Source organism: Streptomyces sp. NPDC042102, assembly GCF_055582305.1.
The window spans coordinates 1-54,616 of record NZ_JBVJDL010000002.1 but is presented as its reverse complement, the minus strand read 5'-3'; the positions used below and the strand labels follow the sequence as shown (position 1 = coordinate 54,616).

The following is a 54,616-nucleotide window of genomic DNA, read 5'->3' as shown; positions in this document are numbered from 1 at the left end:
CCTTCTGGATCATTCGGCTCACCGGTGATCCATCATCTGAGTGAGACGGTCTCGTACCCCCGCTCGCTCTGCGTCGGCCCCGGTCGCACCCTCCGTGGTGATGCGGCCGGGGCGGATTTATTCCCACCGCCGCCCCTGACCTGGACGTTCCCCGTGACGGTTGCGGAGCGTGATCGAAGCCTTGCTGCGGAAGAGAAGATTCCGTTCTGCTCGGGCGTCCACGGGCCGGGAAATGGCGTCGTACCGACCTTGCTGAATGGGTGGCCAGGAAGCCCGGGAGGGGTGATCATGAGAAGTCCAGAGCGCACTTCCCATGAGGAGGCACGGGTGGCCGAGACTCTGAAGAAGGGCAGCCGGGTGACCGGCGCCGCGCGCGACAAGCTCGCGGCAGACCTGAAGAAGAAGTACGACTCCGGTGCGAGTATCCGGGCGCTGGCCGAGGAGACCGGCCGGTCCTACGGGTTCGTCCACCGGATGCTCAGCGAGTCCGGAGTCATTCTGCGCGGTCGCGGCGGCGCGACCCGCGGCAAGAAGGCGGCCTCGGTCTGACCGGCGCCGCCGCCTGATCCACCGAAACCGGTTCCTTCGGTGACCCCCGGTCGGCCATCCGGCCCGCCGGGTGGTTACTGTGCAGTCACTTATCGCCGACGGCCGATCCCTACGGCCCGACTGCACCGGAGGCACCCTGATGGCTCTGCTCGACAAGGACGGCGTACGGCTCACCGTCGACGACACGATCGCCACGGTGACGCTGACCAATCCGGCCAAGCGAAACGCCCAGTCCCCCGCGCTCTGGCGGGCGTTGGCGGAGGCCGGGCGGTCGCTGCCGGGCACCGTCCGGGTCGTGGTGCTGCGCGGTGAGGGCAAGTCCTTCTCCGCCGGCCTGGACCGGCAGGCCTTCACGCCCGAGGGGTTCGAGGGCGAGCCCTCCTTCCTCGACCTGGCGCGCGGCTCCGACCAGCTGCTCGACGACACCATCGCCGAGTACCAGGAGGCGTTCACCTGGTGGAGGCGCAACGACATCATCACGATCGCGGCGGTGCAGGGGCATGCGATCGGCGCGGGCTTCCAGCTCGCGCTCGCCTGTGACCTGCGCGTGGTCGCCGACGACGTGCAGTTCGCCATGCGCGAGACCAGCCTCGGACTGGTGCCGGACCTCGGTGGTACCCAGCCGCTGACCTCCCTCGTGGGCTACGCCCGCGCCCTGGAGATCTGCGCCACCGGCCGCTTCGTCCACGCCGAGGAGGCCGAGCGCACCGGCCTGGCCAACCTGGTCGTGCCCGTCGGCGAGCTCGACGCCGCCGTGGCGGACCTGACCGCCGCCCTGACCGCGCCGCCGCGCGACGCGGTCGTGGAGACCAAGGCGCTGCTGCGCGGCGCGGTCACCCGTCCGTACGAAGACCAGCGCGTCGCCGAGCGCGCCGCCCAGGCCCGCCGGCTGCGCGACCTCGCCGGTCTCTCGGACTGACGGCCGCGCCCACCGGCCGGGCATGAGCGGGCGGCGCGGGGGCAGGGCGCTTACGGTGGTCGGGAGTCCGCACGCGCGAAGGGACAGGATGATGAGCGAATCCACATCCGCAGGCCCCCCTCGGGAACCGGCCGACCGGGGCCGCACGTCGATCGCCGACGGAGTGGTCGAGAAGATCGCCGGCATGGCCGCCCGCGAGGTCGTCGGCGTCCACGCCATGGGCAGTGGCCTCTCCCGTACCTTCGGCGCGGTCCGCGACCGGGTGCCCGGCGGGGCCAAGGCCTCCGTGACACGCGGGGTGAAGGCCGAGGTCGGTGAGGTCCAGACGGCGATCGACCTGGAGATCGTCGTGGACTACGGCGTGGCGATCCGGGACGTCGCCCGCGCGGTCCGGGAGAACGTCGTCGCGGCGGTGGAACGGATGACGGGCCTGGAGGTCGTCGAGGTGAACATCGCCGTCATCGACGTCAAACTCCCCGACGAGGAAGACGAGGAGCAGGAGCCCGGCACCACCCGGATCCAGTAGCCGCCGGATCCCGCAGCCGCCGGATCCCGCAGACGGCGGTATCCGCCGAGAGGAGCCCGCATGAGTATGGCGGTCGCCGGCCTGCTGGCCGGCATGGCCCTGGGATTCGCCGGGTACTTCGGCGGATTCGGAGCGTTCCTGCTGGTGGCCGCCCTGGGCGCCGTCGGCTTCATCGCCGGCCGGTTCCTCGACGGGGACCTGGAACCCGGCGACTTCTTCCGCCCGCGCGGCGACCGGCGCCGGTGACCCCCCGATGACCACACCACGGGCCACCGCGCCCTCCCGCGCCACCCGGGTGCCGCCGGCCGAGCGCGGGGCCACACAGATCGCCGACCGGGTCGTCGCCAAGATCGCGGCCAGGGCGGCCCGCGAGGCGCTGGGCGGCCCGCCGCCCGGCGGTACGGCGCCGCACGCGACCGTCACCGTGCACCATGACATCGCCCGCGTCCGGATCAGCCTCGAACTCGGCTACCCCGGCGACCTCGCCGCCCAGTGCGCCGAAGTCCGCCGCCACGTCACCGAGCGCGTCGAGAGCTGCGCCGCCATGACCGTGCCGGAGGTGGACATCGACATCGAGCACCTGCACGCCGCGCACACCGGGCCCGGCAACCGGCGGAGCCGGCTGCGATGAGCGCGGCCCCCACCGAGGCCGCCGTCCCCGGGAGCCCGGCACCCGCCGGCCGCGCGCGCCGGTTCCGCTCCACCCGCCGGATCCCGGCCGCGCTCACCGCGCTCGCCGTCCTCGGGGCCGCGGGCCTCTTCCTCTACGACCTGGTCGCCGTACGGACCGAGCGCCCCGGCATGCGCTGGCGCCGCGAACTCGCCCGCCAGCTCGACCGGCACACCCTCGCCGAGGCCGCCGTCGTCACCGGCGCCGGGCTCCTGGCCCTGGTGGGCCTGGTGCTGCTGGTGCTCGCCTGCACCCCGGGCCTGCGCGGGGTGCTGCCGATGCGGGCACCGGCCGCCGGGATGCGCGCCGGACTCGGCCGCAAGGGCGCCGCCCTGCTGCTGCGCGACCGGGCCATGGAGGTCTCCGGCGTGCAGTCCGTCCGGGTCGCGGTGCGCCGCCGCCGCGTCACGGTGCGGGCCGCCTCGCACTTCCGCGAACTGGACGACGTACGGGCGGACCTGGACGCGGTGCTCCGCGTGGGCCGCGAGGAACTGGGCCTGGCCCGTGAGCTGCCGCTGCGCGTGCGGGTCGTGCGGCGCGCCGCCGGGAAGGGGTGAGGGGACATGCTCCGCCGGGTCAACCGGATCGTCCTCGGCCTGATCGGCACCTCGCTGCTGGCGGCCGGGGCCGTCGTGCTGATCGGCACCTGGCCGTTCGCGGGCCGGCACGAGCCGCTGCTCAGCGAGGCCCGCCGACGCGGTTTCCACGCCGAGGGATGGCGGTGGTGGGTGCTGCTCGCCGCCCTCGCCCTCTGTGTCGTCCTGGCGCTGTGGTGGCTGCTGTCCCAGCTGCGCCGCCCACGCCTGCGCGCCGTCCTGGTGGACACCGGCGACGGGGCGTACGCGACGCTGCGCGGCCGGGCCCTGGAGGAGGCGGTGGCGGCGGAGTGCGGAGCGCTGGGCGGTGTCGCGGCCTGCCGCGTCCGGCTCCAGGGCCGCCGCGGCGCGCCCGTCCTGCGCATCGCCCTCAGCCTGGAGCCGTACGCCGTGCCCGCCGACGTGGCGGCTGCGCTCGCGGGGCCCGTCCTGGAGCGGGCCCGCGCCTCCGCGGGCCTGCCGGACCTGTCCGCCGAGGCGCGGCTGACCATCACCGGGCACCGGGCACGGCGGGTGCTGTAGCACCCCGGACGCGGGTACCCCGGGACGAGGACCTCGGGACAAAGGCCCCGGGGCGAGGGCACCCGTATGCGAGGTGGTCAGAAGCCGTGCCGGGCGCCGCCGTCCACCGGCACCATGATCCCGGTCAGGTACGACGCGGCGGGCGAGAGCAGGAACGCCGCCGTGCGGCCGAACTCCTCCGGCGTGCCGTAGCGCCGGAGCGGGATCCGGGACTCGTGGCCCGCCCGGGCCGCCGCCGGGTCGCCGGAGAGGGCGTCCAGCTCGCGCACCCGGTCGGTGTCGATCCGGGCCGGCAGCAGCCCGACCACCCGGATGCCGCGCGGGCCCAGTTCGTCGGAGAGCGACTTCGCGAAGCCCGCCAGCCCCGGGCGCAGCCCGTTGGAGATGGTCAGCCCCGGGATCGGCTCGTGGACCGAGCCCGACAGGACGAAGCCGATGACCCCGCCCTCGCCGAGTTCGGCGGCCGCGGCGCGGGCCATCCGTACGGCGCCCAGGAAGACGGACTCGAAGGCCGCCTGCCACTGCGCGTCGGTGTTGTCCGCCGCGGAGCCGGGGGCCGGACCGCCGACGCTGACGAGGACGCCGTCGAAGCGGCCGAAGCGCTCGCGGGCGGTCTCGACGAGCCGGCGGGCGGCGTCGGGGTCGGCGTTGTCGGCGGCGACGCCGACCGCGTTCGGGCCGAGCGCGGCGGCCGCCTCCCGCGCGCGCCGCTCGTCCCGTCCGCTCAGGACGACCTTCGCGCCGTCGGCGGTCAGTTCGCGGGCGGTCGCCAGGCCCAGGCCACGGGTGGCGCCGGTGACGACGTAGACACGGTCCTTCAGTCCAAGATCCATGCCCGACACGCTACGCCGTCGCGGCCGTGGCCTCCTCGGCGGGCGGGCTGCCGACGGCGGCCGCCTGTTCGCGGTCGCGCCGCTCGCGCCGGACGAGGACCACCCAGCCCACCGGGACCCCGGCCGCGAACAGCCACCACTGCACGGCGTACGCCATGTGCGCGCCGATGGAGTCGTGGTCGGGCGCGCCGACCGGGTCGGGGCTGCGGTCGGCCGGGACCGGCGCGGTCAGCTCCAGGTAGCCGCCGAGCACCGGCCTGCCCAGCGCCTGCGCCTGCTGCCCGCTGTTGATCAGCATCACCTGGCGGTCCGGCAGGCCCTTGCGGTCCTTGATGCCGCTGCCGCCGCTGGTCTCGTCGGCCTTGAGCCGGCCGGTGACGGTCACCTCGCCCGCGGGCGGCGCGGGCACCGGGGGGTAGGCGCGCGGGTCGCCGCCGCCCGGCACCCAGCCGCGGTTGACCAGGACCACCCGGCCGTCGGTGAGGACCAGCGGGGTCAGCACGTGGAAGCCGACCTTGTCGTCCGCGTTGGTCCGCATCCGCACCACGACCTCGTGCGCGCTGTCGTACGTACCGGTGGCCGTGACCGCGCGCCAGTAGTCGGAGCGCGGGACCGTGTGGCCGGGGGAGGTGAGGTCGGTCACCGGCACCGGCTGCGCCGACAGGGCGGCCGCGATCAGCTCGTTGGACGCCACCCGGCGCTCGTGGCGGTGGAACTGCCAGAACCCCAGCTTGATCATCACGGGGATGAGGACGAGGACGACGAGGGTGAGGCACACCCACTGCCGGGTCAGCACAAAGCGGTACACGCCATCGACGGTACCCCGCGCGCGAGCGGCCCCGGCGGCCGGGTGGCCGGCCGGGGCCGGGGGGAACGGGGGGAGGGGCGACGGGCGACGGTGGGGGAGGGAGATCAGACGCGGTCGACGATGCCCACCTTCCCCTCCGAGCGGGCGCAGTGGGCTCCGCAGAACCACTGCCCCTCGACCTCGACACCCTGCCCGATGATCTGGACCCGGCAGTGCTCACAGATGGGCGCCATGCGGTGAATGGCGCAGGAGAAGCAGTCGAAGACGTGCACCGCGCCCTGCGCGTGCACCTCGAAGGACATGCCGTAGTCGTTTCCGCAGACCTCGCAACGAGCCATGCGCCGCATGCTCCGGAGCGCGCCCGCGCGGAGCAAGATCCAGCGGGGTGAGTCGTCCGTGCCGCACCCGCCCGGCGCAACGGCGGCCGGGTGCGCCGGGGATGCCGGGCCCCGCGGCCGGCCCGGGCGTCAGTCCCCGGCCGGGGCCACGTCGCGCAGCAACTGGGTGAAGGCCGCCTCGTCGACGACCGGAGTGCCGTACGCCTTGGCCTTGACCGTCTTGGACGTGGCCGAATCCGGATCGTTGGTCACCAGCAGCGAGGTGAGCCGCGACACACTCGTGGCGATGTGCAGGCCCGCCTCGACGGCGCGGTCCTCCAGCAGCTCGCGCTCCACGGAGGTGTCACCCGAGAAGGCGACCCGCATGCCCTGCCGCAGGCCCTTGCCGTCCTCGAAGCGCCCCGGGTTCGGGTACGGGCACGCCGGGCGCTTGCGCGCGGGGCGCCAGCTGACGGAGCGGTAGGACGCCTGGTGGCCCACGCGCGGGGTGGCGGGGGAGTCCGACCACTCCGTCAGCGGCCGGCACTCCAGCAGCGGCAGGCGTACGCCGTCCCGCGCCGCGGCGTGCAGCGAGGGCCGGAAGGCCTCGGCCAGCACCCGCGCGTCGTCGAGCGCGTGGTGGGCGCGCTGCTGGACCACGCCGAAGTGCGCGGCCAGCGACTCCAGCTTGTGGTTGGGCAGCGGCAGGTTCAGCTCCTTCGACAGGGCGATGGTGCACAGCCGCTGACGGACCGGCGCCGCGCCCTCGGCCCGCGCGTACTCGCGGGCGATCATCTGCCAGTCGAACATGGCGTTGTGCGCGACCAGCACACGGCCCGCGAGCCGCCCGGCGAACTCCTCGGCGATGTCCTCGAACAGCGGGGCGTCCGCGAGCATGTCGCTGGTGAGCCCGTGGATCCACACCGGCCCCGGATCGCGCTGCGGGTTGACCAGCGTGTACCAGTGGTCCTCGACCTCGCCCCGCGCGTCGAGCCGGTAGACGGCGGCCGACACGATCCGGTCGTCGCGCGCGAGCCCGGTGGTCTCCACGTCGACGACCGCGTACCCCTGGGGGTACGCGGTCGGCCAGGTCGTCTCTGCGGTCGTGCGGTCGTCGAGCATGGTCACAGAGGATACGGGCCCCGACTGACAGCCGTGGCCGGAAGGCCGGACATACGCGGCTTTCAGCCGAGTTCCGCGAGCAGGTCGCCGGCCTCGGCCCGGACGAAGGAATCCGGTACCTCCCCGTCGCCCTCGAAGAGCCGGTACGCCGTCCCGGACGCCCCCTCGGGAGCCGGTCCGGCGTGCACCCGGGCGAGGAACACCCGCTTCCCGGCGGCCTCCTGGAGGGCCGCCGCCTCCGGGTCCGGGCACGCCAGGCGCTCCTCGGGGACGTCGAGCCGGGCGATCCGCGCGGCGAACGCGACGGCCTCCTCGGCGGCCCCGCGCCGGTAGCGCAGCAGCTCCCCGTCGCGCACGACAGCCACCTCGCGGCAGCGGGCCGCGGCCCGCCACACCGTCAGGTCCCACAGGGTCACCCGGGTCCCCGACCCGAAGTGGTCCCACAGGTCGCGGGCGACGGAGGCGAGCCGCTCGTCGTGCGAGCCGACGCTCTGGAAGCCGTCGGCCGGCGGCAGGTGGACGTCCGTCCAGCGGGCCCGGCGCGCGGCCAGGTCCACCACCATCGGCAGGCTCACCAGCGACGCGCCCGCCAGGTCGAAGCGCTGGCGGACCGTGCGCGGGTCGTACTCCGCGTCCCGGGGAGCGCCGGCGGGCAGGGCCATGAAGCCGGCGAAGGCGTCGGGCAGCTCGTCGAAGGGCACGTTGTTGTAGCTGAAGACCACCGGCACCGCGTACACGTCACCGCGCCGGGCGAGGGCCTCCAGGTCCAGGTCGACGTATTCGGTGGCACCGGCCGGCGCCGGGGCCGAGGTGAGGTCGCCGGAGTGGACGGCCTCGCCGTGGTCGCCGTGGCGCAGCGAGGTGTAGTCGCACAGGCCCGTGACGTTCCAGCCGGCGTCGAGGAACGCCACCGACAGGTCCAGGTCGGTGCGCTGGTCCGCCGGTTCCGTCCAGTGCAGGAACAGCCGTACCACCTGGCCCGCGGGCAGGGTCAGCGTGCTGCCGCGCGGCACGGCCACCAGGGCGCGCGCCGTGGAGCGCGCGCCGAAGGGCACCGTGAGGTCCGCGAGTCCGGCGTCCAGCACCGCCCGCTCGTACGCCCGCCCCCGCTCGCCCGGCTCCGCGCCGGCGGCCTCGAAGCGGCGTACCACCTCGGCCTCCAGCAGCGCCGTGACCGCCGCCACGAGCGCGGCGGGCAGCGGCGCCCGCTCCTCCGGGGCGACCTGGGCCCGGGCGACCCGGCCGGCCGGGAAGAACACCCGGCGGGTCGCGGTGCGGTCCTCGGCGCGCGGGCGCAGCGCGCCCAGCGCCGACAGCAGCGGGCCGGGACCGGCCCCGGGCAGCGCGTGCCGCAGCGCCCGCTCCAGCTCGGGGACGAGTGCCTCGCCGGTGTGCAGCCGCAGCAGGTGGTCCAGGCGCCGGACGAGTTCGCCCGGCCGCTGCCCGGCCAGCTCCGCCGCCCGGCCCGCGTCGCCCTCGGCGAGCGCCTGCTCCAGGCGGCCCGCCCAGGTGGCCGGGCGGATCCGGTCGCCCTCGACGCGGACCGCGTCGGGGTGCATCGAGGCGTGGTCCAGCAGCCAGGCGCCGAACGCGGTCACCGGCGAGGGCGTGCTCCCGCGCAGCACGGCGAACGCCAGCGCCGCCCGCGGGAAGCGGATGTGGTGCTCGAAGGGGTGCAGGACCTCCCCGGCCCGCTTCCAGGCACGCGGGTGCCGCAGCAGGTCCTCCACGAGGTAGGGGGCCGGCAACGCGTCGAGGGCGCCCAGCAGTTCGCGGCGCAGCGGCCGGGGCAGGCCGGCGAACCGGGGCAGCGTGTCCAGCCCGGGGTCCCCGCCCGCGTACACGGCCAGCAGCCGCAGCACGTCGGTCGCGGTCGTCAGCCGGGCGGCGAGCAGGAGCCGTACGGCGTCGCGCGTGCGCGCGTCGCGCAGCAGCGAGCCGAGCACCAGCGCCTTGGTCTCGCGCACCGGGATGTCCACGGGCAGCCAGTCCAGGTCCGCGGGCGCCCAGGGCAGCAGCGTGGCGAGGTCGTCGAGGTCCTGCGGGGCGGGCGGGGTACGCCGGGCCAGCAGACCGGCGAGCACCGCGCCCGCGTCCGCCGCGCGGTCCGTGCCCAGGCGCAGCAGCCGCAGCGGTCCCGTGGGGGCCTTGCGGGTCCGGCCGGAGGCCGCGGTGGCGCGGGAGGCCTGGCGCAGGAAGGGGTCGGCGGGGTCGATCCGGCGGTGGCACAGGGGGCAGCCGGCGTAGTCGGAGCCGTCCCAGCACAGCCGGCAGACCAGGTGCGCGCAGGGCGCGACGGGGAAGACGGTGCGCTGCTCCCCGCACAGCACGCACGGCTGCTCGGGGGCCTGGAGCAGGTGGGCGAAGACCCGGTCGACGTACAGCCGGTCGGTGTCGCGCGGCGTGCTGAACGGGAAGCGGCGCAGCAGGGGGACGTGGACGCGGTCGGCGCCCAGGAGCGCCCCGGTCAGCGCCGCCAGCCGGTCGCGGGCCGGGGCCAGCCGGTCGGCGGGCAGGGCGGCCAGCGCGGCGTACAGGTCGGGCGAGAGGGTCCAGCCGCGCTGGAGGAGGTCGCTCTCCAGACGGCGCAGCGCGGGGCCGGCCGGCTTCGTGGCCGGGGTGGCCGGGGTGTCCCGGTCCACGTGGACGGCGCCCAGGCGGCGCAGCAGGACGGCGTCCAGGGCGGCGAAGGGCTCGTCGGCCCCGTGGGTCTGGGTGGATGCGACGGACTCGGTGCCTTCGACGGCGCTCACGTGGTGGATTCCCCTCCGGGTACGGAAAACGGGGGCGGAGAGTGGGCGCGCGAGTTTTCACCTGAAGAAAGTAGAGAAGGATGCACGCCGGGGAGCCGCCCCCGTCACCCCGATCCCACCACACGCGGTCCGCCCGGCCAAACCGTTATCGGGCGGCCGGCGCCGTCATCCGGGGGCCGGGCCGTCGAGCAGGGCGGCCACCAGGGCCCGTACGGACAGCAGGAACAGCCGCTCCGGGTCGGCCGGCCGGGCCAGCGCCCGGGACAGCGCCGGGTCCCCGGGAGCGGCGGCCGGGTCCCACAGCTCGCCCTCGCCGGGGGACTGCACGGGGGAGCGCTCGCGGTTGCGCTCGACCAGGACGAAGCCGACCACCTGGAACTGCACCGCCCGTACGGCGTCCGCGGCGCGCGTCCCGCGCAGGCCCGCCGCGTGCACCTCGTGGACGAGCGCCTGCTGGGCGGGCAGGAACATCCGCTCGGTCAGTCCGCGTTCGTGGACCATCGCGATCAGGTGCGGGCGCTCGCGCAGCTCCCGGCGCAGGATCCGGGCGACGGAGACGATCCGCTGGGCGGGGGTGCGGCCGGTCGGGCGCAGGTCGCCCATGTCCCGCACGGTGCGCTCCACGAGCGCGTCGAGCAGCGACTCGCGGTTGCCGACGTGCCAGTAGATGGAGGTCACCGCGGTGCCCAGCTCGGCGGCGAGCCCCCGCATGGTCAGTGCCGCCGGGCCGTGCCGCTTGACCAGGAGCGCGGCTGCCCCCAGCACCTCCTCGCGGGTCAGCGCTCTTCTGCCCATGACCCGGCCCCTCCATCTGTCGATCCGTCAGTTCTGGTGCGTGCAGCCCTCTTTACCCTTCATCGGCACCGGTGTAACTGTGTTACAGAAGCCGGCAGCCCCGTCGACGAAGGGTGGTCCACCCATGGCACGCGTACGGTACGGCGCACGGACGGAGGCCGAGATCTCGGCCTCGCGCGAGAAGAGCTCCCAGCTCCCCGACATCTGGTCAACCGGCGTGGTGGCGCTGTGGGAGAGCGATCCCGACGTGGTCGCTGCGGTCCTGCCGCCGCCGCTGAAGCCCGCCGAACGTCCGCTCGTGCGGGCCAACATCAGCAAGGTCGACCTGCCCGGCTACCCGCTCGGCGCCGGCTCCGTGGCGGTCGCGGCCCGGCACGGCGGGGTCGAGGGCTGGTACCCGCTGGTCATGCCGATGACCCACGAGCGCGCCCTGACCGGCGGCCGCGAGGTCTTCGGCGAGCCGAAGAAGCTGGGCGAGGTCACCGTCGAACGGGACGGCCTCGTCGTACGGGCCGCGCTCGCCCGGCACGGCATCGCCTTCGTCGAGGTGCGCGGCGCGGTCGACCGCGCGCTGCCCCTGCCCGAGCCCACCCGCAAGACGGACTTCTACTTCAAGTTCCTGCCCGCCGTGGACGGCAACGGTTTCGACGCCGACCCGGTGCTGGTGCACTGCACCCGCAACGAGAAGGTCCGCAAGCTGGAGAACATCACCGGTGACGTGGTCCTGCGGGAGTCCATGTTCGATCCCGTGGCCGACCTCCCGGTCCGCCGGATCGTCGAGATCACCATCGGCGAGAAGACCACCGACCAGCAGGGCCGGATCGCCGAACGGGTCAGCGCCCAGGCCCTGCTGCCCTACATCCACCAGCGCTACGACGACCCGATGCAGATCCTCGACGGGCCGCCCGCGGGGAGCGTGTGACATGCGGCTCGAACCCGGCCAGACCGCCGTCGTCACCGGCGCCGCGAGCGGTATCGGCCTCGCCATGGCCCGCCGCTTCGCGGCCGAGGGCCTCAAGGTCGTCCTCGCCGACGTCGAGGAGAAGGCCCTCGAGCGGGCCGCCGACGAGCTCACCGCCGACGGCGCCGAGGTCCTCGCCCGCCCCGTCGACGTCGGCGACCGCGACGCGGTCCTCGCCCTCGCCGACGCCGCGTACGAGGCCTTCGGCGCGGTCCACGTCCTGTGCAACAACGCCGGGGTCGGCTCCGGCGCCGAGGGCCGGATGTGGGAGCACGAGCCCAACGACTGGAAGTGGGCCTTCTCCGTCAACGTCTGGGGCGTCTTCCACGGCATCCAGGCCTTCGTCCCCCGCATGATCGCCGGCGGCGCCCCCGGCCACGTCGTCAACACCTCCTCCGGCGACGGCGGTATCGCCCCACTGCCCACCGCCTCCGTGTACGCGGTCACCAAGGCGGCCGTGGTCACCATGACCGAGTCGCTCTACGCCCACCTGAGGGCCGAGGGCGCGGCCATCGGCGCCAGCGTCCTCTTCCCCGGCCCGCACATGCTGCGCACCGGCCTGTGGGAGTCACACCGCAACCGCCCCGAGCGGTTCGCCAAGGAGCGCCCGCGCCGGACCCCGTACCGCAGCCTCGACCAGTACGAGTCCGCGATGAGGCAGGCCGGCCACGAGGTGGACTTCACCCCGGTCGAGGAGGTCGCCGACCACGTCGTGGCCGGCATCCGCGCCGACCGCTTCTGGATGCTCCCGGCGAGCGAGCACAGCGACCGCCAGATCCGCGCCCGCTCGCAGTCCATGCTCGACCGCGCCAACCCCGCCTACCTGGAAAGCTTCATCCTCGACTGAGGGGACCGACGTGCCCGACGAGACGTACGAAGACCCGTACCTGATCATCTCCTCCGACTGCCACGCGGGCCTGCCCACCGAGCGGTACCGCCCCTACCTGGACGCGCGCTTCCACCCCCGGTTCGACGAGTTCCTGGGCCAGCGCGACGCCCGCCGCGAGGAGGCCACCCGGCTGGGCGTCCGCAACGAGGCCTTCGCCGAGAAGTGGTTCCATGACCACGAGGAGGGCCTCCGGGGCGGCTGGGACGTGGCCCAGCGCCTGAAGGAACTCGACGGCGACGGCGTGGCCGCCGAGGTCGTCTTCCCCGACGCGGACGCCGTCGACAGCCAGACCGCGGCCCCCTTCGGCGTGGGCCTGGGCCTCTCCGGCGACCAGGACCCCGAGCTCGGCATGGCCGGCGCGCAGGCGCACAACCGCTGGCTGGCGGAGTTCGTCTCCGAGAACCCCGAACGCCACTGCGGCGTGGCCCTGCTGCCCATCACGGGCGAGCCGGACAAGGTCGTCGCCGAGATCCACCGGGCCAAGGAGTCGGGCCTGGGCGCGCTGATGATCCCCTCGATGTGGGTGGACCGGGCGCCGTACCACGACCGCCGCTACGACCCGGTCTGGGCGGCGGCCGCCGAGACGGCCATGCCGGTCGTCACCCACTCCGGGGCCGCGCCCCGCCACGAGTACGGCGACCACCTCGGCATCTACGTCTCCGAGGTCACCTGGTGGCCGGCCCGGCCCCTGTGGTTCCTGCTCTGGTCCGGTGTCTTCGAGCGCCATCCGGGCCTGAGGTTCGGGGTCGCCGAGTCCGGCTGCTGGTGGCTGCCCAACCAGCTCTGGTTCATGGACCGCCTCTACCTCGGCGCCCACGGCGGCAAGAAGCTCTCCCCGTTCGCGGAGCTGAAACGCCCCCCGAGCGAGTACCTGGACCGCCAGGTGTTCGTCTGCGCGACCAACACCAAACGGCGCGAGCTCGCCCAGCGCTACGAGATCGGCGTCGACAACATCCTGTGGGGCTCGGACTTCCCCCACCCCGAGGGCACCTGGCCCAACACGCGGAGCTGGCTGCGCAACACCTTCCACGACATCCCGGTCGGCGAGACCCGCCGCATGCTGGGCCTGGCGGCGGCGGACGTCTTCGGCTTCGACACGCAGAAGCTGGCCCCGCTCGCCCGCCGGATCGGCCCCACCCCGGCGGAGCTGGGCCAGAGCGCGGACCAGGCGGCGGTGGAGGCCTCCTGGGCGCGCTCGCGCGAGGTGGGCCGGCACTGGCTGACCGAGCACGACTTCCCCGTGCTGGGGGCCGGCCGATGACCGACCGCTACACGGTGATCTCGGCGGACTGCCACGCGGGCGCCGACCTGCTCGACTACAAGCCGTACCTGGAGAAGAAGCACCACGACGACTTCGACGCGTGGGCGGCCACCTACGTCAACCCGTACGAGGACCTGCTCGCCGACACCGCCGACCGCAACTGGAACTCCGCCCGCCGGCTGGCGGAACTGGAGGCCGACGGCATCGTCGCCGAGGTGGTCTTCCCCAACACCATCCCGCCGTTCTTCCCCAAGGCCTCGCTGATGGCCCAGCCGCCGGAGCGGGCGGAGTACGAACAGCGGTGGGCGGGCCTGCAGGCCCACAACCGCTGGCTCGCCGACTTCTGCGCGGACGCGCCGGGACGGCGGGCGGGCGTCGTCCAGATCCTCCTCAACGACGTGGACGCGGCCGTCGCCGAGGTCCGCCGCACCCGCGAGGCGGGCCTGACGGGCGGCGTCCTGCTGCCCGGCGTCCCGCCCGGCTCGCCCGTACCGGAGCTGTACTCCACGGCGTACGACCCGCTGTGGGCGGTGTGCGCCGAACTCGGCGTCCCCGTCAACCACCACGGGGGCTCGGCGTCGCCGCCGCTGGGTGACGAACCGGCGGCCCGCGCCGTGTTCATGGTGGAGACCACCTGGTTCTCGCACCGCGCCCTGTGGCACCTGATCTTCGGCGGCGCGTTCCGGCGCCATCCGGACCTGAGACTGGTCCTGACCGAGCAGGGCTCGGGCTGGATCCCGGGCGTGCTGGAGATGCTGGACTACTACCACGGCCGGCTGGTGTCCGCCGCGACGAAGGCGGCCACGGCGGAGTCCAAGTTCGGCGCAGGCCTGGCGGAGGCCATGGGACGGGGCCCGAGCGAGGTCTGGCGGGACAACTGCTTCGTGGGCGCGAGCTTCATGCGCCCCCACGAGGTCCCGCTGCGGGACCGGATCGGCCTCGACAAGATCATGTGGGGCAGCGACTACCCCCACGACGAGGGCACCACTCCCTTCTCCCGCGAAGGCCTGCGCATCGCGTACGCGGGCCTGCCGCGCGAGGAGGTCGCGGCGATGGTCGGCGGCAACGCGGCCCGCGTGTACGGCTTCGACCTGGCCCACCTGGACGCGCTGGCCGCCGTCCACGGCCCGACGGTGACGGAGATCGCGGCCCCGTTGACCACGGTCCCGGACGGCGCCACCAGCCCGGCCTTCGCCACGGGGGGCTCGGTCCGGGTCTGGTGACGGGGGTTCCCGCCGGGGCGGCCGGGCTCAGTGGACCCTGAGCCGCTCCGGCGGGAACCCTTCCGTACCGCTTACGTCGGTGCCGCTGTAGAGATGGACCGTGAGGTCCGCGAGCCCGGCCAGGGGTGCCAGGTCCACCGTGCCGCAGGCGCTGAGGGAAAGGGTCTTCAGCCCGGTCGCCTCTCGCAGGACCCCGAGCCCGCCGGTGAACCGGCAATCGGCGAAGTAGAGGCTGTCCAGCCGGGGGAACCGCAGCACGTCCTCGAGGTCGTAGGCGTCGTCGTGGAGGAGCTGGAGCGAGGTGAGGTCCGGTGGCCGGGCCATCGAACGCAGCTCCTGCGCCTGCCGGCTCCCCGCGATGCCCAGGAACGACAGGTCGGGCCAGCGCTCCAGGCCGTCCAAGGACATGTCCTCGGTCCCTTCGTGGAGCCACGCACTGGTGAGCTGGTACCGCCCCGGGAGCTCGCCCACCGACCGGTGGCCACCCGTGGTGGCCAGGCCGAGCGACTCGAGCCCCGGCAGTCGCTCCAGGACGCCCAGACCGACTTGGTGGCTACCGAAGGTGAACAGGTACCTCAGGGGTACCTCCGCGAGGGGACCCAGGTCCGTCAGCGCCGTGCACCTGGTCAGGCTGACGTGCTCCAGCTCCCGGCACCTGGCCACGGGCCCGATGTCGAACAACTCGGGCGAGTCGAGTACGTACAGCGCTTCCATGCCGCGGTGGGCGGCGACCTCGGGCGGCACCCGCCGGACGTCGTCCAGCCGCAGGCGCTTGAACTGCGGGAGCGCCGCCAGGCAGTCCAGCTGGTGCTGGGTCCGCAGGGTCAGCACCCCGTTGCCCAGCGAGGCGCCGTCGAGCACGGCCTCGGCGTACTCGTCGGCCTTGAACCTGCCCCAGGCGTCGTCCAGTTCCGTGATGACCTTGGGGCGTACCTCCTCGCGGAACCGGCGGATCACCGCCAGCGCCTGGTCGCCGCCCACCAGGGCCGCCGTGCGGACGGTCGCCGCCGTCTCCGCCTCGCCCAGGCCGTCGGCCGACGCCGGCAGCAGGTCCAGGACCACCCCGCCGGCCTTGGCCAGCTCCTCCGCCTGCTCCGGCGTCCGCGGCGGCAGCAGGTCCGCCGTCCGGGCCTGGACGTCCGCGCGGACCGCCGGGTCCAGTTCCGGGGCGTGTTCCAGGCTGGCCGCCGCCAGCAGGACCAGCCGGTTGCGGATCCCCTTGGCCCGGTCGGCCCGTCGCAGCAGGCCGCGCAGGAGCCGGGTCCGTTCGTCCGGGCGGGCGTGGCCCACCGCCATGCGGACCACGTCGTCCCACGTGTCGTCGTGCGCGTTGCGCACCAGCACGCCGAAGTCCCGCGACTCCACCGCCGCCTTGGCCCCCAGATAGTCCTGGAAGGTCCGGTGGACGAAGTCCACCGTGCCCGGCACCGGTTCGCGCAGCAGCCCGCTGCGGATCAGCAGGTGGGCGAAGACCTGCTCCGCGTCCCCCTGCTCCCGCACCTGCGGCATCGCGGCCAGCCATTCCCCGATCATCTCGACGGCCTCGTCCCGGTCCGCCTGCACCTGCCCATTGCGGATCAGCCAGTACGCGAACCGCTGGAGCAGCAGGATCTGCTCGTCCCGGGTGAGCCGGACCCCCTCCACCCCGTGGATCTCCCGCTCGGTGTCCCGCCGCACCAGCAGCATGTCCAGCGCCGCGTCGTACAGCTCCTTGCGCGCCCGCGGCAGCTGCATCCGGCGGTCCCGGTTCAGCGCGCACAGCAGGGCGCACATCAGCGGGTTGGTGGCCAGCCGGCCCAGGTCCCGGCGGGCCGAGACGGCCTCCAGCAGCGAGGCCTCGTACGCGGCCAGGTCCTCCCCGTCGGTTCCGGACGGGCAGTCCTCCGCGCGCGCCGCCCGGTGCCAGTGGGCGAGGAAGCTCCGCACGTCCTCGCGTTCCATCGGCAGCAGGGCGTGCGGGGTGAACCGCTGGCCCGCCAGCCAGTCCTCCGGCACCGCCGAGGGCCGGGTGGTCACGACGTACCGGGCCAACGGGAACGCGGAGACCAGCGAGCGCAGCCAGGTCTCGGTGCGGGCGCGCAGCCGCTGCGGGACCTCGTCGACGCCGTCCACCAGGACCAGGGCGCGGCCGCTCAGCATGAGGTTCTCCACCCAACCGGGCGGGGCCGCCAGCGGCACGCCCGCCGCTCTGAGGAAATCCTCCGGCAGCGGCAGGCTCTCCGCCGTGGTGAAGGCGCGCAGGCGCAGCACGAACGGTACGTACGTGCCCCACGGCCCGCCCGCCCGGCGGGCCGCGTCGACGGCGAGCCACTGGAGCAGGGTGCTCTTGCCCGAGCCGGCCGGCCCGCGCAGCAGCACCCGGTCCGCCGCCGCCAGGGCCTGCTCGGCCTTGACGGTGATCCGGTGCGGCCCCGCCTCGCCCGGCAGCGGGTGCTGCTCGCCGCTCACGGCGAGGCCGATGTACGCGAGGTCCAGCGCCCATTCCTCCCGCCGCCGGCCGGTGGTCAGGCCGAACAGCTGGAGCCGGCCGTGGGTCCTGGCGATGTACCGCGCGTACCGCTCCTCGAAGGCCCATGCCGTCCCGTCCGCGCGGTCGGCGTGCTCGGCCAGCCGGTCCATGGACCGCCGCAGCTCCCCGGTCCTGCGGACCAGTTCCACCTGGGCGCGGGCCCCGAAGCCGGGCAGCGTCGTCAGGTACTCCACGGCGTGCAGGCAGGTCAGCCGGATCAGCTCCCGGCACACCGGCTCGGCGGCCGCGCTCAGGCCCGCGCCGGTCGGTACGGGCAGCCGGGCCGCCAGCGCCGCCGGGTCGAGGTCGGCGGCCAGGAGGGCGTCGGCGTCCACCGGCCCCAGCGCGGCGAAGGCGTCGGCGGCGGCGTCGAGGGCCGCCAGCCGTTCGTGCTCCGGCAGCCCGGCGGCGGCCCCGCCCAGCCGGTCCGCCAGTCCCTCGGCCAGGCGGCGCAGCTCGGCCTCGCCCAGTCCGGCCGGCCGCTGCCAGCGGGGGGCCGGACGTACCGGCCGCTCCGTCAGGCCCGCGCCGGGCACCTGCCCGAGCCGCGCCGTGACCAGCCGTCCCACCATCGCGGTGGCCGTCCGTAAGACGGCCGTCTCGATACCCGCCATTCCCCCCGCCCCTCCCCGGATGTCCTGGTTCGGACCCTAGTCGGCGAACCGTCGGTAACACCGATGCATACCGATCGGTAACAGCCTCTGGCGGCACCCCGGATCCCGCCCTATGGTGCGGGCATGCCGAACCTGCCCGACGTCGTGCTGTGGTCCGTACCCGCCTTCGTGCTGCTCACGATCCTGGAGGCGGTGAGCTACCGGATCCATCCGGACGAGGACGCCGCCGGGTACGCCGCCAAGGACACGGCCACCAGCCTCACCATGGGCCTCGGCAGCCTGGTCCTCGACTTCTTCTCGAAGATGCCCTTCGTCGCGCTGTACACGGTGGTGTACGAACTGACCCCGCTGCGGGTGCCGTTCCTGTGGTGGACCCTCGCGCTCATGCTGCTCGCGCAGGACTTCTGCTACTACTGGCAGCACCGCAGCCACCACGTCGTGCGCATCCTGTGGGCCTCGCACGTGGTGCACCACAGCAGCCGCAGGTTCAACCTCTCCACCGCCCTGCGCCAGACCTGGACCGGCGCCACCTCCTGGCCCTTCTACCTGCCGATGATCGCGCTCGGCGTGCACCCGGCGGCCCTGGCCTTCTGCTACTCGGTGAACCTGCTCTACCAGTTCTGGATCCACACCGAGCGGATCGGCAAGCTGCCCCGGCCGGTCGAGTACGTCTTCAACACCCCCTCGCACCACCGCGTCCACCACGCCTCCCAGGGCGGCTACCTGGACCGCAACTTCGGCGGGATGCTGATCGTCTGGGACCGGCTGTTCGGCACGTTCACGGTGGAGACGCAGCGCCCGGTCTTCGGTCTGACCAAGAACATCACCACGTACAACCCGCTGCGCGTGGCCACCCACGAGTACGCCGCCATCGCCCGCGACGTACGGGCCGCCACGAGCTGGCGCGAGCGAGCGGGCCGGATCTTCGGTGGGCCGGGCTGGCAACCGGCCCCCGCCACCGCGGTCAGGACCCCCGCCCCCGCCACCGCCCCCTCGACCCCCACGGAGTCCCCCGCATGAGCGCCCGCACCGCCCCCACGCCCGATCCGGCGGCCGCCGCCGCCCGGCTGCGCGCGCCTTCCTGGGCCGTCCCCGCGGCCGCCGGGCGCCGTGCCGCCGCCGGCCGGGTGCTGCTGGCCGCCTTCGGTGTGGCCGCCGCCGTCGACCTGGTCTCCCTGCTCGCCGGCTGGCACCCCGGGCACCTCGTCGCCAAGCCGCTCCTGATGCCCCTGCTCGTCGGGTACGTCCTGACGCGGCGCGCCCCGCGGCTGCTGGTCGCCGCCCTGCTCTTCGGCTGGGGCGGCGACGTGGCCCTGCTCTTCGACGCCGAGGCCGCCTTCCTCGTCGGCATGGGCTCCTTCGCCCTCGGCCACGTCTGCTATCTCGTCCTCTTCGGCCGCCGCCCGGCCGACCCGCGGCTGGCCGCCGGGTACGCCGTCGCCCTCCTCGGCACGATCGCCCTGCTCTGGGGCGACCTCCCCGCCGATCTGCGCGTCCCCGTCGCCGGCTACAGCCTGCTGCTCACCGCCATGGCGTTGCGCTCCAGCGGCCTGGGCCGCGCCGCGGGGGCCGGCGGCGCGCTGTTCCTGCTCTCCGACACCCTGATCGCCACCGGCGTCGCCGAGTGGCCCCAGCTGCCCCGGCCCGACTTCTGGATCATGCTCACCTATCTGGCCGCCCAGTACCTGCTGGCCCGCGGCGCCCTCGCGCGGGGGCAGGCGTACGGTAGGGAGGTTCCGCCCGCCTGACGTCCCGCCCGCCCGACCCCGAAGGACCCGCACCATGCGCGCCACCGTCATCCACGCCCCGCACGACATCCGCGTGGAGGAGGTGCCGGACGCCGCGGTCAAGGAGCCCACCGACGCGGTCGTGCGCGTGCTGCGCGCCTGCATCTGCGGCAGCGACCTGTGGGCCTACCGCGGCGAGGCCCAGCGGCAGCCGGGCCAGCGCATCGGCCACGAGTTCCTCGGCGTCGTCGAGGAGGCCGGCTCCGCCGTCTCCGGCTTCCGGGCCGGCGACCTGGTCGTCGCCCCCTTCATGTGGTCCGACGGCACCTGCGACCACTGCGCCGAGGGCCTGCACACCTCCTGCCCGAACGGCGGCTTCTGGGGCTCGGTCGGCTTCGACGGCGGTCAGGGCGAGGCCGTCCGCGTCCCGCAGGCCGACGGCACCCTGGTGAAGCTGCCCGCCGACGCCGTCTCCGACGACCACCTGCTGACCGGGCTCCTCGCGCTCTCCGACGTCATGGGCACGGGCCACCACGCCGCCCTCGGCGCGGGCGTGCGCCCCGGGTCCACCGTCGCCGTGGTCGGCGACGGCGCGGTCGGGCTGTGCGGCGTCCTGGCCGCCAGGCGGCTGGGCGCCGAGCGGATCATCGCCCTGGGGCGCCACACCGCCCGTACCGACATCGCCAAGCTCTTCGGCGCCACCGACGTGGTCGCCGAGCGCGGCGAGGCCGCCGAGGCCGCCGTACGCGAGCTGACCCGCGGTCAGGGCGCCCACGCCGTCATCGAGGCCGTCGGCACCGAGCAGTCCATGCGCACCGCCGTGAACATCACCCGCGACGGCGGGGCCATCGGCTACGTCGGCGTCCCGCACGGCAGCGGCACCGGTCTCGACCTCGGGGTGATGTTCGACCGCAACATCACCCTGCGCGGTGGCGTGGCACCGGTGCGCGCGTACATCCCGGAGCTGCTGGCGGACGTCCTGGACGGCACGATCGACCCGGCGCCCGTCTTCGACCGCACGGTGGGCCTGGACGACGTACCGGCCGGCTACCGCGCCATGGACGACCGCAGCGCCCTCAAGGTGCTCATCACCCCCTGAGGGCGTCTGCCGCCGGGAGGCCGTCAGCTCACCACGTGACGGCCTTCAGCGCGTTCACCACGCCCGCCCCGTAGTAGCCGGTGCGGCCCAGCGCCCCGGTCTCGCAGGTCGTCGCCGGTATCGGCTTGCCGGTGGCCGGGTCCAGGATGTGCTCCGGGCAGCCCGGGTTGTCGGCCTGGACCTTGAGCAGCAGCTGGATCTGCGCCGGCGAGGCCCACGGGTGCCGGCTCTTGATCAGCGCGGCCACCCCCGCCACGTGCGGGGCGGCCATCGAGGTGCCCTGCTTGTAGCCGTACCGGCCGCCCGGCAGCGTGGACAGCACCCGGCCGTTGGCGTCCGGCGTGGCCGCCTTCTGCCACTTGTCGCCGCCGGGACCGGCGACGTCGACCACGCCCAGGCCGTAGCTGGAGTAGTACGAGCGGAAGCCCTCGGGGCCGACCGCCGACACCGAGACCACGCCCGGCAGCTGCGTCGGCAGGTCCAGGCAGACGCTCGGGTCGATGGTCCGCGGCACCGGAGTGGTGTCGTTCGGGCTGGTGTCGTCGACGATCGCGTCGGAGGCCAGGTCCCAGTTCTCGTTGCCCGCCGAGGCGACGTTCAGGGTGCCCCTGCGCTCGGCGTACCGGGTCGCCCGGCCGATGGCCTCCACCAGGGCCTTCTGGTCGTCGTCCGTGGTGCAGTTGAAGTACCAGGGGTCGACGTAGTAGCTGTTGTTGGTGATCTCGATCCCCTTCTCCGCGGCGAACATGAAGCCGCAGACCACCGACTCGGTGTAGAAGAGGCCGCTGCCGGGGTCGCTCACCTTGATGGCCGCCACCTTCACGCCCGGCGCGACCCCGCTGATCCCGGCGCCGTCGCGGGCCGCCGCGACCGTGCCCGCCACATGGGTGCCGTGGTCGCTGCCGTCCGGGTACGGCCGCCAGGCGCCCTCGGTGGTGTCGGCCACCCCGCCCACGCAGTTGGCGGACTGCCCCGGGGAGAAGTTCGCCGCCAGATCGGGGTGGGTGTCGTCCACACCCGTGTCGATGACACCCACCGTGACGTCCGGGCTGCCATCGTTGATCTTGTGAGCCTGATCGGCCTTGATCGCCCGGAGGTCCCACTGGCTGGGCTCCAGCGGCTCCTGGCCCGGCGCGGCGGCCGCCGCGGTCCGGGCGGCCTCCGCCGCGCCCAGCACCTCGGTGGTGCCCTCCTGGGTGGTCTGCACGGCCTTCAGCGGAGCCGTACGGGTGGCGCCCACCGAGGAGACCCCGCGCTGCGCCCGCACCTCCTTGGCGAAGGCCGGGTTCCCGGAGTGCGCGACGACGACCCCGATCTGCTCATAGGCCGTCACCACCCGGCCGCCGGCCCGCTCGATCGCCCTGCGCGCCTGCTTGACCGCGCCCTTGCCCTCACCGGTCAGATTGACCACGTACGAGAGCTCCGGTCCGGAGGCGGGGGCGGTCGCGCCCGGCGCGGTGGCCGCCGTCGCGTCCTGCGGCGCGGCCGAGGCCGAGACCGCCGGCAGCAGGGCGAGCGAGGCCGTGAGCGCCAGGCCGACCGGTACGGCGAGCGCGCGCCCGCGCCGACCGGACCGACGCGATCCCGGATGAGTCATGGGGTCTCCACATCCTCGTGAGGAAGCCGTCCCGCCGCGGGTCACGGCTGGCGGGTTCATGACACGTGAAGCTAGCGCCGGTGTTCCCGTCCGCGCCATCAGTTCGAGAAATCAGGCCCGAAAGATCCAGCGGGTGTTGAACCGTCCCGACGCGCGGTACGTGCCGTTGACAAGGGGGCATCAGCACCACCGTCCCCCACCGGAGGTCTTCATGTCCGTCGTCCCCACCGCATCCGCGCCACAAGGAGAGCCCCCCGTGACCACCGAAGCAGCGCCGCCCTCCGGCGGCGCGGACACGCACCCGGCGAGTCCCACGGCAGCAGAGTTCGCAGCCGTCCAGGAGAGCGCGGAGTTCGGCGAACTGCGCAGGTCCTACCGTTCCTTCGCGTTCCCCCTCACCGTGGCCTTCATCGCCTGGTACCTGCTCTACGTGCTGCTGTCCAACTACGCGACCGGCTTCATGGGGACCAAGATCTTCGGCAACATCAACGTCGCCCTCGTCCTCGGCCTCGGTCAGTTCGCCACCACCTTCGCCATCGCCTGGTGGTACTCCAAGCACGCCGCCGAGAAGCTCGACCCCAAGGCCGAGGCCATCAAGTCCCGCATGGAGGCCGGAGCATGAGCGCCCCCCTGGCCGCGACCCTCGCCGTCGGCGCCTCCGAGCACCGCCCGCTGATCATCACCCTCTTCGGGCTGTTCGTCGTCGCCACCCTGGCCATCACCGTGTGGGCCGGCCGCCAGACCAAGGGCGCCGCCGACTTCTACGCCGGCGGCCGCCAGTTCACCGGTTTCCAGAACGGCCTGGCCATCTCCGGCGACTACATGTCCGCCGCGTCCTTCCTCGGCATCGCCGGCGCCATCGCCCTCTTCGGCTACGACGGCTTCCTCTACTCCATCGGCTTCCTCGTCGCCTGGCTGGTCGCCCTGCTGCTCGTCGCCGAGCCGCTGCGCAACTCCGGCCGCTACACCATGGGCGACGTCCTGGCGTACCGGATGCGCCAGCGGCCCGTACGGACCGCCGCCGGCACCTCCACCATCGTGGTGTCGATCTTCTACCTGCTCGCCCAGATGGCCGGCGCCGGCGTGCTCGTCTCCCTGCTGCTCGGCATCACCAGCGACGGCGGCAAGCTCGCCATCGTCGGCCTGGTCGGCGTACTGATGATCCTCTACGTCACCATCGGCGGCATGAAGGGCACCACCTGGGTCCAGATGGTCAAGGCCGTCCTGCTCATCGCGGGCGCCCTGCTGCTGACCTTCCTGGTGCTGTGGAAGTTCAACTTCAACATCTCCGACCTGCTCGGCAAGGCCGCCGAGAAGAACAGCAACGAGGTCCTCAAGCTGCCGCCGGGCACCCCCGAGTTCCTCGAGCCCGGCCGCAAGTACGGCGCCACCGAGACCTCGAAGCTCGACTTCATCTCCCTCGGCCTCGCGCTCGTCCTCGGCACCGCCGGCCTGCCGCACATCCTGATCCGCTTCTACACCGTCCCCACCGCCAAGGCCGCCCGTAAGTCCGTGAACTGGGCCATCGGCATCATCGGCGCCTTCTACCTGATGACCATCGCCCTCGGCTTCGGCGCCGCAGCCCTGCTGAACCGGGCCGACATCATCGCCTCCAACCCGGCCGGCAACACCGCGGCCCCGCTGCTCGCCCAGGCCCTCGGCGGCGGCGCCGACTCCACCGGCGGGGCGATCCTGCTCGCCGTGATCTCGGCCGTCGCCTTCGCCACCATCCTCGCGGTGGTCGCCGGCCTCACCCTGGCCTCCTCCTCGTCCTTCGCCCACGACATCTACGTCAACGTGATCCGCAAGGGCAGGGCCACCGAGCAGGAGGAGGTACGCGCCGCCCGCTGGTCCACCGTCGTCATCGGCGCCGTCGCCATCGTCCTGGGCGCCCTCGCCCGCGACATGAACGTGGCCGGCCTGGTGGCCCTCGCCTTCGCGGTCGCGGCCTCCGCCAACCTGCCGACCATCCTCTACAGCCTCTTCTGGAAGCGCTTCACCACCCAGGGCGCGCTGTGGTCCATCTACGGCGGCCTGGTCTCCTCCGTGGTCCTGGTGCTCTTCTCGCCCGTGGTCTCCGGCAACCCCAAGACCTCGATGTTCAAGGGCGTCGACTTCCACTGGTTCCCGCTGGAGAACCCCGGCCTCATCTCCATCCCGCTGGGCTTCCTGCTCGGCTGGCTGGGAACGGTCCTCTCCAAGGAGACCCCCGACCGCGAGAAGTACGCGGAGCTGGAGGTGCGCTCCCTCACCGGAACCGGCGCCCACTGAGGCACAGCGTCGATCATCCGAACACGGACCGTGGCCGCGTCGTACGTCCCTACGACGCGGCCGCGTCACGTCTCGTTCATTCCTGCTCATCAAAGCGACACATGCGTCGCGTAGGCTCGAATCAAGCGCATCACTTGCGTGAACCTCATCGGAACCGGACCAGGGGAGGGGGGCCACTGTGCTCATCGACACCTACGGCCGCGTGGCCACTGACCTGCGGGTCTCGCTCACCGACCGGTGCAACCTTCGGTGCACGTACTGCATGCCCGAAGAGGGCCTGCAGTGGCTGGCGAAGCCCGACCTGCTCACCGACGACGAGATCGTCCGGCTGATCCGGATCGCCGTCACCAGCCTCGGCGTCACCGAGGTCCGCTTCACCGGCGGCGAGCCGCTGCTGCGCCCCGGTCTGGTCGGGATCGTCGAGCAGTGCGCCGCCCTGGATCCGCGCCCCCAGATGTCGCTGACCACCAACGGCATCGGCCTCAAGCGCACGGCGCGCGCCCTGAAGGCCGCCGGCCTGGACCGCGTCAACGTCTCGCTGGACACCCTGCGGCCCGAGGTCTTCAAGACCCTCACCCGCCGCGACCGCCACAAGGACGTCGTCGAGGGCATGGCCGCGGCCCAGGAAGCCGGCCTCACCCCGGTGAAGGTCAACGCCGTCCTGATGCCCGGACTCAACGACGACGAGGCCCCCGACCTGCTGGCCTGGGCCGTCGACCACGGCTACGAGATGCGCTTCATCGAGCAGATGCCGCTCGACGCCCAGCACGGCTGGAAGCGCGACGGGATGATAACCGCCGGTGACATCCTGGAATCGCTGCGCACCCGCTTCGAGCTGACCCCCGAGGGCGAGGAGCGCCGCGGCGCCGCCCCCGCCGAGCGCTGGCTCGTGGACGGCGGCCCGGCCACCGTGGGCGTCATCGCCTCGGTCACCCGCCCGTTCTGCCGCGCCTGCGACCGCACCCGGCTCACCGCCGACGGCCAGGTCCGTACGTGCCTGTTCGCGACCGAGGAGTCCGACCTGCGGTCCGCCCTGCGCTCCGGCGCCCCGGACGAGGAGATCGCCCGGCTCTGGAAGGTCGCCATGTGGGGCAAGAAGGCCGGCTCCGGCCTGGACGACCCCTCGTTCCTCCAGCCCGACCGCCCGATGTCAGCGATCGGCGGCTGACCACTCCTCCAGGGTCACCACGTCCTTCAGGAAACCGCGCACGCCCAGGAACTGCGACAGGTGCTCGCGGTGCGCCTCGCACGCCAGCCACGTCTTGCGCCGTTCCGGCGTGTGCAGCTTCGGGTTGTTCCAGGCCAGCACCCATACGGCCGCCTCGCGGCAGCCCTTGGCGGAGCAGATGGGGGAGTCGGCGGCCCCGGCGGGGTCCTGATCGGCGAAGAGGTTCACGCCCCCACCCTAAGAGACCCGGACGGAGAAATGACGACGCCGAGCAGCCACGGGGGGAGCTGCCCGGCGTCGGTCCGTCGCTCCGACGGGGGATGCGGAGCGCGTAGGCAGTATGTCACGCAGGACCGGGTACGGTGCACTGGAACTTCATGATTGATCTGAGGTTTTCTTGAGGTTCCCCGTCTCCAGCGCCGGACGCGCAGGTGGGGCGACGAAGTTCGAGGGCAGGGAAGGCGTCGATTCGCGCCCGGCGTTGGCGATGACGACCGCGATGTACGGCAGCAGCGCGCCGGCCACGAGCGTCACGATCGCCACGTGCCGCTCGACGTTCCACAGCACGACGGTCGCGATGACCGACAGCGTCCTGATCGTCATCGAGATGACGTAACGGCGCTGCCGCCCCCGGACGTCTTCCTCGAGCCCCATCCGGGCCCCGGTGATCCGGAAGACCTCGGCCTTGTTCCGCTTCTTCGCCTTCACCCTTCCACGGTACGCGCCACTCCCCGCGCTGCCCACGAGGGGGTACGCCCCGGACGGAGCCGCCCGACATGCGCGGCGGGCCGGACGGGCCGAGACTGGCCCCACATGCGCACCGCGCGTCACGAGGAGGCGAGATGAGCTGGTTGTGGGCGATCATCGTGGGTTTCGTGCTGGGGCTCATAGCCCGGGCCGTCCTGCCGGGCAAGCAGCACCAGCCGCTCTGGCTGACCACGCTGTTCGGCATCGCGGGCGCCGTCCTCGGCAACGCCGTCGCCGTCTGGTTCGGTGTCGGCGAGACGGCGGGCATCGACTGGACGCGGCACCTGCTGCAACTCGCCGGAGCCATCCTCGTCGTCGCCCTGGGCGAGATGGTCTACACATCGCTGCGCGGCCGGCGCACCGCGTAACCCGGCGCGCGGGCGACCCGCGGGCCGTGCACGTACCCGGCGGTGCGGCAGCACAGGGCGGAGGGGCCGGACGGACAGTGTCGTCCGTACCGGCCCCTCCGCCGTGTGCTGTTCCCGCCGGGTGCCGCGGGGGTCGGTCAGGCGCCGGTGACCTCGACCGCGGCCAGGCTCTTCTTGCCGCGGCGCAGCACCAGCCAGCGCCCGTGCAGCAGGTCCTCCCGGGCCGGGACCGCGTCCTCGGCGGTGATCTTGACGTTGTTCACGTACGCGCCGCCCTCCTTCACCGTCCGGCGGCCGGCCGACTTGCTGGCGACCAGACCGGTCTCGGCCATCAGGTCCACGACCTGCCCGAGCTCGGCGACCTCGGCGTGCGGCAGCTCGGACAGCGCCGCGGCCAGCGTGGCCTCGTCCAGGTCCGCGAGCTCGCCCTGGCCGAACAGCGCCTTGGACGCGGCGATCACGGCGGCGCACTGGTCGGCGCCGTGCACCAGCGCCGTCAGCTCCTCCGCGAGCGCCCGCTGCGCGGCCCGCGCCTGCGGCCGCTCGGCGGTCTGCGCCTCCAGCTCCTCCAGCTCCGCGATGGACCGGAAGGACAGGATCCGCATGTAGGTGGAGATGTCCCGGTCGTCCACGTTCAGCCAGAACTGGTAGAACGCGTACGGCGTGGTCATCTCCGGGTCGAGCCACACGGCCCCGCCCTCGGTCTTGCCGAACTTGGTGCCGTCGGCCTTGACCATCAGAGGCGTCGCCAGCGCGTGCACCTCGGCCTGCGGCTCCAGGCGGTGGATCAGGTCCAGGCCGGCCGTCAGGTTGCCCCACTGGTCCGACCCGCCCTGCTGGAGGGTGCAGCCGTGGCGGCGGTACAGCTCCAGGAAGTCCATGCCCTGCAGCAGCTGGTAGCTGAACTCGGTGTAGCTGATGCCCTGGTCGGACTCCAGCCGCTTGGCGACCGAGTCCTTCGTCAGCATCTTGTTGACGCGGAAGTGCTTGCCGATGTCCCGCAGGAACTCGATGGCGGACATGCTCGCCGTCCAGTCCAGGTTGTTCACCAGGACCGCCGCGTTCTCGCCCTCGAAGGACAGGAACGGCTCGATCTGCGCACGCAGCCGGCCGACCCACTCCGCGATGACGGCCGGGTCGTTCAGGGTGCGTTCCGCGGTCGGCCGCGGGTCACCGATCTGACCGGTGGCCCCGCCGACCAGCGCCAGCGGCCGGTTCCCGGCCAGCTGGAGCCGGCGCATGGTGAGCACCTGCACCAGGTGACCCACGTGCAGCGAGGCCGCCGTCGGGTCGTAGCCGCAATAGAACGTGACCGGACCGTCCGCGAACGCCTTGCGCAGCGCTTCTTCGTCGGTGGACTGGGCGAACAGCCCGCGCCACTTCAGTTCGTCGACGATGTCCGTCACGGTTCTCTCGACTCCTTCGCAGGGATGGGTACGGCGTTCAGTCTAGGGGCGGGGCGGGTGTCCCCGCCCCGCCGGCCTCACACGCCCTTGCTGACCGAGCTCATGTTGAAGTCGGGGATCCGCAACGCCGGCATCGCGGCCCGGGTGAACCAGTCGCCCCACTCGCGCGGCAGCGTCTTCTCGGTCCGCCCGGCCTCCGTCGCCCGCGACAGCAGGTCCACCGGCGACTCGTTGAAGCGGAAGTTGTTGACCTCCCCGACGACCTGCCCGTCCTCCACCAGGTAGACGCCGTCCCGGGTCAGGCCCGTCAGCAGCAGCGTGGCCGGGTCGACCTCGCGGATGTACCACAGGCAGGTCAGCAGCAGCCCGCGCTCGGTCGCCGCCACCATCTCCTCCAGGGACGCGTCCCCGCCCCCGTCCAGGATCAGGTTCCCGAAGCCCGGCGCCGACGGCAGCCCCGTCAGGGCCGCGCTGTGCCGCGTGGTCGTCAGGTGCGCCAGCTCGCCGCCGCGCACCCACTCCACCGGCGGCACCGGCAGACCGTTGTCGAAGACGGACGCGTCGTCGCCCGAGCTGTGCGCGATCACGAACGGCGCCGACTCCAGCCCCGGCTCCGCCGGGTCGCTGCGCAGCGTCAGCGGCAGGGTGGAGAGCTTCTCGCCCAGCCGGGTGCCACCACCGGGCCGGGAGAACACCGTGCGGCCCTCCACCGCGTCCCGGGCCGCCGCCGACCACATCTGGTAGATCAGCAGGTCCGCCACCGCCGTCGGCGGCAGCAGCGTCTCGTACCGGCCGGCCGGCAGCTCGATCTTCCGCTCGGCCCAGCCCAGCCGCACGGCGAGCTCGCCGTCCAGCGCCAGCGGGTCGACGTCCTTGAAGTCCCGGGTGGCCCGGCCCGCCCAGGCCGACCTCTGGCGGTCGGGCGACTTGGCGTTGAGCTCCAGGGTGCCGTTCGGCTGGTCGTGGCGCAGCCGCAGCCCGGCCGAGGTGCCGACGTACGTGGTGACCAGCTCGTGGTGGGCGAAGCCGTACAGCTCCCGGCCGCCCGCCCGGGCCCGCGCGAAGGCCTCGCCGAGCGCCGGGGCGAAGTCGGCGAACACCGCCGAGGAGGTCTCGCCCGGTCCGTCGGCGAAGTCCGGCGACGACGGCGTACCGGTGACCAGTGGCTGGGCGTCCTCGGCGGGGCCCGCGGTGCGCGCGGCCGCCTCGGCGGCCCGCACCAGCGGCTCCAGGTCCGCGGCGGTCACGGCGGAGCGCGAGACGACCCCCGAGGCCGTGCCCTCCTTGCCGTCCACCGTCGCGATCACCGTGAGGGTACGGCCGCGGGTCACGCCGTTCGTGGTCAGCGCGTTGCCCGCCCAGCGCAGGTTGGCGCTCGACTCCTCGTCGGCGATCACCACGCAGCCGTCGGCCGTGGACAGTTCCAGCGCCCGCTCGACGATCTCGTGGGGCTTGGTGCGTCCGTTCGAAAGCGTGCTCATCGGCCGGCCTCCTGCGTGGTGTTCAGGATGTTCACGTCGCGGAACAGTGCGGACGGGCAGCCGTGCGAGACCGCCGCCACCTGGCCCGGCTGGGCCTTGCCGCAGTTGAAGGCGCCGCCCAGGACGTACGTCTGGGGGCCGCCGACCTTCTCCATCGACCCCCAGAAGTCGGTGGTCGTGGCCTGGTACGCGACGTCGCGCAGCTGACCGGCCAGCCGCCCGTTCTCGATCCGGAAGAAGCGCTGCCCGGTGAACTGGAAGTTGTAGCGCTGCATGTCGATCGACCACGACCGGTCGCCGACCACGTAGATGCCGCGCTCCACCCCGCCGATCAGGTCCTCGGTGGAGAGCCCGCCCGGATCCGGCTGGAGCGAGACATTCGCCATCCGCTGCACCGGCACGTGCCCGGGGGAGTCGGCGAAGGCGCAGCCGTTGGAGCGGCCCAGCCCCGTCAGCCGCGCGATCCGCCGGTCCAGCTGGTAGCCGACCAGGGTGCCGTCCTTGACCAGGTCCCAGGACTGCGCCTGGACGCCCTCGTCGTCGTAGCCGATGGTGGCCAGGCCGTGCTCGGCCGTGCGGTCACCGGTCACGTTCATGATCGGGGAGCCGTACGTCAGCTTGCCCAGCTGGTCGAAGGTGGCGAACGAGGTGCCCGCGTACGCCGCCTCGTAGCCCAGCGCCCGGTCCAGCTCGGTGGCGTGCCCGATGGACTCGTGGATGGTCAGCCACAGGTTGGAGGGGTCGACCACCAGGTCGTAGCGCCCGGCCTCGACGCTCGGCGCCCGCATCTTCTCCGCCAGCAGCGTGGGGATCTGCTCCAGCTCGCCGTCCCAGTCCCAGCCGGTGCCCGTCAGGTACTCCCAGCCCCGGCCGGCCGGCGGCGCGATGGTGCGCATCGAGTCGAACTCGCCGGTCTTGGCGTCCACGGCCACCGCGGTCAGCTGCGGGTGGATCCGCACGCGCTGCTGGGTGGTCACGGTCCCGGCGGTGTCGGCGTAGAACTTGTTCTCGTGCACGGCGAGCAGCGAGGCGTCGACGTGCGCCACGCCCTCGGCCCGCAGCAGCCGGTTGCTGAAGTCGGCCAGCAGCGCCGCCTTCTCCTCGTCCGGGACCGAGAACGGGTCCACGTCGTACGCGGAGACCCACGTCTTGTCCGCGTGCACCGGCTCGTCGGCGAGTTCCACCCTCTCGTCCGAACCGGCCGCCTTGATCACCTTCGCGGACAGCTGCGCCATCGCGACGGCCTGCGAGGCCACCTTGGCGGCGCCGTCCATCGTCAGGTCCACACCCGAGGCGAAGCCCCAGCTGCCCCCGTGCACCACCCGGACCGCGTACCCGAGGTCGGTGGTGTCGGACCCGCCGGAGGGCTTGGCGTCCCGCAGCCGCCAGGAGGCGTTGCGGATCCGCTCCAGCCGGAAGTCGGCGTGGTCGGCGCCCAGCGCGCGCGCCCGCGCGAGCGCCGCGTCGGCGAGCGCCCGCAGGGGCAGGTCGGTGAAGGACGAATCAATTCCGTGGACCACGGGTGGCCTCACTCTCCTCGTGCCGGGTGACTTCCACGTGCTTCGGTACTTCGGTGCTCCGGAGTTGTGGTGCCTGGTGCTCCGGGGCTCCGGTGCTCCGTTCGCACCGGGAAGTCAATCACGCTGGGCGACGGACCTGCGACGGAAATTGCGGTGCGTCCGCCGCGCCGCGGAGGGAGCCGCGGAGGGCGCCGCGGACCGCCCGGTTCTGTAGGGAACCCACAGAGCCCGTCGCGCGGCCCTGTCGGGGACCGATTCCCCGGATGACGGGTGCGCCCGATAGGTTTTTGCTATTCAGACCGCTAGTGAAAGGGTGATCTGTTGAGCCGCTCGGTTCTCGTCACCGGAGGAAACCGGGGCATCGGCCTCGCCATCGCCCGCGCCTTCGCCGAGGGCGGCGACAAGGTCGCGATCACGTATCGCTCGGGTGAGCCGCCGGAGGCCCTCACCGAGCTGGGTGTGCTGGCGGTCCGCTGCGACATCACCGACTCGGAGCAGGTCGAGCAGGCGTACAAGGAGATCGAGGACAAGCACGGCGCGGTCGAGGTGCTGGTGGCGAACGCCGGCATCACCAAGGACCAGCTGCTGATGCGCATGTCCGAGGAGGACTTCACCTCCGTCCTCGACACCAACCTCACGGGCACCTTCCGCGTCGTCAAGCGTGCCAACCGCGGCATGCTCCGCGCCAAGAAGGGCCGCGTCGTCCTCATCTCCTCGGTCGTCGGGCTGCTGGGCTCGGCCGGCCAGGCCAACTACGCCGCCTCCAAGGCCGGCCTCGTCGGCTTCGCCCGCTCCCTCGCCCGTGAGCTGGGCTCCCGCAACATCACCTTCAACGTGGTGGCCCCCGGCTTCGTGGACACCGACATGACGAAGGTGCTCACCGACGAGCAGCGCGCCGGCATCGTCTCGCAGGTCCCCCTCGGCCGCTACGCGCAGCCCGAGGAGATCGCCGCCGCCGTGAGCTTCCTGGCGTCCGACGACGCCGCGTACATCACTGGAGCCGTCATTCCCGTTGACGGCGGATTGGGCATGGGTCACTGATCACATGAGCGGAATTCTCGACGGCAAGCGCATCCTCATCACGGGTGTGCTGATGGAGTCCTCCATCGCCTTCCACACCGCCAGGCTGGCCCAGGAGCAGGGCGCCGAGGTCATCCTCACCGCGTGGCCGCGCCCGTCGCTGACCGAGCGCATCGCGAAGAAGCTGCCGAAGCCGGTCAAGGTGATCGAGCTCGACGTCACCAACGACGAGCACCTGGCCCGCCTGGAGGGCCTCGTCCGCGACGAGCTCGGCGGCCTCGACGGCGTCGTCCACTCGATCGGCTTCGCGCCGCAGGACGCCCTCGGCGGCAACTTCCTGAACACCCCGTTCGAGTCGGTCGCCACCGCCATGCACGTCTCGGCGTTCTCGCTGAAGTCGCTGACCATGGCCTGCAAGCCGCTCTTCCCGGCGGAGGGTGCGGCCGTCGTCGGCCTCACCTTCGACGCGCAGTTCGCCTGGCCGCAGTACGACTGGATGGGCCCGGCCAAGGCCGCCCTGGAGGCCACCAGCCGCTACCTCGCCCGCGACCTGGGCAAGGAGAACATCCGCTGCAACCTGGTCTCGGCCGGTCCGATCGGCTCCATGGCCGCGAAGTCCATCCCGGGATTCGGCGAGCTGGCCGAGGTCTGGAACTCCCGCTCCATGCTGGAGTGGGACATGAGCGACCCGGAGCCGACCGGCAAGGGCGTCGTGGCCCTGCTGTCGGACTGGTTCCCGAAGACCACCGGCGAGATCGTCCACGTGGACGGCGGCCTGCACGCGATGGGCGCCTGAGCATCTGGCGAACGTACGCCCGTGCGCACGCGCGTACGGCTGAAGGCCGCGCCCCCCTTCCGGGGGGCGCGGCCTTCCGCGTTGCGTGGCCCGACCGGATCGTTCCGAGTCGAGAATGCGGGCATATACCGTCAAACTGACCGGGTCGGGATCTTCCCGGCGTGCTGCGGGGAGGAGGTACGGGAGTGCGCGCGAGGCGGAGCCGGGCGGTATCGCTGCTGGTCACCTCGGTCGTCCTGACCGGCCTTCTGATCCCGGGTGCGGTCGCGCAGCCCCCGGACGCCGGCCCGGCGGACGCCGTGGACGCCGGTGACATCGCCGCGGAGCCCCCCGCCCAGCCCGCCCGGCCGCCCGCCCGGGACCTGTTCGGCGCGGACTGCGACCTGGAGATCACGGGCTCGTACGTCGCCGCGTACTGCCACAATCGCTACGCCGAGACCGACCTGGTCCGCCTGCACGTCGAGTGCGACCGCTGGTGGGACGTGGACGGCGACGGCGCGCCGGCGGCGGTCGGCCCGGCCGGCCGCGTCGAGCTGGCCGGCCGCTGCTGGAAGGAGGTCCGCTCCGCCTGGGTCAGCCACGAGCGCCCCTGAGCCCGGGCGCGCCCGGTGCCGGGCGCCGCGTTCGGGGCGCCGGGTCAGCGCTCGCCGAGGCAGGCGAAGGGGTAGCCGCCGGCTTCCGAGGCCGCCGTGGCGCCGTCCCCGCGGCGGATCGCCTCGATCAGCCGGGCGTGGTCCAGGTGCGTCCCGGGGGTGAGCTCGGTGCCCACGTCCGTGCGCAGCCAGTCCCGCACCAGGTCGCCGAGGTCGGCGTACAGCTCGATCAGGACCTCGTTGTGCGAGGCGGTCACCACCGCCATGTGCAGGGCCATGTCGGCGGCCACGAAGCGCTCGGCGTCCCCCGAGGCCCAGGCCTCCTCGCGGCGCGCGAGCAGCGCGTCCAGCTGGAGCAGGTCCTTGTCCGTGCGCCGCTCCGCCGCCAGCCGTGCCGCCGACGACTCCAGCGTCGAGCGCAGCTCCGCGATGTGCCGCGGATCGGCGCCCGCGAAGCGCCGGTGCATCACCCCGGCCAGCTCGCTGGTGGCCAGGACGTACGTGCCCGAGCCCTGCCGGATGTCCAGCAGTCCGTTGTGCGCCAGGGCCCGCACCGCCTCGCGCACGGTGTTGCGGGCCACGCCCAGCAGCTCCACCAGTTCCGGCTCGGTGGGGATGCGCGAGCCCACCGGCCACTCGCCGGAGGTGATCTGGTTGCGGAGCTGGGCGATCACCTGGTCGACCAGTGCGGAGCGCCGGGGGGACGTCAGCGGCATGGGGCCTTCTTCGTTCCGGGGTGGACAACGCTGCGGGAAGCGTACCGGGGTGGACAACCAATCATCCCATGATTCTATGATGGCGCCATGCCCGACGAAGACATCCAGACCATGAAGCGGCCCGCCGTCACCCGTCCGGACCGGCGCGGTCCCGTCTCCGGGACCACCGCCGGGTCCGGTGCCGCCGCGGCCCCGGACCCCCGGTGGCTCGGTCCCGTGCTCATCGTCGGCATCGTGCTCGCCGCCCTGAACCTGCGGCCCGCCATCACCAGCCTCGGTGCCCTCTTCGAGGAGGTCCGCACCGGCCTCGGCATGAGCGGCACCGTCGCCGGACTGATCACCTCCGTCCCCGCCCTGTGCTTCGCGGTCTTCGGCATCACCGCGCCCCGGCTCTCCCGCCGCTTCGGCCCGGCCGCCGTCGTCTGCGCCGGCATGGCCGCCGTCGCCGCCGGCCTGCTGATCCGGCCCTTCACGCACGGCGCGGCCGGCTTCCTCGCCGCCAGCGCCCTCTCGCTCGCCGGTATCGCGCTCACCAACGTGCTGCTGCCGGTGATCGTCAAGCGCTGGTTCCCCGCCAAGGTCGGCACCATGACCGGCCTGTACTCCATGGCCCTGGCCGCCGGCACCTCGCTGGCCGCCGCCGCGACCGTGCCGATGACCGAGGGCCTGCTGGGCGGCGGCTGGCGGGCCGGGCTGCTGGTGTGGGCCGTGCTCGCGCTGGCCGCCGTACTGCCCTGGCTGCCCATCGCCCTGCGGGCCCGCCGGGACGCGCGCAGCGCAGCGCCCGCGGCCGCCGCGGACCCGGGCATCCGGATCGTCCGCAGCCGCACCGCCTGGGCCCTGGCCTGCTACTTCGGCCTCCAGGCCACCGGCGCCTACATCACCATGGGCTGGCTCCCGCAGATCTTCCGCGACGCCGGGGTCTCCGCCGGCACCGCCGGCGTGCTGCTCGCCGTCACCATGGTGATGGGCGTCCCGCTCGCCTTCGTCATCCCCGGGGTCGCCGGGCGCCTGCGCAACCAGGGCGTCATCGCCGTCGTCCTCGGCCTCTTCGGCCTCGCCGGTTACGCCGGCCTCTATTTCGCCCCGGCCGCCGGCGCCTGGGCCTGGGCCCTGCTGCTCGGCGTCTCCAACTGCGCCTTCCCGCTCGTCATCACGATGATCGGACTGCGCGCCAAGTCCCCGGCGGGCGTCGTCAAGCTCTCCGCGTTCGCCCAGAGCACCGGCTACCTCATCTCCATCCCCGGACCCCTGGTCATCGGCACCCTCTACCAGCACAGCGGCGGCTGGGACCTGCCGCTGGCGCTGATGGCCTGCCTGCTCGTGCCGCAGATCGCGCTGGGCGTCCTGGCGGGCCGGGACCGCACGGTCGAGGACGAATGCGGCATGCGAGACTGATGCGCATGCCCGTTCTCGAACCGAACCCCACCAACGGCCACAAGAAGCTCGGCATCGTCCTCGGCGCGATGCTCGGCGTGACCGTGATCATCGCCATCATCGCGACCATCGCCTCGCCCTGACGGCCCCGCGGTGGCCCCCCGCCGGGCCCCGGGCGGCCCTCCGCCGGGCCCTTGGTGGGGATAACCCCCGTAACCCCTAGGGGGCGGGGCTCAGGGTGATCTGGGGTGTGCCCCGGATGGGAAGCGCGTCCTTCGATCCATAGATTCGAAGAGAGCGAGGAAGTCCCAGCCGAAACCCCACGGAGGCGGTCATGTCGGCCCCGACGCACACCCGGTCCGTCACCCCGGCCACCACGGCGTACGCGCACTCCGCGTCGTATGCCACCCCTCCCCACGCCTCCTCGGCGCCGTACGCCTCCTTCGGGCCGTACGCCTCCTCCGCGCCGGCCGGGCCGGGCGCGCCGGCCGCGCGGATACGGCCCCGGGCGGCGGCCGGTGCCGACGCCCGGCTGCACTGGTGGGCCCTCGCGCTGCCCGCCCTCGCCTTCGTCCTGCTGCTGCTCCTGCTCGCCGGCTCCGGCCAGGCCCAGGCGGCCTCCGGTGAGGGCCCCGCGATCACCCAGGTCACCGGCCAGATCCTGCGCGCCCTCGGCTGACCAGGGCCGACGGGCCCAGGCCAGGGGCGCACAGCCCGCCGCGGGCGTGCGCCCTGCCCCGTGCGGGTGAGCCCCTCAACACCCTGCGCCCCATGGCTCGTTTCGTGCGAAGCTGGGAGTCATGAGCGCCGACACACCCCGCAGGATCGCCCTCCTCCGGCACGCCAAGGCCGACTGGCCCGAGGGCTCCGACCATGAAAGGCCGCTGGCGGAGCGAGGTCGCAAGGACGCCCCGGCCGTCGGACTGAAGCTTGCCGAAACCGGCATCACCTTCGACCTGGCCCTCTGCTCCACGGCCGTCCGCACCCGCGAGACCTGGAAGCTCGCCGTGCAGGAACTGCCCCACCGGCCCAAGACGGTCTACGAGGAGCGGCTGTACGAGGCCTCGCTGGGCGAGCTCATCGCCCTCGTCAACGAGACCTCCGACGAGGTCGGCGACCTCCTGGTCATCGGCCACAACCCGGGCATGCACGCCCTCGCGGACGCGCTCACCGGCCGGGCCGAGGGCGACACCCTGGCCCGGATGAGCCGGTCCGGCTTCCCGACCGCCGCGCTGGCCGTCGTCTCCTTCACCGGCTCCTGGAAGTCCGTCGAGCACGGGGTCGGGACCCTGCTGGACTTCTGGACCCCGAAGGACCACTGATCCCGCATCCGGCGGCCCGCATACGGCGCGGGGCCCCGGCGACCGCCGGGGCCCTGCGCCGTACTGCGGGACCGCTCATGCCAGGTCGGCGGCCTCGACCTCTTCCCGGGTGATGCCCAGCAGGTACAGCACGGCGTCCAGGAACGGCACGTTCACCGCGGTGTGCGCGGCCTCGCGCACCACCGGCTTGGCGTTGAAGGCCACGCCCAGCCCCGCCGCGTTCAGCATGTCCAGGTCATTGGCGCCGTCCCCGATCGCCACCGTCTGCGCCAGCGGCACCCCGGCCTCGGTGGCGAACCGGCGCAGCAGCCGCGCCTTGCCGGCCCGGTCGACGACCTCGCCCACGACCCGGCCGGTGAGCTTGCCGTCGACGATCTCCAGGGTGTTGGCGGAGGCGAAGTCCAGCCCCAGCCGCTCCTTGAGGTCGTCCGTGACCTGCGTGAACCCGCCGGAGACGACCCCCACCTGGTACCCGAGCCGCTTGAGCGTCCGGATCAGGGTCCGGGCGCCGGGCGTGAGCCGTACCTCGGCCCGCACCTTGTCCACGACCGAGGCGTCCAGCCCGGCCAGCAGCGCCACCCGCGCGTGCAGCGACTGCTCGAAGTCCAGCTCGCCGCGCATCGCCCGCTCGGTCACCGCGGCCACCTCGGCCTCGCAGCCGGCGTGCGCCGCGAACAGCTCGATGACCTCGTCCTGGATCAGGGTCGAGTCCACGTCCATGACGACCAGCCGCTGCGCCCGGCGGTGCAGCCCGGCCGACACCACGGCCACGTCCACCCCGATGTGCCCGGACGCGAGCGCCAGCGCGGTGCGCAGGGGCTCGGTCTCGGTGCCGGAGACGGCGAACTCGACGGCGGTCACGGGATACTTGGCGAGCCGGAAGATACGGTCGATGTTGCCGCCGGTGGCGGTGATCCGGGCGGCGATGGCCGCCGTGGCCTCCGCGGTGAGCGGGTGACCCAGCACCGTGACATGGGAACGGCCACTGCCGCGCGGCCGGTTGTCACCGGTGCCCGAGATGATCTCGGCCTGGAGCCGGAGGGACTCGGCCCAGCTGTGCACGGTGGCCCGCAGCTCGCCCTCCGCGCCCACGGCGGGCTTGGTGACGAGGGCGCACAGCACGATGCGGCCACGGGTGACGACCTGCTCGATGTCGACGACGTCGACGGAGTAGGCGGCGAGGGTGTCGAACAGCCCGGCGGTGATCCCGGGACGGTCCTTGCCGAAGATCTTGACGAGGAGGGTGGGGACGTCGGAGGTCTGCGAAGCGCTCATGGTGCGACCACGGTATCTTCCCCGTCCTCTCCGGGCGCCCCTGGACCACTCTGTGGACGCCGCCCCCCCGAACCTCCCCGCACGGCGGTCCTCCCGGTGGTCGGGCCGGTGGCCCCGGGATGAACACCTCCCGACGTCCCGCCCGCGTCGCCGCCCCGCCCGGTTCGCCGTCCCGCCCGCGTCGCCGGTGCTCCCGCGTCACCGGTGCTCCCGGCGTTCCGAGAAGTCCCGTATCGCACTCTCCGGGTGCCTTTCGGGCCCTCGGCGGGCGGCCGCGCAGGCCCGATGCCAGGCCCGAATACCACTTGTGGCCGCAGGCCTGGAATAGTTCCCCACGATGTTCGCGATCCCTAGACTCCCTGACGTCAGGGGGATCCTCGGGGGACAACAAGTGGGGCTGGAGTGCCGGAACTCGTACTGGAATTGAACGGAAGGACCTGGACGCTCGATCCGTCCAGGTCGTACTCACTGGGGCGCGATCCCCAGGGCGACGTGGTGATCGATGACGCCCGGGTCTCCTGGCGGCACGCCACCATCAGCTGGAACGGCCGGGGTTGGGCCATCGAGGACCACGGCAGCACCAACGGCACGTACGTGCTGGGCAGCCGGGTGCAGCAGGCCGAGCTGACGCCCGGCACGCCGGTGCTCCTCGGCAACGCCAACGACGGCCCGCGGCTGAATCTCAGCGCCGCCGCCGCCGCACCGCAGCCGGCCGTCGCGCAGGCGGCGCAGCAGGCCCAGCAGGCCTGGCCCGGCGCGCAGCAGCAGGCTCCGGTCCAGCAGCAGGCGTACCAGCAGCAGCCGCAGGCTCAGCAGTACCAGCAGCAGCCCTTCGTCCCGCAGCAGCACGGCGGCGGTGACGCCGGCCGCGCCGCCGCGCCCGGCGGCCAGCAGGGCTACAGCGACCGCAGCCCGACCACGTTCCACCAGATCGCCGTCGGCCGCGTCATGCGCATCGGCCGTGCCCTGGAGAACGAGCTCGTCGTCTCCGACCTCCAGGTCTCGCGCCACCACGCGGAGTTCCGCTCCACCGGTGGCCGCTTCGAGATCCACGACCTCGGCAGCCACAACGGCACCTACGTCAACGGCCAGCCGCTGCCCAAGTCCGGCACCGCGCTGCTCGGCCCGAACGACATCGTCGGCGTCGGCCACTCCACCTTCCGCATCGTCGGCGACCGCCTCGAGGAGTTCGTCGACTCCGGCGACGTCTCCTTCTCGGCCCGCCACCTGACGGTCACGGTCGACGGCGGCAAGCAGATCCTCAAGGACGTCACCTTCGGCGTCCCCGAGAAGTCGCTGATCGGTGTCATCGGCCCGTCCGGCTCCGGCAAGTCCACCCTGCTCAAGGCGCTGACCGGCTACCGGCCCGCCGACCAGGGCGACGTCCTCTACGACAACCGCAACCTGTACAAGCAGTTCGCGGAGCTCCGCCAGCGCATCGGCCTGGTCCCGCAGGACGACATCCTGCACAAGGAGCTGAAGGTCTCGACCGCCCTGAAGTACGCGGCCAAGCTGCGCTTCCCCGGCGACACCGCCGAGTCCGAGCGCGCCGCCCGTATCGACGAGGTGCTGCGCGAGCTCAAGCTCGACATCCACAAGGACAAGAAGATCACCGCGCTCTCCGGCGGTCAGCGCAAGCGCGTGTCCGTGGCCCTGGAGCTGCTCACCAAGCCCTCGCTGATCTTCCTGGACGAGCCCACCTCCGGCCTCGACCCGGGCATGGACCGCGACGTCATGCAGCTGCTGCGCGGCCTCGCCGACGACGGCCGCACGGTCCTGGTCGTCACCCACTCCGTCGCCGAGCTGTCGCTGTGCGACAAGCTGCTGGTGATGGCCCCGGGCGGTTCGGTGGCCTACTTCGGCCCGCCGGACGAGGCGCTGAACTTCTTCGGCTACCAGACCTGGGCGGACGTGTTCTCGGCCTTCGAGAACTACCGCGACTACGACTGGGCCGGCCGCTGGAAGGGCTCGCAGCACTACCAGCTGTACGCCGCCGACCTCGACGCCGTCGCCCCGCAGTCGGTGACCATGCCGTCGCCGCAGCAGCTGAACCCGCCGAAGCCGCAGGCCTGGGGCTCCCAGCTGTGGACCCTGGTCCGCCGCTACGTGTCGGTGATCGCCTCCGACAAGGGCTTCCTCGCTCTGATGCTGATCCTGCCGGCCGTCCTCGGCGTGGTCTCCATCGTCATCCCGGCCGACTTCGGCCTCGGCAAGCCGACCCCGCCGAGCCGGTTCAACGGCGACGCCGGCACGATCATGCTGATCCTCGCGGTCGGCATGTGCTTCTCCGGCGCCGCCAACTCGGTCCGCGAGCTGATCAAGGAACGGGTCATCTACGAGCGCGAGCGCGCCACCGGTCTGTCCCGGTCGGCGTACCTCATGTCGAAGGTGATCGTCCTCGGCGTCATCACCGCCATCCAGGGCGTGATCATCTGCGGCATCGGCTTCGCGCCCCGCGCGCTGCCCGAAGAGGGCCTGATCATGCCCCCGGCCGTCGAGCTCTGCCTGTCGGTGATCGCCCTCGGCTTCACCTCGATGATGTTCGGCCTGGTGATCTCCTCGCTGGTGAAGACCGCCGAGAAGACCATGCCGCTGCTCGTCATGTTCGCGATCGTCCAGGTCGTCTTCACCGGCATCCTCTTCCAGGTCTACGACTCCCCGGGCCTGGAGCAGTTCGCCTGGCTGATGCCGTCCCGCTGGGCCGTCGCCGCCGCGGGCACCACGCTGGACCTCGCCCACCTGATGCCGCCGTGGGACGCGAAGAACCCCGGCAACCTCGACCCGCTGTGGGACGCCACGATCGGCCAGTGGACGCTGGACATCACCATCCTGGTCCTCATGGGCGTCGCCTGCGGCTTCGCGGTGGCCCGCCTGCTGCGCCGCCACGAGCCCGAGGTCATGCGCAAGTAACGCGACAGGGCACGCACGTACGCCGCAGGGCGGCACCCGGATCCGGGTGCTGCCCTGCGGCGCATGGGGGACTGGCGGGGAACAGCCTCGGTGCCCTTAGTAGGCGCTGTTCACGTTGTCCATGGAGCCGTAGCGGTCGGCCGCGTAGTTGCAGGCGGCGACGATGTTGGCGACCGGGTCGTACTGGTCGAACTTGGTGCCCTTGACGTGGTACGCCTTGAAGGTCGGCAGGATGACCTGGAGCAGACCCTTCGAGGGGATGCCGTTCTGGGCGTTGATGTCCCAGTTGTTGATGGCGCGCGGGTTACCGCTGGACTCGCGCATGATGTTCTTGTGGATGCCCTGGTAGGTGCCGGGGATGCCCTCCTTCTTCATGATGAAGAGGGCTTCCTTGATCCAGCCGTCCAGGTTGTTGGCGAAGACCGGGGTGCGGGCGGCGGAACGGCTCGCGGCCGCCTTCTGCTCGCGGGCCTTCTTGGCGGCGGCCTCGGCCTTGGCCTTGGCGTCGTCCGCCTTCTTGGCGGCGACGACCTGCTGGGCGCTCAGGTGCGCGGCGGTCTTCGCGGGGGTGGCGGCGGTCCACGCGACGGGGGCGACCGTCAGGGACTGGGCCTGCGCCTGGGTCGCACCGGCCGGAACCAGGGAGAAAGCGAGGGCAGCGGCACCGAGGGTGGCGACGCCGGCGATCGACATCTTGTGGGCCTTGGTCAGACGGCTATGACCGGCAGAGCTGGACGCAGACATGGAGCACACCTTTACGAAGAGCGGGAGCCGCAGGAAAGCGCCGCTCGGATCCGGGATCCGCGGCGCTGTTGCGACGACGGCAATTCTTAGCGGCGGCAAAATCCTCTGGCAAAGGTGTGACGTACGAAGCCGGATAGTGGATCAGGGCCCGGGGAGCAACCTCCGATTTCGGTACCAGAGCGGACCACAGCAGCACTAACACCGTCTTTATGGATCAACTACACCGCTTCGTAAGTGACGTGGGTCCTATGCGCGGGCTCACATCGGCCATGTAACGGTCTCACCCCACGTTGCGTCAGCAATTCAATGCGTGACCGCCCTCATCCCTGAGCAGTAGATGCAGGTCACCGAACTCGTGCCAAAGGCAGAGACGGGCCAGCGCCTCGGCATACCCGCGGCGTACGGCCGCCCGCCCCGCGACCGCCTCCAGCATCAGCAGGTGCGAGGCCTGCGGCTCGTGCAGCCCGGTCAGCAGGCCGTCCACCACCCGCACCCCCCGCTCCGGGGTCACCACCAGGTCCGTCCACCCCGCGGCCGCCCGCACCGCCCCGTCCGCCCCGGCCGCCGACTCCAGCGCCCGCACCGCCGTCGTCCCCACCGCGATCACCCTTCCCCCGCCGGCCCGGGCCGCGTTCACCAGCCACGCCGTGGCCGGCGGGACCGCGTACCGCTCCGGGTACGGCGGCTCGTGCGCCTCCGCCGACGCCACCCCCGTGTGCAGGGTCAGCGGCGCGAACTGCACCCCCCGGCTCACCAGCCGCGCCACCAGCGCCTCCGTGAAGGGCCGGGCCGCGCTCGGCATCTCCGCCGACCCCGCCCCGTCGGGCGAGGGCAGCGCGAACACCGTCTGATACGCCGACAGCGGCTGGTCCCGCTCCGTGTACGCGTACCGGATCGGCCGCCCGTACGCCCGCATCACCCCCAGCACGTCCCGCCCCGACGGGCGCGCCCACCACAGCCGGTCCGCCCCGGCGGCCAGCGGCTCCTCCAGGACGAGGCGGAGGCCGTCCGGCAGCTCCACCACCGCCCCCGCCGGACCGCCCGCCCGGGGCGCGGTCGTGCCCCGCCGGTCCTTGTCCCTGAGCTCCACGGCCCAGCGGCCGTCGTCCCCCCGCGTCGAGAAGTGCACGACGACCCCGGCCGCGCCGAGTCGCCCGTCCACCGCCGCCGGCAGCGTGGCCGACGTGTTGACCACCAGGACGTCCCCGGCCCGCAGCAGGTCCGGCAGCTCGGCGAAGGCGCGCAGGTCCACGCTCGTGCCGCGCGAGACCAGCAGCCGCACCGCGTCCCGGCCCCGCCCCGGCCCGCGCTGCTCGGCGGGGACCCGTGCCGAAAGCTCCGGCGGAATGTCCGGTATATACAGAGAAGGGGTAGTCACCGCAGCCCCCCGCCCACACGCCCCCCGGCGCCACCGCCCGCCGGGCCGTCCGTACCCGCCGGGACCCCCGTACCCGACGGGCCGCCGCCCGCGAAGCCGTCCGCCAGCTCCTCAGCGGTGTACCGCCCGCTCGGCAGCCCCTCGGCCACCAGCCGCAGCAGCACCGGAGCCACCTCACCCGGCGCCGACAGCCCCGTCAGGTCCTCCTCCGGCTCCGCCGCCGCCATCATCCGCGTCCGCATCGACCCCGGATCCGCCCACCACACCCGCACCCCCGGCTCCTCCACCGCCAGCACCGCCGACAGCTGGTCCACCGCCGCCTTGGTCGCCCCGTACGCCCCCCACGTCGCGTACGCCACCACCGCCGCGTCCGAGCTCACGTTCAGCACCGCCCCGCCCGCCGCCGACGCCCGCAGCAGCGGCAGCGCCTCCTGCACCAGCCCCAGCGGCCCCACCACGTTCACCGCCAGCGCCCGCTCGAACCCCGCCAGCCCCTGCTCGGCCAGCGGAACCAGCGGCTCGGCCCCCAGCACCCCCGCGTTGTTCACCAGCAGGTCCAGCCCGCCCAGCTCCCGCGCCGCCGCCACCAGCGCCGCCCGGTACGGGCCTGAGGCCACGTCACCCGGCACCGCAACCACCCGCCCGCCGGCGCCGTTCCCGGTGAGCTCCGCCACCGCCTCCCCGAGCGCCCCGGCGTCCCGCGCCCCCACCACCACGTCCCAGCCGCGCCCCGCCAGCTCCCCGGCCAGCGCCCGGCCCAGCCCCCGCGAAGCCCCCGTCACGATCGCCACCGCCATGACCACCCCTGCCTTCCGTCGCGTCGGTCCCTCTTCGGATGCCCCCAACGTAGGAAGGCGCGCCCCGTCCGCGCCTCGGCCCCCGGCCCCACCCGCCCCCCGCCCTTGGCCCTAGTCCCGCAGCCCGATCCCGCAGGTCACGGCCGCGGGTACGGTGAGCCCATGCACAACGGACCACGCGCGGGCCTGGCAGCGGTGAGCACTGCGCTGCTGGCCATGAGCCGCCACCTGGAGGTCCGCGACGTCCTCAAGACGATCGTCGTCTCGGCCCGCGAGCTGCTCGACGCCGAGTACGCGGCCCTCGGCGTCCCCGACGACCACGGCGGCTTCGCCCAGTTCGTCGTCGACGGCGTCAGCGACGAACAGTGGCGCCGCATCGGCCCCCTGCCCCGCCAGCACGGCATCCTCGCCGCGATGCTCCACCAGCCCGGCGCCGAGCGGCTGGCCGACGTACGCGAGGACCCGCGCTTCGGCGGCTGGCCGGCGGCCCACCCCGAGATGTCGGACTTCCTCGGCCTGCCCATCCGCGACGGCGAGGAGATCCTCGGCGCCCTCTTCCTCGCCAACAAGCGCTGCCCCCGCGCCGGCGGCGGCTGCGGATTCACCGCCGAGGACGAGGAACTCCTCGGCATCCTCGCCCAGCACGCCGCGATCGCCCTGACCAACGCCCGGCTCTACGAACGCAGCCGCGAGCTCACCATCGCCGAGGAACGCTCCCGGCTGGCCCACGAACTGCACGACGCGGTCGCCCAGAAGCTCTTCTCGCTGCGCCTGACCGCCCAGGCCGCCACCGCGCTCGTCGACCGCGACCCGGCCCGCGCCAAGGGCGAGCTCCAGCAGGTCGCGGCCCTGGCCGCCGAGGCCGCCGACGAGCTGCGCGCCGCCGTCGTCGAGCTCCGCCCGGCCGCCCTCGACGAGGACGGCCTCGTCGCGACCCTGCGCAACCAGATCCACGTCCTGGACCGCGCGCACGCCGCCCATGTCACCTTCACCTGTGACGGCGTACGCGCCCTGCCCGCGGCCCAGGAGGAAGCCCTCCTGCGCGTGGCCCAGGAAGCCCTCCACAACGCCCTGCGGCACGCGGGCGCGGCGCAGGTGGCGGTCACCCTCACCCGCAGCGGCGGCGGCGCGGTCCTGCGGGTGGCCGACGACGGCAAGGGCTTCGACCCCCGGACCGTCCGCCGGGCCGGCCGCCACCTCGGCCTGGTCTCCATGAGCGACCGCGCGAGCGGTGCGGGCGGACGGCTCACCGTGCAATCGGCGCCCGGCGAGGGCACCACGATCGAGATGGAGGTCCCCGGTGGCTGACACGCCCATCCGCGTCCTGCTGGTGGACGACCACCAGGTCGTACGGCGCGGCCTGCGGACGTTCCTGGAGATCCAGGACGACATCGAGGTGGTGGGGGAGGCGTCGGACGGCGCGGAGGGCACCGAGCGCGCCGAGGAACTCCGCCCCGACGTGATCCTGATGGACATCAAGATGCCGGGCATGGACGGCGTCGACGCGCTGCGGCGGCTGCGCGAGCTGGCCAACCCCGCCCGGGTCCTGATCGTCACCAGCTTCACCGAGCAGCGCACGGTGATCCCCGCGCTGCGCGCGGGCGCGGCCGGCTACGTCTACAAGGACATCGACCCCGAGGCGCTGGCCGCGGCCATCCGCTCGGTCCACGCGGGCCACGTCCTGCTCCAGCCCGAGGTGGCGGTCGCCCTCCTCGCCCAGGACGAGTCCCCGACCTCGCGCGGCGGCACCACCCTGACCGAACGCGAACGCGAGGTGCTGTCCCTGATCGCGGACGGCCGTTCCAACCGCGAGATCGCCCGCGCGCTGGTCCTGTCCGAGAAGACGGTCAAGACGCACGTCTCGAACATCCTGATGAAGCTGGACCTGGCGGACCGCACCCAGGCGGCGCTGTGGGCCGTCCGGCACGGCCTCACCGACTGATTCATACGGACGGGTGTACGTCGCCCACATGGCGTATCCCGCCCGGGCACCGGCCGTTCTCCATGCGTGCCGCGGCGGCTGGCCGCGGCGGACGCACTGGAGGAATCCGAACGTGAAGAACATCAAGAAGGCCGCTGCCGTCTCCATGATCGCGGGCGGCCTCGTCGCCGCGGGCGCCGGTGTCTCCGCGGCGCACGGCGGCGCCCACGCGGCCGGCGAGGCCGTCGGCTCGCCGGGCGTGGCCTCGGGCAACCTCATCGAGGTCCCGCTGCACGTCCCGGTCAACGTGGTGGGCAACACGGCGAACGTCATCGCCCTCCTGAACCCGGCCTGGGGCAACACGGGCATCAACGCCTGACCCACCCCCCCCCCGCAGCCCGCCGCCCGGCCCGCCGCCGCCCACCCGCCGACGCGCACCCCGCCCCGGGGGCGGCCCGCCCCCGTTGCCCAACCGTCCCGCGCGGCTCGGTCGAGCCCACGTACGGGGTGCGCCCCGCCGTGGCGCCCGACGGCCGCCCCCCGGCGCCCGCGGCCTGGACGGACGGCCTGCACCCGCCGGCGGTGCGCAACCGCGACCGTGGCGGGTCCGCTGCTGATCACCGCGTCATGGGCGGGCGGGTGGGAGACCACCCCGCGCGGAGCGCGGGGGACCCCCCACCGGCGGTCAGCCGACCCCGCCGCCCGCAGGGCAGCCGGACGTGCCGCTGGCCGCCCGCAGGGTGACCCGCCGGGCCGGGCGTGACGCCGCCCGCAGGGCGGCCTCCCGGCGGGGGAGCCGGGCACCGGGGCCGCAGCCCGCCGGGCGGCTGCGCGCCGGCGGTGCGCAACCGCGACCGTGGCGGGTCCGCTGCTGATCACCGCGTCATGGGTGGGTGGGTGGGAGACCACCCCGCGCGGAGCGCGGGGCACCCCCACCGGCGGTCAGCCGACCCAGCCGCCCGCAGGGCGTGACCCCACTACCCGTGGGGAGCCGCACGCGAGGCCCGCCTGCGGGGAGCCGACCCCGCAACCACGCCGCCCGCAGGGCAGCCGGACGTGCCGCCCGCCGCCCGCAGGGCTCCGCCGGGCGCCGGGCCCGCAGCCCGCCGGGGGGCTACCGCTCGCGTTGCTCCACCGCCGCGTTGTACGCCGCCACCTGCGCCCGCCTCCCCACCCGTTCCACCGGCCGCAGCGCCACCGCCCGCGCCGTCATCTCCGACGCGGACACCGCCGCCCCGTGCCCCCGCTCGTACGCCAGCGAGATCATCAGCCCCACCCGCTGCGCCAGCTCCAGCACCCGCGCCGCGCGCGGCGGGTAGCCGGGCGCCAGGATCTCCCGCCCCGCCTCCGCCCGCGCGCGGTACGCCGCCAGCGCCGCCTCGGCCACCGGACCCGACCCGGCCAGGTCCAGCCGCGTCAGGACGGCGGTCGCCTCCCGCAGGGCCTCCGCCAGTTCCCGCTCCGCCTCGCCCAGCGACGGCACGTCCGCCGGCGGGGCGTCCCGTACCGGCAGGCACTGCCACAGCACCGAGACGTGCTCGTCCCCCGCCGGCCCCGCCGACGTGACCTCCGGCACCAGCCCGAGCGCCGCGCCCCGGCACACCACGGCCTCCTCGGCCTCCAGGGCCTTGGCGTTGAACTCCGGCGGACCGCTCAGCCCCAGCGGATGGCCCGGCGCCGGCAGCGCGACCCGCAGGCCCGTCACCCCCAGCGCCCGCAGCCGCCCGAGCGCGAGCGTCAGGCCGACCGGCCCCGGCTCGCCCGGCAGTCCCGTGACGCGGTGCACCGCGTCCTCGCCCACGATCGACAGCGCGGCCTCGTCGGGCGAGACGAGACCGGCCAGCAGAGCGTTCCCCCAGGCGGCCAGCCGCCCTGAACGTGGTTCCACAAGCATCCCCCCACCATACGGACCCGGCCACGGCCGGGCCCCGGCCCCGGACCGCTCCGCCAGTGGCGTAGGTTTGCGTCTGGGGCTGCGCCCGCTGGCGCACACAGAACCGTGACTGCAAGGGGTGACAACACGCTCATGAGCGATGTTCTGGAGCTGGTGGACGTATCCGTGGTCCGCGAGGGCCGGGCTCTGGTGGACCAGGTCTCCTGGTCGGTCAAGGAGGGGGAGCGCTGGGTCATTCTCGGCCCCAACGGCGCCGGGAAGACCACCCTGCTCAACGTCGCCTCCAGCTACCTCTTCCCCACCAGGGGCGCTGCCACCATCCTCGGCAGCACCCTCGGCAAGCCTGGCACCGACGTCTTCGAGCTGCGCCCCCGCATCGGCGTGGCCGGCATCGCGATGGCCGACAAGCTCCCCAAGCGGCAGACGGTCCTGCAGACCGTGCTCACCGCCGCCTACGGCATGACCGCCGGCTGGCAGGAGGAGTACGAGGACATCGACGAGCAGCGTGCCCGCGCCTTCCTCGACCGCCTGGGCATGAGCGACTACCTCGACCGCAAGTTCGGCACCCTCTCCGAGGGCGAGCGCAAGCGCACGCTGATCGCCCGCGCGCTGATGACCGACCCCGAGCTGCTGCTCCTGGACGAGCCCGCCGCCGGCCTCGACCTCGGCGGCCGCGAGGACCTCGTACGCCGCCTCGGCCGCCTCGCGCGCGACCCGATGGCGCCGTCCATGGTCATGGTCACGCACCACGTCGAGGAGATCGCCCCCGGCTTCACGCACGTCCTGATGATCCGTCAGGGCAAGGTGGTCACCGCCGGTCCCCTCGACCTCGAACTGACCTCCCGCAACCTCTCCCTCTGCTTCGGGCTCCCGCTCGTCGTCGAGCGCAACGACCACGACCGCTGGACCGCCCAGGGCCTGCCCCTGCGCTGACCGGCGCCGCGTAGCGGCCACCACGGCCACACCCCGACGGTTCACGGGACCTTCGCACCCTGTCCGGACCGCGCCCGCCGGACCTACCATGACCATGTGGACATCGACGCATGGGTGTGGTGGCTCATCGGCGCGGTCGGACTGGGGATCCCCCTCGTCCTCACCGCCATGCCGGAGTTCGGCATGTTCGCCGTGGGCGCGGTCGCGGCCGCCGTCACGGCGGCCCTCGGTGCGGGCGTGGTCGCCCAGGTCCTGGTCTTCGTGATCGTCTCGGTCGCCCTCATCGCGGTCGTCCGGCCGATCGCCAACCGGCACCGCAGCCAGCGGCCCCAACACCGCACCGGGATCGAGGCGTTGAAGGGCAGAACGGCCGTCGTGCTCGAACGCGTCGACGGCGCCGGCGGGCGCATCAAGCTCGCCGGGGAGATCTGGTCCGCGCGCACGCTCGACGCGCACACCATCTTCGAACCCGGCCAGCAGGTCGACGTCGTCGACATCGACGGCGCGACCGCCGTGGTCATGTGACATCGCGTCCGCCGGCGTCATGTGACATCGCGAGCGTGACACCGCATCACATCAGTACCAGGCACGTCAAAGCAGCCGACCCGCGGCCCCCGGGTCTGCGAAACTCCGCTCAACGGGGCTGCACGGACAGCCGGAAGGGCACGGGGAACGCATGCAACCGATCATCATCGTCCTGATCATTCTGGTGGTTCTGGTCTTCATCGCACTGGTCAAGACGATCCAGGTGATCCCGCAGGCCAGCGCCGCCATCGTCGAGCGGTTCGGCCGCTACACCCGCACCCTCAACGCGGGCCTGAACATCGTCGTTCCGTTCATCGACTCGATCCGCAACCGGATCGACCTGCGCGAACAGGTCGTCCCGTTCCCGCCGCAGCCGGTGATCACCCAGGACAACCTGGTCGTCAACATCGACACCGTCATCTACTACCAGGTGACCGACGCCCGCGCCGCGACGTACGAGGTCGCCAGCTACATCCAGGCCATCGAGCAGCTCACCGTCACCACCCTGCGCAACATCATCGGCGGCATGGACCTGGAGCGCACCCTCACCTCCCGCGAGGAGATCAACGCGGCCCTGCGCGGCGTCCTCGACGAGGCCACCGGCAAGTGGGGCATCCGCGTCAACCGCGTCGAGCTCAAGGCCATCGAGCCGCCGACCTCCATCCAGGACTCGATGGAGAAGCAGATGCGCGCCGACCGCGACAAGCGCGCCGCGATCCTCCAGGCCGAAGGTGTCCGGCAGTCCGAGATCCTGCGCGCCGAGGGCGAGAAGCAGTCCTCCATCCTGCGCGCCGAAGGTGACGCCAAGGCCGCCGCACTGCGCGCCGAGGGCGAGGCCCAGGCCATCCGTACGGTCTTCGAGTCCATCCACGCCGGCGACCCGGACCAGAAGCTGCTCTCCTACCAGTACCTCCAGATGCTCCCGAAGATCGCCGAGGGCGACGCCAACAAGCTCTGGATCGTGCCCAGCGAGATCGGCGACGCACTCAAGGGCCTCTCCGGCGCCATCGGCAACTTCGGCGGCGGTGGCGGCGGACTCCAGCCGCCCCAGGCGCCGCACGTACCCCCTCAGGCACCGAAGAACGTCGGCGGGGAGCGGCGCGAGCAGCCCCCCATCGACTGAGCCGGCAGCCGCTCCTGCATGATCGGTGAGGCCCCTCGACCTCTGGCGGGGAGGCGTCTCACCGACTGAAGGAGATGGCCTTGTCCATCTGGGAAGCACTCGCGGTCTTCGCCGCCGGCATCGGCGCCGGCACCATCAACACCATCGTCGGCTCCGGCACCCTGATCACCTTTCCGGTGCTGCTGGCCACCGGGCTCCCCCCGGTCACCGCCAACGTGTCCAACACCCTGGGCCTGGTCCCGGGTTCCATCAGCGGAGCCATCGGCTACCGCGCGGAACTCCGCGGCCAGGCCCGGCGCGTGCTCCGGCTGGCGGTCACCGCCCTCGTCGGCGGTCTCGCCGGCGCGGTCCTGCTCGTCACCCTGCCCTCGGAGTCCTTCGACACGATCGTGCCCGTCCTCATCGGACTCGCGCTGATCCTCGTCGTCATCCAGCCCAAGGTCGCCAAGACCCTGCGCGCGCGACAGGAAAAGGCCGGCGGCGGCGCCGGCGACCCCGACGGGGGACCGGCACTGCACGCCGGCATGCTGCTCGCCAGCGCCTACGGCGGCTACTTCGGCGCCGCCCAGGGCGTGCTCTACATCGGCCTGATGGGCCTGCTCCTCCACGACGACCTGCAACGCATCAACGCCGTCAAGAACGTCCTCGCCGCCGTCGTGAACGGCGTCGCGGCCGTCTTCTTCCTCTTCGTCGCGGAGTTCGACTGGACGGCCGTCCTGCTCATCGCCGTCGGTTCCACCCTCGGCGGCCAGCTCGGGGCCAAGGTCGGCCGACGCCTCCCGCCGACCGTGCTGCGCGCGGTCATCGTGGTGGTCGGCGTCATCGCCATCGTCCAGATCCTGCTCCGCTGACCGCCGTACCGGAGATACGTCGGCCGGCCGGCCCGGCCCGGCCGGCTCGTCCGACTCCGACGAGCCGGACCGACCCTAGGCGGTCCGCTCCAGCCAGTCCGGCAGTGCCTCCCGGCTGCTCGCCCCCATGGCCAGCAGCATCGCGTCCGCGGGGGACGGCACGAAGGGCTTGCGCAGCAGCGGCATCCCCGCCTCCTCCGGAGTCCGGGCCGCCTTGCGGTGGTTGTCCTCCGCGCAGGAGGCCACCGTGTTCATCCAGGTGTCCCCACCGCCCTGCGCCCTGGGCAGCACGTGGTCCACGGTGGTCGCCCGCCGCCCGCAGTACGCGCACCGGTGCTGGTCCCGCGCCAGCACACCCCGCCTGGACCAGGGAGCGTGTCTTCGGAAGGGCACCCTGACATACCTGCACAGCCTGATCACCCGGGGCATCGGAAGATCCACGGCGGCGGCGCGCACACGCAGTTCGGGGTGCGACTGCTCGACGACGGCCTTGTCCTGGAGCACCAGAACGACAGCTCGATTCAGCGTCACCGTCGACAGCGGCTCGAAGCTCGCATTCAGCACCAGCGTGTCCCGCATCTCGCCCACCTCCCGTGTGCAGGCCCGCGACCACCCTGGCGGCAAAGCCCGCAACCACTCTGGCCGCGCGCGCCACGCGGGACAACGCAATAAAAATGCCCGGTCCTGGTCACCTTTAGACCAGGACCGGGCAAACGCTCGGAGAACGATCGGCCCGCGTCAGCCGCCGGCCGGAGCCTCGTACTCCGCGATCAGCTGCGCACGCCCCAGCGTGTGGAAGCGCAGATTGAATCCGACGACGGCAGGAGACACGTCGGCGCCGGGGCCGAGCTTCTCCTGGTCCACCGCGTAGACGGTGAACACGTAACGGTGCCGCTCCCCGGCGGGCGGCGCCGCCCCACCGAAGTCCTGCGTGCCGTAGTCGTTGCGTACGTGCACGGCCCCGGCCGGCAGCCCCTTGAAGGAGCCGCTGCCCGCCCCGGCCGGCAGCTCGGTCACCGAGACCGGCAGATCGAAGAGCACCCAGTGCCAGAACCCGCTGCCCGTCGGCGCGTCCGGGTCGAAGCACGTCACCGCGAAGCTCTTCGTCCCCTCCGGGAACCCCTCCCACCGCAGCTGCGGCGAGAGGTTCCCGCCCGCGTGCAGCTGGGCGTGGCCCAGATCCGCACCGTGCCGGACGTCGTCGCTCACCACGGTGAAGGCGTGTACCTCGGGATGGAAGTCGTGCGGAAGCGGCGCCCTGCGCTGATCACTCACCTCTGGACCCTCCTGATCGCGAACGTGTGGTCGTCAGGAGCCTAGAACCAGTTGCGCTGCGAACCCACCGAGGCGATCCACTGGTTCAGGTACGCCGCCCAGTCGGTCCCCTGGTAGGACTGCAGACCCACCTGGAAGCAGCGGTAGGTGTCGCTGCCCTCGGTGAACATCCCCGGCTTCTTGTCCATCTCCAGCACGACGTCCATCTCGTGCCCGTCCGCGATGAAGGTGAGCTCCACCTGGTTCAGCCCCCGGTACTGCTGGGGCGGCAGGAACTCGATCTCCTGGTAGAAGGGCAGCGACTGCCGCGTCCCGCGGATGTGCCCGCGCTCCATGTCCGCGCTGCGGAAGCGGAAGCCGAGCTGCCCGAACGCGTCCAGGATCGCCTGCTGCGCCGGGAGCGGGTGCACGTTGATCGGGTCCAGGTCACCGGCGTCGACCGCGCGGGCGATCGCCAGCTCGGTGCTCACCCCGATGTTCATCCCGTGCAGCTGGTACGCGGCGACGTGGGTCACCGGCGTCTCCCACGGGATCTCCAGGCTGAACGGCACCTCGTGCAGCGCGCCCGCCTGCACCGCGAAGGCACCGCCGAGCCGCTGCTTGGTGAAGACGATGTCCTGCTTGACCTCCTGGTCGCCGCCCTCCACCTCGACCCGCGCCTGAAGACCGACCGACAGCCCCTCGATCTGCTGCTCGACGGAGCCGCCCTGGATGCGGACCACACCCTGGACGATCCCGCCCGGGACGACGTTGGGCTCGGTGATGATCGTGTCCACCGAGGCCCCGCCGGCACCGAGCGCCGCGAACAGCTTCTTGAACCCCATGCTCGTTACTCCCCTTACTCGTCCTGCTGGAGCAGGCGTGCGACTACCTCTTACCCACGCGGAACCATAGGCCCCGGTTGCGGGCGTACGCGTTCCACTACGCTCGACCGGATGAGCGCGCGCCCCGACCGTACGCCCCTGCCCCGCGGCTTCTACGACCGCCCGGTCCTCACCGTGGCGCCCGACCTCCTCGGCCGCGTCCTGGTCCGCCGTACCCCGGACGGCCCCATCGAGCTGCGCATCACCGAGGTGGAGGCGTACGAGGGGGAGGCCGACCCCGGCTCCCACGCCTACCGCGGCCGCACCGCCCGCAACGCGTCGATGTTCGGCCCGCCCGGACACGCGTACGTCTACTTCATCTATGGGATGTGGTTCAGCGTGAACCTCGTCTGCGGCCCCGTCGGCCAGGCGAGCGGTGTCCTGCTCCGCGCGGGTGAGATCACGGTGGGCGCCGAGCTGGCCCGTAAACGTCGGCTTTCCGCCAGAAGGGATGCGGAACTGGCCAAAGGGCCGGCCCGCCTGGCGACCGCCCTCGGCATCGACCGCTCCCTGGACGGCGCCGACCTCTGCGCCGGCCCGTCCTCCCCCCTCTCCCTGCTGGCGGGCACCGCCACCCCCTCCGACCAGGTGAGCGTCGGCCCCCGCACGGGAGTGGGCGGCGACGGCGCGCACCATCCGTACCGCTACTGGATCACCCACGACCCGACGGTGAGCCCGTATCGCGCCCACGCGCCACGCCGCCGCTCAACTTGACTCGACCTTGGCGGACGCCTAACGTAGCCCGAGCCGCTTGAAACGGGGCACTGCTGTCGGCAGCCCGGAAGCGGCCAAACCACTACGATGATTCACCCTGGCGGGGATGGATTCGGCATGCCCGAATTCAGAGCCGGCGGCTCGATTATGAACCGCAAGGGAAATCCGCTAACGTAGTGACCACGCCGAAAGGGAAACGCGAAAGCGAACACCCGGAAAGCACCGAGGAAATCGGATCGAAAAGATCTGATAGAGTCGGAAACGCAAGAACGAAGGAAGCGCCCGGAGGAAAGCCCGCGAGGGTCAGTACAAAGGAAGCGTCCGCACCTTGAGAACTC

The 54,616-nt window shown here is 73.0% G+C and carries 56 protein-coding genes; 34 read left to right on the top strand and 22 right to left on the bottom strand.

The genetic code is table 11. The features are described 5' to 3' along the window. The first annotated feature begins 327 nt into the window (after positions 1-327). The 7 genes from ACZ6KO_RS08295 (at position 328) to ACZ6KO_RS08265 (ending at position 3,782) form a co-directional block, all read left to right on the top strand. The gene (locus tag ACZ6KO_RS08295; protein ID WP_030233427.1) at positions 328-549 is read left to right on the top strand and encodes a helix-turn-helix domain-containing protein; all 222 of its coding nucleotides are present in this window, start codon (positions 328-330) and stop codon (positions 547-549) included. 139 nt (positions 550-688) lie between these two features. After that, entirely contained in the window at positions 689-1,468 is a 780-nt protein-coding gene (locus ACZ6KO_RS08290; RefSeq protein ID WP_469301762.1) for an enoyl-CoA hydratase/isomerase family protein, read from the top strand. An 88-nt stretch (positions 1,469-1,556) separates the two neighbouring features. Further along, positions 1,557-1,994 (top strand): Asp23/Gls24 family envelope stress response protein, encoded by a 438-nt coding sequence (locus tag ACZ6KO_RS08285; RefSeq protein WP_469301760.1) that lies wholly within the window; start codon positions 1,557-1,559, stop codon positions 1,992-1,994. Between the two features lie 60 nt (positions 1,995-2,054). Then, positions 2,055-2,240 carry a hypothetical protein gene (locus tag ACZ6KO_RS08280; protein WP_401447294.1) on the top strand — a complete coding sequence of 62 codons (186 nt, stop codon included), beginning with the start codon at positions 2,055-2,057 and terminating at the stop codon, positions 2,238-2,240. Between the two features lie 7 nt (positions 2,241-2,247). Next, on the top strand, positions 2,248-2,625 hold the full coding sequence (locus ACZ6KO_RS08275; RefSeq protein ID WP_469301757.1) for an Asp23/Gls24 family envelope stress response protein: 378 nt from the start codon (positions 2,248-2,250) through the stop codon (positions 2,623-2,625). Next, positions 2,622-3,221, top strand: a complete 600-nt coding sequence (locus ACZ6KO_RS08270) for a DUF6286 domain-containing protein (RefSeq protein ID WP_469301753.1) — start codon at positions 2,622-2,624, stop codon at positions 3,219-3,221. The genes ACZ6KO_RS08275 and ACZ6KO_RS08270 overlap by 4 nt, the downstream gene beginning before the upstream one ends. Before the next feature lie 6 nt (positions 3,222-3,227). Then, complete coding sequence (locus ACZ6KO_RS08265) at positions 3,228-3,782, top strand: Asp23/Gls24 family envelope stress response protein (RefSeq protein ID WP_469301751.1); 555 nt, start codon at positions 3,228-3,230, stop codon at positions 3,780-3,782. Between the two features lie 77 nt (positions 3,783-3,859). Here the strand turns inward: ACZ6KO_RS08265 and ACZ6KO_RS08260 are convergent, their stop codons facing one another. The 6 genes from ACZ6KO_RS08260 to ACZ6KO_RS08235 all read right to left on the bottom strand — a co-directional run bounded on the left by ACZ6KO_RS08260 (position 3,860) and on the right by ACZ6KO_RS08235 (position 10,410). After that, positions 3,860-4,615 (bottom strand): SDR family oxidoreductase, encoded by a 756-nt coding sequence (locus tag ACZ6KO_RS08260; RefSeq protein ID WP_469301749.1) that lies wholly within the window; start codon positions 4,613-4,615, stop codon positions 3,860-3,862. Positions 4,616-4,625: 10 nt separating this feature from the next. Further along, the gene (locus ACZ6KO_RS08255; RefSeq protein ID WP_469301746.1) at positions 4,626-5,423 is read right to left on the bottom strand and encodes an SURF1 family cytochrome oxidase biogenesis protein; all 798 of its coding nucleotides are present in this window, start codon (positions 5,421-5,423) and stop codon (positions 4,626-4,628) included. A 104-nt stretch (positions 5,424-5,527) separates the two neighbouring features. Then, positions 5,528-5,761, bottom strand: coding sequence for a hypothetical protein (locus tag ACZ6KO_RS08250; protein ID WP_401447283.1), 234 nt, complete (start codon positions 5,759-5,761; stop codon positions 5,528-5,530). A 129-nt stretch (positions 5,762-5,890) separates the two neighbouring features. After that, positions 5,891-6,862: a DEDDh family exonuclease gene (locus ACZ6KO_RS08245; RefSeq protein WP_469301741.1), complete on the bottom strand. Its 972-nt coding sequence runs from the start codon at positions 6,860-6,862 to the stop codon at positions 5,891-5,893. Positions 6,863-6,924: 62 nt separating this feature from the next. After that, positions 6,925-9,543: an MXAN_6230/SCO0854 family RING domain-containing protein gene (locus ACZ6KO_RS08240; protein ID WP_469303753.1), complete on the bottom strand. Its 2,619-nt coding sequence runs from the start codon at positions 9,541-9,543 to the stop codon at positions 6,925-6,927. Positions 9,544-9,780: 237 nt separating this feature from the next. After that, positions 9,781-10,410, bottom strand: a complete 630-nt coding sequence (locus tag ACZ6KO_RS08235) for a TetR/AcrR family transcriptional regulator (protein WP_469301738.1) — start codon at positions 10,408-10,410, stop codon at positions 9,781-9,783. Positions 10,411-10,534: 124 nt separating this feature from the next. Between ACZ6KO_RS08235 and ACZ6KO_RS08230 the strand changes: the two genes are divergently transcribed. From ACZ6KO_RS08230 to ACZ6KO_RS08215, 4 genes are read left to right on the top strand one after another with little or no spacing between them, the layout of a single operon-like run. After that, the gene (locus ACZ6KO_RS08230) at positions 10,535-11,332 is read left to right on the top strand and encodes an acetoacetate decarboxylase family protein (RefSeq protein WP_469301736.1); all 798 of its coding nucleotides are present in this window, start codon (positions 10,535-10,537) and stop codon (positions 11,330-11,332) included. A gap of 1 nt (position 11,333) precedes the next feature. Beyond that, positions 11,334-12,218 (top strand): SDR family NAD(P)-dependent oxidoreductase, encoded by an 885-nt coding sequence (locus ACZ6KO_RS08225; RefSeq protein ID WP_469301734.1) that lies wholly within the window; start codon positions 11,334-11,336, stop codon positions 12,216-12,218. 10 nt (positions 12,219-12,228) lie between these two features. Beyond that, the gene (locus tag ACZ6KO_RS08220; RefSeq protein ID WP_469301730.1) at positions 12,229-13,521 is read left to right on the top strand and encodes an amidohydrolase family protein; all 1,293 of its coding nucleotides are present in this window, start codon (positions 12,229-12,231) and stop codon (positions 13,519-13,521) included. Continuing rightward, positions 13,518-14,744 carry an amidohydrolase family protein gene (locus tag ACZ6KO_RS08215; protein ID WP_469301728.1) on the top strand — a complete coding sequence of 409 codons (1,227 nt, stop codon included), beginning with the start codon at positions 13,518-13,520 and terminating at the stop codon, positions 14,742-14,744. Before ACZ6KO_RS08220 ends, ACZ6KO_RS08215 begins: the two co-directional genes overlap by 4 nt. Before the next feature lie 27 nt (positions 14,745-14,771). Here the strand turns inward: ACZ6KO_RS08215 and ACZ6KO_RS08210 are convergent, their stop codons facing one another. After that, on the bottom strand, positions 14,772-17,867 hold the full coding sequence (locus tag ACZ6KO_RS08210) for an NACHT domain-containing protein (RefSeq protein WP_469301724.1): 3,096 nt from the start codon (positions 17,865-17,867) through the stop codon (positions 14,772-14,774). A 123-nt stretch (positions 17,868-17,990) separates the two neighbouring features. Here ACZ6KO_RS08210 and ACZ6KO_RS08205 point away from each other — a divergent pair, with 123 nt between their 5' ends. From ACZ6KO_RS08205 to ACZ6KO_RS08195, 3 genes are read left to right on the top strand one after another with little or no spacing between them, the layout of a single operon-like run. Next, a complete protein-coding gene (locus ACZ6KO_RS08205; protein WP_469301721.1) occupies positions 17,991-18,887 on the top strand; it encodes a sterol desaturase family protein in 897 nt (298 codons plus the stop codon). Then, a complete protein-coding gene (locus tag ACZ6KO_RS08200) occupies positions 18,884-19,615 on the top strand; it encodes a lysoplasmalogenase (protein ID WP_469301718.1) in 732 nt (243 codons plus the stop codon). Before ACZ6KO_RS08205 ends, ACZ6KO_RS08200 begins: the two co-directional genes overlap by 4 nt. 34 nt (positions 19,616-19,649) lie before the next feature. Continuing rightward, positions 19,650-20,693 carry a zinc-dependent alcohol dehydrogenase family protein gene (locus ACZ6KO_RS08195; protein WP_469301715.1) on the top strand — a complete coding sequence of 348 codons (1,044 nt, stop codon included), beginning with the start codon at positions 19,650-19,652 and terminating at the stop codon, positions 20,691-20,693. Positions 20,694-20,721: 28 nt separating this feature from the next. On the opposite strand, the gene ACZ6KO_RS08190 is transcribed toward ACZ6KO_RS08195, so the two are convergent. Then, on the bottom strand, positions 20,722-22,290 hold the full coding sequence (locus tag ACZ6KO_RS08190; protein WP_469301713.1) for a S8 family peptidase: 1,569 nt from the start codon (positions 22,288-22,290) through the stop codon (positions 20,722-20,724). A 256-nt stretch (positions 22,291-22,546) separates the two neighbouring features. Between ACZ6KO_RS08190 and ACZ6KO_RS08185 the strand changes: the two genes are divergently transcribed. The 3 genes from ACZ6KO_RS08185 to moaA all read left to right on the top strand — a co-directional run bounded on the left by ACZ6KO_RS08185 (position 22,547) and on the right by moaA (position 25,729). Further along, positions 22,547-22,912: a DUF485 domain-containing protein gene (locus ACZ6KO_RS08185; protein ID WP_469301711.1), complete on the top strand. Its 366-nt coding sequence runs from the start codon at positions 22,547-22,549 to the stop codon at positions 22,910-22,912. Continuing rightward, positions 22,909-24,561, top strand: coding sequence for a solute symporter family protein (locus ACZ6KO_RS08180; protein WP_469301709.1), 1,653 nt, complete (start codon positions 22,909-22,911; stop codon positions 24,559-24,561). Before ACZ6KO_RS08185 ends, ACZ6KO_RS08180 begins: the two co-directional genes overlap by 4 nt. A gap of 178 nt (positions 24,562-24,739) precedes the next feature. Then, positions 24,740-25,729: a GTP 3',8-cyclase MoaA gene (moaA, locus tag ACZ6KO_RS08175; RefSeq protein ID WP_469301707.1), complete on the top strand. Its 990-nt coding sequence runs from the start codon at positions 24,740-24,742 to the stop codon at positions 25,727-25,729. Here moaA and ACZ6KO_RS08170 read toward each other — a convergent pair. Beyond that, complete coding sequence (locus ACZ6KO_RS08170; RefSeq protein ID WP_469301704.1) at positions 25,712-25,957, bottom strand: hypothetical protein; 246 nt, start codon at positions 25,955-25,957, stop codon at positions 25,712-25,714. The two genes, moaA and ACZ6KO_RS08170, sit on opposite strands and share 18 nt — an antisense overlap. Positions 25,958-26,104: 147 nt before the next feature. Then, positions 26,105-26,383 (bottom strand): DUF3099 domain-containing protein, encoded by a 279-nt coding sequence (locus ACZ6KO_RS08165; RefSeq protein ID WP_469303751.1) that lies wholly within the window; start codon positions 26,381-26,383, stop codon positions 26,105-26,107. Between the two features lie 188 nt (positions 26,384-26,571). Here ACZ6KO_RS08165 and ACZ6KO_RS08160 point away from each other — a divergent pair, with 188 nt between their 5' ends. Further along, positions 26,572-26,844 carry a GlsB/YeaQ/YmgE family stress response membrane protein gene (locus ACZ6KO_RS08160; RefSeq protein WP_469301703.1) on the top strand — a complete coding sequence of 91 codons (273 nt, stop codon included), beginning with the start codon at positions 26,572-26,574 and terminating at the stop codon, positions 26,842-26,844. A 137-nt stretch (positions 26,845-26,981) separates the two neighbouring features. Here ACZ6KO_RS08160 and tyrS read toward each other — a convergent pair whose 3' ends face one another. The 3 genes from tyrS to ACZ6KO_RS08145 all read right to left on the bottom strand — a co-directional run bounded on the left by tyrS (position 26,982) and on the right by ACZ6KO_RS08145 (position 31,251). Then, positions 26,982-28,250 (bottom strand): tyrosine--tRNA ligase, encoded by a 1,269-nt coding sequence (gene tyrS / locus ACZ6KO_RS08155; RefSeq protein WP_469301699.1) that lies wholly within the window; start codon positions 28,248-28,250, stop codon positions 26,982-26,984. Positions 28,251-28,327: 77 nt separating this feature from the next. Next, the gene (locus tag ACZ6KO_RS08150; protein ID WP_469301696.1) at positions 28,328-29,731 is read right to left on the bottom strand and encodes a metallopeptidase TldD-related protein; all 1,404 of its coding nucleotides are present in this window, start codon (positions 29,729-29,731) and stop codon (positions 28,328-28,330) included. Continuing rightward, complete coding sequence (locus ACZ6KO_RS08145) at positions 29,728-31,251, bottom strand: TldD/PmbA family protein (protein WP_469301693.1); 1,524 nt, start codon at positions 31,249-31,251, stop codon at positions 29,728-29,730. The genes ACZ6KO_RS08150 and ACZ6KO_RS08145 overlap by 4 nt, the downstream gene beginning before the upstream one ends. Before the next feature lie 321 nt (positions 31,252-31,572). Here ACZ6KO_RS08145 and fabG point away from each other — a divergent pair, with 321 nt between their 5' ends. The 3 genes from fabG (at position 31,573) to ACZ6KO_RS08130 (ending at position 33,660) form a co-directional block, all read left to right on the top strand. Beyond that, positions 31,573-32,292, top strand: a complete 720-nt coding sequence (gene fabG, locus ACZ6KO_RS08140) for a 3-oxoacyl-[acyl-carrier-protein] reductase (protein ID WP_469301691.1) — start codon at positions 31,573-31,575, stop codon at positions 32,290-32,292. Positions 32,293-32,296: 4 nt separating this feature from the next. Continuing rightward, on the top strand, positions 32,297-33,067 hold the full coding sequence (gene fabI / locus ACZ6KO_RS08135; protein ID WP_469301688.1) for an enoyl-ACP reductase FabI: 771 nt from the start codon (positions 32,297-32,299) through the stop codon (positions 33,065-33,067). Positions 33,068-33,252: 185 nt separating this feature from the next. After that, complete coding sequence (locus ACZ6KO_RS08130) at positions 33,253-33,660, top strand: hypothetical protein (protein WP_469301686.1); 408 nt, start codon at positions 33,253-33,255, stop codon at positions 33,658-33,660. A gap of 44 nt (positions 33,661-33,704) precedes the next feature. On the opposite strand, the gene ACZ6KO_RS08125 is transcribed toward ACZ6KO_RS08130, so the two are convergent. Continuing rightward, on the bottom strand, positions 33,705-34,376 hold the full coding sequence (locus ACZ6KO_RS08125; RefSeq protein ID WP_469301684.1) for a FadR/GntR family transcriptional regulator: 672 nt from the start codon (positions 34,374-34,376) through the stop codon (positions 33,705-33,707). Between the two features lie 87 nt (positions 34,377-34,463). Between ACZ6KO_RS08125 and ACZ6KO_RS08120 the strand changes: the two genes are divergently transcribed. The 4 genes from ACZ6KO_RS08120 (at position 34,464) to ACZ6KO_RS08105 (ending at position 37,075) form a co-directional block, all read left to right on the top strand. Then, the gene (locus tag ACZ6KO_RS08120) at positions 34,464-35,774 is read left to right on the top strand and encodes a CynX/NimT family MFS transporter (protein WP_469301683.1); all 1,311 of its coding nucleotides are present in this window, start codon (positions 34,464-34,466) and stop codon (positions 35,772-35,774) included. Positions 35,775-35,779: 5 nt separating this feature from the next. Beyond that, positions 35,780-35,896 (top strand): SGM_5486 family transporter-associated protein, encoded by a 117-nt coding sequence (locus ACZ6KO_RS08115; RefSeq protein ID WP_469301680.1) that lies wholly within the window; start codon positions 35,780-35,782, stop codon positions 35,894-35,896. Between the two features lie 191 nt (positions 35,897-36,087). Then, the gene (locus ACZ6KO_RS08110; protein ID WP_469301678.1) at positions 36,088-36,432 is read left to right on the top strand and encodes a hypothetical protein; all 345 of its coding nucleotides are present in this window, start codon (positions 36,088-36,090) and stop codon (positions 36,430-36,432) included. A gap of 121 nt (positions 36,433-36,553) precedes the next feature. Continuing rightward, positions 36,554-37,075, top strand: a complete 522-nt coding sequence (locus tag ACZ6KO_RS08105) for a SixA phosphatase family protein (RefSeq protein ID WP_469301676.1) — start codon at positions 36,554-36,556, stop codon at positions 37,073-37,075. Between the two features lie 75 nt (positions 37,076-37,150). Here ACZ6KO_RS08105 and serB read toward each other — a convergent pair whose 3' ends face one another. After that, positions 37,151-38,350: a phosphoserine phosphatase SerB gene (serB, locus tag ACZ6KO_RS08100; RefSeq protein WP_469301674.1), complete on the bottom strand. Its 1,200-nt coding sequence runs from the start codon at positions 38,348-38,350 to the stop codon at positions 37,151-37,153. Between the two features lie 402 nt (positions 38,351-38,752). Between serB and ACZ6KO_RS08095 the strand changes: the two genes are divergently transcribed. Continuing rightward, the gene (locus ACZ6KO_RS08095; protein WP_469301672.1) at positions 38,753-41,260 is read left to right on the top strand and encodes an ABC transporter ATP-binding protein/permease; all 2,508 of its coding nucleotides are present in this window, start codon (positions 38,753-38,755) and stop codon (positions 41,258-41,260) included. A 96-nt stretch (positions 41,261-41,356) separates the two neighbouring features. Here the strand turns inward: ACZ6KO_RS08095 and ACZ6KO_RS08090 are convergent, their stop codons facing one another. The 3 genes from ACZ6KO_RS08090 to ACZ6KO_RS08080 form a co-directional block, all read right to left on the bottom strand. Continuing rightward, positions 41,357-42,004, bottom strand: a complete 648-nt coding sequence (locus ACZ6KO_RS08090; protein ID WP_469301670.1) for a transglycosylase SLT domain-containing protein — start codon at positions 42,002-42,004, stop codon at positions 41,357-41,359. A 295-nt stretch (positions 42,005-42,299) separates the two neighbouring features. Next, a complete protein-coding gene (locus tag ACZ6KO_RS08085; RefSeq protein WP_469301668.1) occupies positions 42,300-43,382 on the bottom strand; it encodes an S-adenosylmethionine:tRNA ribosyltransferase-isomerase in 1,083 nt (360 codons plus the stop codon). After that, positions 43,379-44,179 (bottom strand): SDR family NAD(P)-dependent oxidoreductase, encoded by an 801-nt coding sequence (locus ACZ6KO_RS08080; protein WP_469301666.1) that lies wholly within the window; start codon positions 44,177-44,179, stop codon positions 43,379-43,381. The genes ACZ6KO_RS08085 and ACZ6KO_RS08080 overlap by 4 nt, the downstream gene beginning before the upstream one ends. A gap of 162 nt (positions 44,180-44,341) precedes the next feature. Here ACZ6KO_RS08080 and ACZ6KO_RS08075 point away from each other — a divergent pair, with 162 nt between their 5' ends. From ACZ6KO_RS08075 to ACZ6KO_RS08065, 3 genes are all read left to right on the top strand, one after another. Next, entirely contained in the window at positions 44,342-45,487 is a 1,146-nt protein-coding gene (locus tag ACZ6KO_RS08075; RefSeq protein ID WP_469301662.1) for a GAF domain-containing sensor histidine kinase, read from the top strand. Next, positions 45,480-46,121: a response regulator gene (locus tag ACZ6KO_RS08070; protein WP_469301659.1), complete on the top strand. Its 642-nt coding sequence runs from the start codon at positions 45,480-45,482 to the stop codon at positions 46,119-46,121. Before ACZ6KO_RS08075 ends, ACZ6KO_RS08070 begins: the two co-directional genes overlap by 8 nt. A gap of 112 nt (positions 46,122-46,233) precedes the next feature. Further along, on the top strand, positions 46,234-46,479 hold the full coding sequence (locus ACZ6KO_RS08065; protein WP_469301657.1) for a chaplin: 246 nt from the start codon (positions 46,234-46,236) through the stop codon (positions 46,477-46,479). Positions 46,480-47,214: 735 nt separating this feature from the next. On the opposite strand, the gene ACZ6KO_RS08060 is transcribed toward ACZ6KO_RS08065, so the two are convergent. Next, positions 47,215-47,994, bottom strand: a complete 780-nt coding sequence (locus tag ACZ6KO_RS08060) for a hypothetical protein (protein WP_469301654.1) — start codon at positions 47,992-47,994, stop codon at positions 47,215-47,217. 132 nt (positions 47,995-48,126) lie between these two features. Here ACZ6KO_RS08060 and ACZ6KO_RS08055 point away from each other — a divergent pair, with 132 nt between their 5' ends. The 4 genes from ACZ6KO_RS08055 to ACZ6KO_RS08040 all read left to right on the top strand — a co-directional run bounded on the left by ACZ6KO_RS08055 (position 48,127) and on the right by ACZ6KO_RS08040 (position 51,426). Continuing rightward, positions 48,127-48,927: an ABC transporter ATP-binding protein gene (locus ACZ6KO_RS08055; RefSeq protein WP_469301652.1), complete on the top strand. Its 801-nt coding sequence runs from the start codon at positions 48,127-48,129 to the stop codon at positions 48,925-48,927. 96 nt (positions 48,928-49,023) lie between these two features. Then, positions 49,024-49,452 carry an NfeD family protein gene (locus ACZ6KO_RS08050; RefSeq protein WP_469301648.1) on the top strand — a complete coding sequence of 143 codons (429 nt, stop codon included), beginning with the start codon at positions 49,024-49,026 and terminating at the stop codon, positions 49,450-49,452. A gap of 151 nt (positions 49,453-49,603) precedes the next feature. Beyond that, positions 49,604-50,575: an SPFH domain-containing protein gene (locus ACZ6KO_RS08045; protein ID WP_469301644.1), complete on the top strand. Its 972-nt coding sequence runs from the start codon at positions 49,604-49,606 to the stop codon at positions 50,573-50,575. A gap of 74 nt (positions 50,576-50,649) precedes the next feature. Next, positions 50,650-51,426, top strand: a complete 777-nt coding sequence (locus ACZ6KO_RS08040; protein WP_469301641.1) for a sulfite exporter TauE/SafE family protein — start codon at positions 50,650-50,652, stop codon at positions 51,424-51,426. 75 nt (positions 51,427-51,501) lie between these two features. Here ACZ6KO_RS08040 and ACZ6KO_RS08035 read toward each other — a convergent pair whose 3' ends face one another. The 3 genes from ACZ6KO_RS08035 to ACZ6KO_RS08025 all read right to left on the bottom strand — a co-directional run bounded on the left by ACZ6KO_RS08035 (position 51,502) and on the right by ACZ6KO_RS08025 (position 53,525). Beyond that, positions 51,502-52,005 carry an HNH endonuclease gene (locus ACZ6KO_RS08035; protein WP_469301639.1) on the bottom strand — a complete coding sequence of 168 codons (504 nt, stop codon included), beginning with the start codon at positions 52,003-52,005 and terminating at the stop codon, positions 51,502-51,504. A 159-nt stretch (positions 52,006-52,164) separates the two neighbouring features. Next, entirely contained in the window at positions 52,165-52,701 is a 537-nt protein-coding gene (locus ACZ6KO_RS08030; protein WP_469301637.1) for a YbhB/YbcL family Raf kinase inhibitor-like protein, read from the bottom strand. A gap of 41 nt (positions 52,702-52,742) precedes the next feature. After that, entirely contained in the window at positions 52,743-53,525 is a 783-nt protein-coding gene (locus ACZ6KO_RS08025) for a sporulation protein (protein ID WP_469301635.1), read from the bottom strand. 111 nt (positions 53,526-53,636) lie between these two features. Between ACZ6KO_RS08025 and ACZ6KO_RS08020 the strand changes: the two genes are divergently transcribed. After that, complete coding sequence (locus ACZ6KO_RS08020) at positions 53,637-54,278, top strand: DNA-3-methyladenine glycosylase (RefSeq protein ID WP_469301633.1); 642 nt, start codon at positions 53,637-53,639, stop codon at positions 54,276-54,278. The last annotated feature ends 338 nt before the right edge of the window (positions 54,279-54,616 follow it).

Excerpts from the sequence above, each read along its gene's own strand:
- ACZ6KO_RS08110 (WP_469301678.1), top strand. The coding sequence starts at position 36,088 with ATGTCGGCCCCGACGCACACCCGGTCCGTCACCCCGGCCACCACGGCG.
- ACZ6KO_RS08040 (WP_469301641.1), top strand. The coding sequence starts at position 50,650 with ATGGCCTTGTCCATCTGGGAAGCACTCGCGGTCTTCGCCGCCGGCATC.
- ACZ6KO_RS08120 (WP_469301683.1), top strand. The coding sequence starts at position 34,464 with ATGCCCGACGAAGACATCCAGACCATGAAGCGGCCCGCCGTCACCCGT.
- ACZ6KO_RS08260 (WP_469301749.1), bottom strand. The coding sequence starts at position 4,615 with ATGGATCTTGGACTGAAGGACCGTGTCTACGTCGTCACCGGCGCCACC.
- ACZ6KO_RS08200 (WP_469301718.1), top strand. The coding sequence starts at position 18,884 with ATGAGCGCCCGCACCGCCCCCACGCCCGATCCGGCGGCCGCCGCCGCC.
- ACZ6KO_RS08205 (WP_469301721.1), top strand. The coding sequence starts at position 17,991 with ATGCCGAACCTGCCCGACGTCGTGCTGTGGTCCGTACCCGCCTTCGTG.
- ACZ6KO_RS08055 (WP_469301652.1), top strand. The coding sequence starts at position 48,127 with ATGAGCGATGTTCTGGAGCTGGTGGACGTATCCGTGGTCCGCGAGGGC.
- ACZ6KO_RS08250 (WP_401447283.1), bottom strand. The coding sequence starts at position 5,761 with ATGGCTCGTTGCGAGGTCTGCGGAAACGACTACGGCATGTCCTTCGAG.
- ACZ6KO_RS08060 (WP_469301654.1), bottom strand. The coding sequence starts at position 47,994 with ATGCTTGTGGAACCACGTTCAGGGCGGCTGGCCGCCTGGGGGAACGCT.
- ACZ6KO_RS08210 (WP_469301724.1), bottom strand. The coding sequence starts at position 17,867 with ATGGCGGGTATCGAGACGGCCGTCTTACGGACGGCCACCGCGATGGTG.
- ACZ6KO_RS08160 (WP_469301703.1), top strand. The coding sequence starts at position 26,572 with ATGAGCTGGTTGTGGGCGATCATCGTGGGTTTCGTGCTGGGGCTCATA.
- fabI (WP_469301688.1), top strand. The coding sequence starts at position 32,297 with ATGAGCGGAATTCTCGACGGCAAGCGCATCCTCATCACGGGTGTGCTG.
- ACZ6KO_RS08235 (WP_469301738.1), bottom strand. The coding sequence starts at position 10,410 with ATGGGCAGAAGAGCGCTGACCCGCGAGGAGGTGCTGGGGGCAGCCGCG.
- ACZ6KO_RS08290 (WP_469301762.1), top strand. The coding sequence starts at position 689 with ATGGCTCTGCTCGACAAGGACGGCGTACGGCTCACCGTCGACGACACG.
- ACZ6KO_RS08230 (WP_469301736.1), top strand. The coding sequence starts at position 10,535 with ATGGCACGCGTACGGTACGGCGCACGGACGGAGGCCGAGATCTCGGCC.
- ACZ6KO_RS08265 (WP_469301751.1), top strand. The coding sequence starts at position 3,228 with ATGCTCCGCCGGGTCAACCGGATCGTCCTCGGCCTGATCGGCACCTCG.
- ACZ6KO_RS08105 (WP_469301676.1), top strand. The coding sequence starts at position 36,554 with ATGAGCGCCGACACACCCCGCAGGATCGCCCTCCTCCGGCACGCCAAG.
- ACZ6KO_RS08280 (WP_401447294.1), top strand. The coding sequence starts at position 2,055 with ATGAGTATGGCGGTCGCCGGCCTGCTGGCCGGCATGGCCCTGGGATTC.
- ACZ6KO_RS08245 (WP_469301741.1), bottom strand. The coding sequence starts at position 6,862 with ATGCTCGACGACCGCACGACCGCAGAGACGACCTGGCCGACCGCGTAC.
- ACZ6KO_RS08165 (WP_469303751.1), bottom strand. The coding sequence starts at position 26,383 with ATGGGGCTCGAGGAAGACGTCCGGGGGCGGCAGCGCCGTTACGTCATC.
- ACZ6KO_RS08025 (WP_469301635.1), bottom strand. The coding sequence starts at position 53,525 with ATGGGGTTCAAGAAGCTGTTCGCGGCGCTCGGTGCCGGCGGGGCCTCG.
- ACZ6KO_RS08075 (WP_469301662.1), top strand. The coding sequence starts at position 44,342 with ATGCACAACGGACCACGCGCGGGCCTGGCAGCGGTGAGCACTGCGCTG.
- ACZ6KO_RS08150 (WP_469301696.1), bottom strand. The coding sequence starts at position 29,731 with ATGAGCACGCTTTCGAACGGACGCACCAAGCCCCACGAGATCGTCGAG.
- ACZ6KO_RS08035 (WP_469301639.1), bottom strand. The coding sequence starts at position 52,005 with ATGCGGGACACGCTGGTGCTGAATGCGAGCTTCGAGCCGCTGTCGACG.
- ACZ6KO_RS08080 (WP_469301666.1), bottom strand. The coding sequence starts at position 44,179 with ATGGCGGTGGCGATCGTGACGGGGGCTTCGCGGGGGCTGGGCCGGGCG.
- ACZ6KO_RS08215 (WP_469301728.1), top strand. The coding sequence starts at position 13,518 with ATGACCGACCGCTACACGGTGATCTCGGCGGACTGCCACGCGGGCGCC.
- ACZ6KO_RS08125 (WP_469301684.1), bottom strand. The coding sequence starts at position 34,376 with ATGCCGCTGACGTCCCCCCGGCGCTCCGCACTGGTCGACCAGGTGATC.
- ACZ6KO_RS08275 (WP_469301757.1), top strand. The coding sequence starts at position 2,248 with ATGACCACACCACGGGCCACCGCGCCCTCCCGCGCCACCCGGGTGCCG.
- ACZ6KO_RS08020 (WP_469301633.1), top strand. The coding sequence starts at position 53,637 with ATGAGCGCGCGCCCCGACCGTACGCCCCTGCCCCGCGGCTTCTACGAC.
- ACZ6KO_RS08225 (WP_469301734.1), top strand. The coding sequence starts at position 11,334 with ATGCGGCTCGAACCCGGCCAGACCGCCGTCGTCACCGGCGCCGCGAGC.
- ACZ6KO_RS08285 (WP_469301760.1), top strand. The coding sequence starts at position 1,557 with ATGATGAGCGAATCCACATCCGCAGGCCCCCCTCGGGAACCGGCCGAC.
- ACZ6KO_RS08045 (WP_469301644.1), top strand. The coding sequence starts at position 49,604 with ATGCAACCGATCATCATCGTCCTGATCATTCTGGTGGTTCTGGTCTTC.
- ACZ6KO_RS08180 (WP_469301709.1), top strand. The coding sequence starts at position 22,909 with ATGAGCGCCCCCCTGGCCGCGACCCTCGCCGTCGGCGCCTCCGAGCAC.
- ACZ6KO_RS08270 (WP_469301753.1), top strand. The coding sequence starts at position 2,622 with ATGAGCGCGGCCCCCACCGAGGCCGCCGTCCCCGGGAGCCCGGCACCC.
- ACZ6KO_RS08090 (WP_469301670.1), bottom strand. The coding sequence starts at position 42,004 with ATGTCTGCGTCCAGCTCTGCCGGTCATAGCCGTCTGACCAAGGCCCAC.
- ACZ6KO_RS08115 (WP_469301680.1), top strand. The coding sequence starts at position 35,780 with ATGCCCGTTCTCGAACCGAACCCCACCAACGGCCACAAGAAGCTCGGC.
- serB (WP_469301674.1), bottom strand. The coding sequence starts at position 38,350 with ATGAGCGCTTCGCAGACCTCCGACGTCCCCACCCTCCTCGTCAAGATC.
- ACZ6KO_RS08195 (WP_469301715.1), top strand. The coding sequence starts at position 19,650 with ATGCGCGCCACCGTCATCCACGCCCCGCACGACATCCGCGTGGAGGAG.
- ACZ6KO_RS08190 (WP_469301713.1), bottom strand. The coding sequence starts at position 22,290 with ATGACTCATCCGGGATCGCGTCGGTCCGGTCGGCGCGGGCGCGCGCTC.